Here is a 53,472-nt window from a genome sequence, read left to right as displayed (position 1 = left end):
GATATGTCAAGCTTTGCAGAAATACTTGGGCCTGCTCTTTGCAAAGAGGAATTTTTGCTGCTATACGGGCATCTGATTTTGTTCGCCCCGCATTATAGCCAGTATCCGTTTATCTAGGGTTCGCCCATAGAACTGTTCGTTGGAATTTCAGGAGAAAAACATGTCGAAAATTTTGGCCCTCTTGGGACTTGTCGCCTTTGTCGCCGCTTGCGACAATAAAAAGGATGAGTCGTCGTCTGACCCGACGCAACCAAATCCAACAGTCGCGCCGCTTGTGCCGGTTCCCGAAGCGACCCCAACGCCTGACGTAAGCCCGGAGCCGGTTCCGACCCCAGCACCTGAACCAACTCCAGGTCCTGTTGTACCAACGCCAGCTCCTGAGCCAACGCCAGGTCCTGTTGTACCAACGCCAGCTCCTGAACCAACGCCAGGTCCTGTTGTACCAACGCCAGCTCCTGAACCAATACCAGCTCCTGAACCAACTCCAGGGCCTGTCGCGCCAACTCCGGTTCCTTCGCCCGAGCCGACTCCCGCGCCAACTCCGGTTCCTTCGCCCGAGCCGACTCCGGTTCCTTCGCCCGAGCCGACACCTGCGCCCTCTCCTGAGCCAACACCTTCGCCAGCACAGGTGTTGACCGGCTTGACCGTCACTGCGGAAGGTGAAACCATTGTCGGCACGCGCCTGACTTTGCGCACGACGGCGACCTACGAAAACCCTGCAGAAACCCGGGAAGTCAAGGCGGAAGTGACTTTGCTGCAGAATGATGCAGCCGTGAAGCTTTTCAGTAACGGTACCCTGCGGGCCAGCAAGCATGGCCTCACAAAAATCGAAGCCAGCTTCGAAGGCAAGAAAGCCACAGTGGAGCTGCAGTTCGAATACCCCGCTCAGTTCTGGGTGTATCGTGAAGACACCAATGGTCTACTCTTCAATACACCTTGGGACAAAGAGGAAGGCGACGAAATCAAGCGCAGCACGGAAGGCGTGCCTGATTATGCCGTGGCTTGTCTGAAGAAAAGTCAAAAAGTTCTGGCGGATGCCGAAGCCAGCGGTCTTCTGAAATGGAACAGCCTTGCCAGCCAAGGCGCCACGGATAAGCTCGTCTACCTCGTGAACGTGGTGAGCAACAGCCGACGCACGGCTTACCTCCGCAATCTGGATCGTGAGCCTTACTTCTGGCACTGGACCTCGGAAACGGCTCGACCCTATCTGGCCCTGAGCAACTTCAAAAAAGGCAGCTTTGTCTTTGAAGTCGTGGCAAGCCCGCAAAAGTGCGAACTGCCTTCGATCAAGGAAGCGCAACGCTACGTGGACTACGCCGAAAAACGTCTTTTAAAGAAATAAGCGAGGACAAGCCCCTATGAAACACATGCTGAAATATTCGATGCTGGCCCTGACGCTTTTTTCCGTCAGCTGTCAGGAAAATAGTACAGAGAAAAGTTCGGTCAAAGTCACCTCGGTCAAGCACACTGCCGTCAAGCGCCAGTCGATCGGCAACTGCTGGCTCTACGCCCAGGCCACATGGCTGGAGTCCCTTCTGAAGGATACCAATGGTGAAGAGGTCGATGTTTCCGAGACCTATTGGACCTACTGGGACCTTTATCACAAACTTCTTGAAAAAGAGCCGGTTCCCGAGGAAGAGCTGAACACCGGCGGCTCCTGGGGCATGTCGAGCGAGATCATCAGAAGATACGGCTGGGTCACCGAAGCCGAATTCATCGAAAGCGAAGCTGCCGAAAGCATGTCGGAAGCGCAGTCCTGCGCCGAAGACTACATCATGGCTCAGGGCAAGGAAAACGGTACGCTTCACGATGTGAACCTCAGGACTCCTGAGTACGTCCGTGCCGAACTGGACAAGGCCTTCAGCTGCGACGGCAAATACACTGTGAACATGGATGCAGCTTTGGAAAAAGCCCGCAAGGCGAGCGACACGATGCTGGTCGACGTGAAGTCAGGCAAGCAGTACTCCCTGTCGACCATGCTGAACAGCTGGCGTCAGATCAGTGGCCCCGGCGCTTACGGCAGCTCGGAAGGCAAACAGCTGGTTTCGGAAGCGGAACTGCTGCGCTACCGGAATATCGAGCAGCGCATCAAGAAGGCTTTGAACGATCATTACCCTGTGGTGATGTCGTTCTATGTCACCTTCAATGCTCCCGACCAGAACGGCGTCTTCAACCTGAAAACTCTCGCAGAAAAAGGTCAGCTCGGTGATGGCGGTGGTCACATGGTGGTCCTCCACGATTATACCGTGGACAAGGTGCCGACCGAAGATGGTGGCTTCACCTCGCTGGCCGAAGGCGACCTTGACCCCGAGCTGAAAGAAAAAGCTCTGCTCGGCGAGATGAATTTTCTCGTGGCCAAGAACTCATGGGGCGCCAACCGTCGCGATCGTCCATGGCTCCGCGATGGCTACAGCCGCTTTACCTGGGACTACCTGCAGAACCGTTACTGGGATGAAGATAGCGAAATCTATCGCTCCTTCTTCCGCTCGGTGGTCCTGCCTCCTGGCTATTGATCTGTAAAAAAAAGCGAATAGGAAAAGGCGATCTTCGGATCGCCTTTTTGCTTTGGGGAACCGAGGTGTTTGACAGCCTTTGGAATTAATTATACAGTGTATATAAATCCTATGGAGGCGGTTATGACAACGAGCGGACATGTATTTATCGCAACAAGTCTGGATGGTTACATAGCCCGGGTCGATGGTGATATTTCCTGGCTTCTGTCCCGCGACGATCCCGCGGAGGACCATGGGTACGAGTCCTTCATTAAGGATATCGACGGGATTATCATGGGGCGTGGTACGTACGAGAAGGTTCGTGACTTCCCCTCCTGGCCTTATACTAGGCCTGTGATTGTGCTCTCCCAAAGCCTTAAGGCCACGGATGTGCCGGAGGCCTTGCACGGCAAGGTTCGAGTGATTGATCTTCAGCCGCGGGCTCTGATGGAAAAGCTGTCCCATGAGGGATGGAAGCGGGCCTATGTGGATGGCGGCCTTGTGATTCAATCGTTTCTGCGGGAAAGACTCATCGACGATCTCGTCATCACAACAGTGCCCGTGCTGATAGGCCAGGGCCGTCCTCTCTTTGGACCTCTCAGCAGCGATCTGTCTCTCACGCTTCTGGACTGCAAGCATTTTCCTTCCGGATTGGTCCAATCCCGATACAGGATCATGCGATGACCAAGACGCAAAGGGGCCGACCCAAACTCCAGGATCAGATCCAAAAAAGGGATATACTCCAGGCGGCCTTGGATATTCTGGATCGTAAAGGCGCTGCGGGCTTGTCCCTGCGCGGCCTTGCTGCCAGCCTCGATATCACGCCCATGGCTCTCTATCACCATGTCGCCGACAGGTCCGCGCTCCTGCGCGAACTTTCCGATTGGGTGTATGCGGGTGTCCTGAGGGACTGCGATCCGCACCCTGATAAAGCCCGGGAACGAATCGAAGGACTTTTGATTGCCTATCATAAAGCGGTGCTGCAGCATCCGAATCTCACGCTCGCCATCTTCGCTGATCCCCTCGCTTTTTCCGGGGAAGCGGAGCGCATCACGCAGGCCATCCGCGACTGTCTCGCCGCATCGAAATTGGAAGCCAGCGCCAGGGAATCATGGCTCGTCTGCCTCGTGGACTTCACGCATGGCAGTTCGATTGCGATTGCCATGAACTGCCATGCGCAGATGCACGATCACGAAGTTTTGGAGAAGGCTTGTCGCGACTATGAATCCAGCCTGAAGGCCGTCCTCAACTGCGTGTTCGCGAGCTGCAGCCAGGCTTAAGCAGCATCGTCCCAGACCTTGGCATCGTCGTGTTCAGAGGGCTTGTCAGCATCCTTCACGGTTTTTTCCAGCACAGGTTCAGTCACCGATCCGCTGACCACGCACTTCAAATCGGTGACGAGCCGATAAAGGGACTGGGCCTGATCCTTGAGTTTCAGCGCTGCGCCCGAGGATTCCTCTGCAGCGTTCGAATTGATCTGAACGACGGTATCCAGCTGATGCACAGCAGAGTTGACTTCATGGATGCCGCGCGACTGTTCATCCGCGGAAATGGCGATTTCATTGATATGGTTTTCCATGAGGTTCACATTCTGGGCTATGCCGGCCAGAACCTTGTCCGCCCGCGCCGCGATCTCCAGACTGGTTTTAATGCGATCCGCGCCCAAGGCCACAAGGTCACCGACATTCTTCTGGGTACCCGTGATCGTATCGCGAACGCGCTCCACGCTTTCTGCGAGGAGGATGCTGATGTCGCGCGCGGCACTGCCGCTGAGCTGGGCCAGATTCCCAACCTCCTCGGCCACGACCGCGAAGCCCTTGCCATTTTCCCCCGCCCGGGCGGATTCCACCGAGGCGTTGAAGGAAAGAAGCTTGGTCTGAAAGACGATATCGTTGATGACTTTGGCCTTGTCGCGAATGGTTTCGATGATGTTGATGATCTCTGTGATCTTCTGATTCGAATGCGCGACTTCCCGCATGATGTTCTGGTTGGCTTCATCCATCTCTTCAATGGACTGAAGGAGCTGTCCCATCACCTTGATGCCTTCATCCGCCACCTTCCGGCTTTCGACGCTGGCGTCTCGCGAGGCCCGGGCATTGTTCGAACTGCGTGTGACCATGGCGGTGATTTCGTTCATGGTCGCTGCGGTTTCACTCAAAGACGAGGCCTGCTCGGTGGCTCCCGACGACAACGCCTGACTCGTGGCCGAGATCGAATGGGCCGCGCGACTCAGCTGAGCGGCCTCCTGATCCAGATTGTGAACGAAACGCTCCAGGCGACGTGATAGGGAACGCGCGAACATGAAGCCGCCGATGATACTGAAAGCGGATCCCAACACGACGAAGACGGCCAGGATACTATCCCCCATGCGCGCAACTTTCAGCGTCTGCTGACGGCGGGCGTTGCTGATATCCGACTGGAACTGATGAAGCTTCGCAAAGGATTCATTATGGGAAACCTTGGCCTTGGGAACGAAAGTGGCATTCAAATCCTTCAGTCGCGCGTCCAGGGATGCATCGTTCCGAGTCACGATCGTGACGCCTTCCTGGATTAATGCCAGCGTATCCTGCCACTTCGCATTCTGGGCTTCATAAAGCTCCTTTTCGCCTGCTTCAAAGGGCAGGGAAAGATAGGTCTTCTCGGCCTTCGCATAAAGCTGCACGTGGTCTTCCAGTTTCTTTTTGAGCCTTGTGACTTCCGATTCAGGCAGGCCTTTGGTGGAAACTCTCAGGAAAAGGCGTACGACCTCGGAACCAAAGTATCGCATATCCGAGAGCTGCGAAAGTTTCGGCACGCTGAGGTCGGTCAGCTCAAAGACGTTGGTTTTCATGAGTTTCAGGGAATACCAGGCACTCGCGCAGGTCAGCGTGAGGATCATACATGACGAGAAAACCACCACCATAAGTTTACGATGAAGGGAAAGGCGAGACGACATAACTCACTCCAGTTTACATTCCGACCTTTGCTATCGGTCATCCGCAGTCAGATCCAAGACTCCTGCGTAACCTGGACGTAAAAAATGACATTCCGGGCTTTGGGAAATCCCATATTTCCAGCCATTTTCGGAGCGTGTTTCGCTGTGTGGTTCCATCAAACGCGCGGGCGCGATTCAGCCTTCTTTCTTATGCAGCGTTCTGCAGTTCTTCAAATAGATAGCACCCAACTCGATTGAGTTTCGATTTTCGATCACTATGAAAGGGAGTCATGAAAAGGAGAGGAGTCTGGAGGCGCGTACCGGAGTCGAACCGATCTACTCGCATTTGCAATGCGGTGCCTAGCCGCTTGGCTAACGCGCCTTATTGATCAGATTTTCTTCCTGACCAATGGAGACTCATTGAATACATGAGTGAATTTTTCTGGTCAATGGAAAATCTTCAATAAAGACAAGCCCAAGTCTGGGGCCAAGCCAACGCATATCAAACTGGCTTCCTGCAGGCCTTGCTGTCAGAGGCTTTCGGGCCTGCGGGGCTTTAAAAGCAGGGCCGTCTGCACCTTGCCCGTCAGCCCAGTCTAACGCTTCCGCCACTGCCTAAAAATAATCAGAAGTATTTCCGTGTCGCGAAGATAGCGTCGGGCCAGGCGGCGCGGTTCCTGACAAAGCCGGAAAACCCATTCGGCCCCGATCTTCTGCATCCATAGAGGCGCACGCCGGACAGTCCCGGCACAGAATTCAAGGGCAGCCCCAATGCCAAGAAGGACACCGGATTTGAGGCGAGGCGCGGAACGGTGCATCCACAATTCCTGTTTGGGAGCCCCGAGAGCCACGAAGACGATGTCGGGCGCGGCGGCCTGAATTTTTTCCAGGATGCGGCTTTCCTGCTCGGGATTTTTTTCAAAGCCCAGCGGTGGACAGTCCGTACCGCAGATAAGAAGACCCGGATAGAGTTCCTCCAGTTTGGCTTTAGCCAATTCGGCCACACCAGGAGGACCGCCGAGCAGATAGACCCGCAAACCCAAGCGGGCCGCCTCGGCACAAAGAGCCGGCATCAGTTCCGAGCCGGTCACCCTTTCCGGCAAAGGCTTGCCGAGCAGACGCGAACCCCAGACCAGCGGCATACCATCGGCGACAACCAGATGAGCGTCTTCATACACAAGCCTCAGGTCCTCGCGCGTTTCCAGCTGCACGATATGATCACTGTTCGGCGTGACCACGAAGCGGCAGGGACTTTGCCGGGCAAAGCTCACAGCCCGCTGCAGCGCTTCCTTTCGATCGACCACATCAATATTGGCATAGCCTAGTCGGAGTTTCTCACTCACCAGTTTCGGCCTTTCGCTTGGGGGCTGATCTTTCAGTTTAGCCTTTTTCTTGCACCGCGCAAAGGATTGCCTCTACGATGGTTGAGTCAGACGAAGGAGTCTTCATGCAATCAACGTCCCCGCTCGCGCCCATGCATATGAACATCACAGCCCAGGATTTGAAGGGCAACGGCCGCCTGGGTCGCTATATTTTATTGCCCGGATCCGATGGCCGCGCCGAGGCCATGGCGCAACGCCTGCAGAATGTCAAAGTTCTCACGCATTCCCGCCGTCACAACTTTTATATGGGCACCTGGCAGAATCTGGATATCGGCGTGATGAGCTCCGGCATGGGCTGCCCCAGCATGGACATCATCGCCACGGAACTTCTGCATCAGGGCGCGCGGCGCATCATTCGGGTGGGAACCGCTGGATCCTTGCAGCCGCAGCGCCTGCGTATCGGCAGTCTCGTCATTCCCACGGCCGCCGTGCGTGATGAGGGGACGAGCCGGCATTATCTCGATCCCACGATTCCCGTTCAGGCCTCTCTTGAATTCTTGGATGCTGTCCGGCGCGCGGCCGCTGAACAGAAGATGCTGGACAGAATTTTTCTGGGCATCACCCATACCAAAGATTCCCTTTATGCCCGTGAATTCGGCGAAGGTCCCATGCAGCCCGAGCATAAGCGCTACATGGAGCATCTGCATGCCGCCGGTGTGCTCGCCTCGGAAATGGAATGCGCGCAGCTCTTTACGCTGACGCAGGTGTGGAATCAAAAACTCCTGCAGACCGAAAGCGCTCGGCCAGCCGTTCGGTCGGGCGCCATCCTCGCCATCATCGGGGATGACCAGCCTTTTGCCGATGGGGACATCGTCAAAGCCACGATTGAAAAAGCCATGGACCTTGGCTTTGCCACGATCGACAATTGGTCGAAAAATGAGGATCGCTCATGGTTATGAGTTGGGATCAGATTCTATCTTTGTTCGGTGCTGCGCTCTTGCTTGGGGCTTATGCGCTGCAGGCCGCCACCCGCGATGGGGCCCATAAGAAGACCTATCTGACGATGAATCTTTTCGGGTCGGCGGCCTTGACCGTGACCGCGGTCGTCAACAATCAGCTGGGTTTTATCATCCTGGAAGGAATCTGGGCGATTATCAGCGCCGTTTCCCTGTTGAAAGTCCTGAGGCAAAAACCTTCGTGAACGACCACCTCTATGAGGTCCATGATGCGACTGACTCCCGGGGCCTGGGTTCTTTGGCTTTCGTTCATCACCACGGCCGAGGCTGCCGATTCCCTACGGTTTCAAATACCTGCGAATCCACGCCGGATCAGTCCTGAAATCTATGGTTTCGGGACCTATATGCATGAAGACAGGGACCAGGAAAAAATCTGGGAGCTGCAGCCCACCAATTACCGCTGGGGCGGCAACACCAGCAGTCGCTTCAACTATAAAATCGACGCCTGGAACTCGGCTCAGGATTGGTTTTTTCATAACTATGCGGCCGATAAACCGAAGATGATCAACCGCTTCATGGCCGAGAACATCAAGCGGAAGGCGGCGTCTTACATCACGCTGCCGATGCTGCCCTGGATCGCCAAGGATGGGGCATCGGTGAGTTTTCCGCGTTCGCTGTTTCCCGTGCAGGAAAATTTTGATGGGGATGCGGGCAACGGGATTGGGCCCGATGGACAGAAGCTGAAGAGCGATCCCAAGCTCACCAGTATTCCGAACAGCCCGGAATTCGTGGCGTCCTGGGTGCAGCAGCTCAAGACGCAGTTCGGCCCTTATCCGCACTATTACATCATGGATAACGAACCCATGCTCTGGAATAGCACCCATCGTGATGTGGTGCATGAACCCCTGCGCTATGAAAGCTACTTGAATCGCTATATCAGCTTCGCCCAGGCCGTTCGCAAAGCCGATCCCGCCGCCGTGATCGTCGGCCCGGCCGCCTGGGGCTGGATGGAAATGCAGTATTCCGCCTGGGATATCGAAGGTCCGCATAGCGCCGGGAAAAGGCAGACTGATCGCAAGGCTCATGGCGATCAGCCTTTTCTGGAATGGTTTTTGGATCAGCTGAAGAAAAAGGAAAAGGAGCTTAAAGTTTCCCTGCTCGATCAGCTTGATGTTCACTATTATCCCGAAATGGATCGCTGGCCCCAGGGGAGCGACAGTGATCCCGGTCGCCGCAAAGCGCTTTTAAATGCGACCCGTTCGCTCTGGGATCGGCAGTACCGCGATCAAAGCTGGATCGACGACAGGATCTATTTCATACCCCGGCTTCAGGAGCTGGCGCGACGCCTGCGTCCAGATGTGAAGGTCTCCATCGGTGAATACAATTTCCGTTCGGAGTACGACGTCGCCGGCGCCGTGGCCCAGGCCGAGATCCTTGGGATCTTTGCGCGTACCGGACTGCATGCGGCTCAGTACTGGGATTTTCCGAAGAAGGACGGCACCCACCGTTACGCCTTCCTTCTTTTTCGCAATTATGATGGCAAAGGACTGGCTTTCGGCGATGAATGGATCGACAACTCCATGAATAGTCAGGAGCATGTCTCGGTTTTTGCATCCCGGCACAGCGCCAGCCGCCGCGTGACCATCGTACTTTTGAATAAGCATGTGACGCAGAAGCAGAACCTGCGCCTGGACCTCTCGCCCTGGCCATCCCTCAAGGGTCTGCGACTTTTCACTTATTTTTCGCCCAGCAATGATGGCAAAATCAAAGGAGAAAATCGCAAGCTCAAACCGGGACCGCAGGTCGCCATCAGTATGCAGCCTCTCAGCATGCATCTTCTGGAGCTTGCTTACTAAGGATCGCTCATGCTGTCTATCGCCCTTTTCCTTCTGCAGATCCTCTGCCAGGCCATCACTCTGCCTTTCAGCTGGCTCATGTTCCGTATCTGGGATACGGCAGTGCGGCGAATGCAGAAGGCCTGGGGCGCGGAAGGTGAAGCAGGCACGGCTTTTGTGATCCTGGTGCCGGCCCATAATGAAGAGACGAGCATCGCCACGACCGTTCGCAGTCTGAAAGCCCTGAATTATCCCAGAGGCCTTTTTGAAATCATGGTCATCGCTGATAACTGCCAGGATAAGACCGCGAGCGTGGCCCGCGCCGAGGGCGTCGAGGTTCTGGAACGCTTTCATGACACGAAGAAGAGCAAGGGCTTCGCGCTGGAATACGCGATCGAAATCCTGCAGAAAAGAGAAACCCATCCCGATGCGATCGTGATCATAGATGCCGATACCACTGTGGATGCCGGTCTTCTAAAAGCCTTCGATCGTCGCCTTCAGAGCGGGCAGGATTGGCTTCAGGCCTATTACCAGGTCGCCAACAGCGAAGACAGCTGGCGCACGCGGCTGATGCACCTCGGCTTTGCGCATTTCAATGGCCTTTGGCTTTTGGGACAGGATACTCTGGGCCTCGGCTCGGCTCTGCGCGGCAACGGGATGGCGTTTTCCTGGAAGGGTCTTGAACGCTGCCCCTGGCAGGCCTATGGTTTGGCCGAGGATCTGGAATTCAGCTGGCATCTGCGCATGAACGGGGAGCGGGTTTTCTTCGTACCCGAGGTCAAGGTCTACGGCGAGATGATCGACGATAATCCCGCCGCGGTCGCCTCACAGCGCCTGCGCTGGGAGCATGGGCGGAAGCAGCTGCGGAAGACCTTTGGTTCGCAGATTTTGAAGAAGCCCTGGCCGCTGTCGCGCCGCTTCATTTACTGGAGCGATCTTCATATGCCGCCGATGGCTGGCTTTGTCATGCGGCTCCTTCTCAATTTGATCGTCGCCATCGCCTTCTATCAGACCGAGTCCACCGAACTCCTGGAGGGCTTGCAGGGCGTGTGTCTGGGCCTCGCCCTGGGACAGATTCTGAATCTTGCGATTTATCTTCTGATGCCGTTTATTGTGATGAAGGTTCCGCGCAGTCACATCAAACTCTTTGTGATCGCGCCGGTGTATGCGCTCTGGAAGGCCGGGCTTCTCTTGAAGAGAGCGCCTTCCACCTGGGTGCGTACGGAGCGGAAAAAATAGCCGCGGCCTTATCAAAAATAGTCGGCGTAGGTCAGCATCCTGCGAAGGCCATGCACAACGCTTTCATTGGGCTCGGATGAAATATGGACCGGCAGGCCGGTGCGGGTTTCCAAATTCCTGCTCAGAAGATCCAAAGGCAGCGCCGATCCGGTCAGGGTCAGGCCACCATCATAGAGAGCCGCATCGTGGGATGGGATTCCGGCTTCCGTCAGTATTTCCAAAAGACCCTTATGGACATCATCGCAAAAAGACGGCAAAAGGCCGAAGAAATCCTCTTTTTTCAAAGTAAATCCCACGGCGCGTTTCAATAGAAGATGATAGCCGCGGTAAATCCAGGGCCCTGGATCCTGCTCGGGATGCAGAAGGCGCCAGCGCACCGAATCCACGATGCTCGTGCAGGGGCGCAGCGCATAATTTTGAATCAGGATGCGTTCGATCTCTTCGGTCAGGCGATCACCGGACCAGGAAAGACTGCGCGAGGCGAGGACGGTGCCGGACCCTAAAAGCGCAAGTTCCGTCAGCCCCGCGCCCACGTCAATGATGACGCCAGCGCATTCCTGCATCAGATTCAGACTTTCATGGGCCGCGCTCGCGATGTGCTCTTCCACCAGATGAACACTGCGAACGCCGAGATCCCGCAGGAGATGGCGCAAGGCCAGCTTTTCCGCAGCGGTGAGTCCAACCGGGATTCCGACCACCAGCTGCACATTGCGGGGCCGGAGCGAGAGGGATTCGAAAAAGGATCGGAGCATCATGGCGGCGGCTTCGAAATCGTGCACCCGACCGGCCTTGAGTGGCCTCGTGATGACGATCGAATGCGGCGTGCGCCCGAAGAGCCGTGCGGCTTTCGCTCCCACCGCCACGGGTCGACGGCTCTTGCTATCAAATCCCACAAGGCTTGGCTGCTTGCAGAGTATGCCGTGGGTTTCATCGGCAATAATGGTTTTGGCGGTTCCCAGATCCATTGCGAGTCGACAGACCATGGTGCTTCCTCCTGATGAAGTCACCGGGCGATCGGACCATCAAACCCAGGCCCTGTCCAGCGAAATTCATCCCAATGCTGAGTGTAGCATAAGCTCTTATGATAGGATCAAGATGAGGAGGAACGCCGCATGTTTGAAACGCTGGTGAAGGATACTCAGACGCTGCCGACCCCGCGTGCGCAGGTTTTTGCAACGCTGGTGGACTGGACTCGCTATGCGGACTGGAATCCTTATATCGTCCGCATAGACGGCCAGCCGCAGGTGGGACAGGCAATTCGCGTGTTCTTTTCCATGGGCTTTGGGCCGGCCATGCCGCTGAGCTGCCGCGTGACGACCGTGGATCCTTCCAAAACCATGCTGGCCTGGGATTACAAGGCGTTCATTCCCTGGCTTTACACGGCGCGCCATAGCTTTACAGTGGAAGACAGCCCAGGTGGCCAGTCCCTTGTCATTCAGACAGAAGATATCAAGGGCCTTATGGCCTCGTCCCTCTTCCGCATCTTTCATAAGCTTCTGCAAAGGCGCTTTCAGGCGATGCACGCGGCCCTTAGGAAACGAGTGGCCCACGCAGCAGCCTGAGCCCAGGAAGTCTCTTCAAAAAAATTCATCCGCCGCTTGGGGATTCAGGATTTCCTGGAAACATGCTGACTTCATGACGAAAAGTCACTGTATCCATTTCCCTCCTGTATCTTTCGCACTGTCGTTTAGTTTTAGTTAATGTTGCTAAGGCATTTTTTGTAATAGCTAAATAATACTAAATCAAAGCGACCTTAGCGGAGAAATAAGATGCTAAAAGAAAAGAGATTTTGTTGGGCTCTGTTATTGACTGGCTGGACAGTTATGTTGGGCTGCGGAGACGGCACAGTGGAAACCAGTGAAGTCAAATCCATCTGCGGCAAAACCCAGGACTTTGTGGCTATCAATAACTATCGCGGCACAGTCTCCTATGTGCAGGAACGTGAAGAGGCTGTCGGTCGCTTGAATCAAAACTGTTCGGGAACTTACATCGGCACCGTCGGAGCCTATAAGAATCTGTTCCTGACTGCAGGCCACTGCGGCAGCAAAGGTCAGAGCGCATCCGTGGAATTCAATTATGAAGCCAATGCCGACGGCCCGGTCGTGACGGTCAAAGGCAAATTTGTTGAATCGAGCAGCTCGCCGGATTATGCGCTGATTCAATTGAACGCTGATCCCGGCGTGACACCCACTCCACTGGGCAGTTCGGCGACGAGCAGCCTCACCATTATTCAGCATCCGGAAGCCAGGCCCAAAGTGGTGGCCTTCGGCTCGCTTTCCGGCAGCGCCAGCGGCTCGCGCATTTATTATGCAGGCCTCGATACGCAAGGCGGCAGCTCAGGATCGGGCGTTCTGAATACAAGCGGTCAGCTGGTGGGCGTACATACCCTCGGCGGCTGCAGTTCATCCGGTGGAACCAACAGCGGCTGGACCATCTCGGGAATTCGCGCGGCTTCCAGCATCCTTTGAGGCTTTCGCCGCCAACGGCTGTCACTCATTTATGCCTGCAAAGAGCCTGACGGCCGGGAATGCGTCCGTCAGGTCCCGCGCCTTCCCCGATGTGGCCTCTCGTATTTCAGGATCAAACGTCGAACATAGGGCTTTCCGTGTGAACGGTTTTCGTGCCACACTATGCGACGATCCTTTTACGATCCATGGTCCACAGGAGCCAGCATGCCAGCCAGGGAAACAGGCTTTTTCACCAGCTCAGACGCAACCGACATTTGGTATCAAAGCGTGGGCCAGGGCCCTCTGACCATGGTCCTGTGTGATGGCGTCGCCTGTACTGGATATATCTGGAAATATTTCATTCCCTATTTTGCGCAGCAGTACCGCATCATTCATAGCCAGTACCGTGGGCACGGCGACTCCGCCATTCCCCGAAACCTGGATACGATGACCGTGGAAACCTTTGCCAAAGACATCAATGATCTGCTCGATTACCTGGATGTCAAAGGCCCCATTATCCTGGTCGGTCACAGCATGGGCGTGCAGGTCGCGCTCGAATGCTATCGGCAAAAGCGCTCCATCTATAGCGGTTTGATCCTGATCAACGGACCTTATGGCGAAGCCCTGCGTCATGTGCATGGCAATCCCATTTTCGCCAAGGCCCTTCCCTGGCTGAAAAAAGCCTTTTTCAAATGGGACCAGCATATTCAGAAAGTCTGGCGTCCGCTCCTGGATTCCGAGATCGCCTATCTTTATGCCGTGCTCTTTGAAGTGAATCCCTGGCTGACGCGACGTCGGGATTTTCGGGTTTATTTTGAAGATGTCGGGGCCATGAAGCCGCTTGTTTATATTGCGGCGCTGGACGGCGCCACGCGTCATTCGGCGGAAGACCTTCTGCCTGAAATCAAGGTTCCGACCCTGGTGGTGGCCGGCGACAAGGATCGCTTTACGCCCTACCCGATCTGTTTGAAACTCCATAGAAGCATTCCCGGTGCTGACCTTCTGACTCTGCCCACCGGAAGTCATATCGGGCCATTGGAATTACCGGAATTCATACACCTACGGATTGAGAAGTTTATTGCCGAACGAGTGAAACCCGGCGAGCTGAAAAAGACGGCGGAAGGAGCCGAGGGGCCGTCTTCGAAACCCAGCACTCCCAAGGCGAAAAAGCGCTCGAAATCGCGATAGGTGCCAGTTCAGGAGGTACCATGACCGATCTTCTCGCGGCAAGGACTCAGATGGCTCTGAGTCTTGGTTTCCACATCGTGTTCGCAGCCGTCGGCATTGCCATGCCCTTTCTCATGTCCATCGCTCACCATCGTTATCTGAAAACGCGAAGGCCCGAATTCCGCGTCCTGACCAAGGCCTGGTCGAAGACCGTGGCGATTTTTTTCGCGGTTGGGGCCGTATCGGGAACCGCTTTGTCGTTTGAACTGGGCCTTCTGTGGCCGGGCTTTATGATTCATGCCGGGCCTATCATCGGCATGCCCTTTTCCTGGGAAGGCGCGGCCTTTTTCCTGGAAGCGATTTTCATCGGCATCTTTCTTTACGGCTGGAAAAAATTGCCCGAGCGCAGCCACTGGCTCAGCGGGGTGATGGTGGGTCTTTCCGGTGTGGCCTCGGGATTTTTTGTGATCTGCGCCAATGGCTGGATGAATAGCCCGGCGGGTTTTGACTGGAATAATGGCCATCCGATCAATATAGATCCCTGGGCGGCCATGTTCAATGAAGCGGCTTTGGGACAGGGCGTGCATATGATCATCGCCTCGTTTCAGGCGGTTGGTTTTGCCTTTGCCGGCGTGCACGCGCTGCTTTACCTCAAGCTCAAACATCCTGTGCACCATGAGGCGATGAAGATCGCCTTTATGGTGGGCGCGGTGGCCGCGATCATTCAACCCATCAGCGGTGACCTTGCTGCGAAAAGCGTGGCTGTGCGCCAGCCGATTAAACTCGCGGCCATGGAAGGGCATTTTGAGACGGAAAAAGGGGCCCCGCTTTTGATCGGCGGCCTTCCCAATGTGGAAGAGCGGCGCACGGATTATGCGCTGCCCCTACCCAAAGCCCTCAGCTTTCTCGCCTTTGGCGATTTCAATGCCGAGGTGAAGGGTCTGAATGATTTTCCGCGGGAGCTCTGGCCGCCGGTCGTGGTCACGCATATCGCCTTTCAGATCATGGTCGGTATTGGAACGCTTATGGCCCTGGTCGGGATTGTGGGTCTTTTCTGGCTTTGGAAAAAGCCGCAGAATTTTCTTAAACCGCTTTGGCTCAAGGCTCTGGTGGCCATGTCCCCCCTCGGTCTGATTGCGATCGAGGCAGGCTGGGTGGTCACCGAGGTGGGACGGCAGCCGTGGGTGATATACGGCTATCTGAAAACGGCCGATGCTTTGACCCCAAGGCCGGGCATCATCTTTACGCTTATTCTTTACCTCGTGATTTATCTCGCGCTCAGCTTGGTCGTCTATCAGCTCGTTCGCCGCCAGATCACGACGCTGCAGCAGGATCTCGGTCAGACCCAGGATAAGGAGGTGTCGGCATGAGCATGGTGGATGTCGTTCTCATTTTTCTGGGGCTTGCCATTCTTTTTTATGTGCTCTTTGGTGGCGCCGACCTGGGCGGCGGCATCATGGAACTTTTTTTAAGCAAGGATACGCGCGAAGACGAGCGGGCTTTGATCACCCACGCGATGGCTCCGGTCTGGGAGGCCAATCACGTCTGGCTGATCCTGGCGGTCGTGATCGTATTCATGGGTTTTCCCCGCGTCTATACCGAGGGCAGCACCTATCTGCATCTGCCGCTCATGGCGGTGCTCGTCGGAATCGTGGCGCGCGGCTGCGCCTTCACCTTTCGCTACTATGATACGGCGCGCACGTACCGGCGAACGTATACACGAATCTTCGCCTATTCCAGCCTTTGGACGGCTTTTTTCCTGGGTGTTTTGGGCGGCTCGTCGGTGGCGGGTTTGATCAATCCCGAAGCCAAGACCTATGCGGAACTCTTTTTGGATCCCTGGCTCAATCCCTTCTGTATCAGTCTCGGGCTTTTTACCGCCAGTTTCTGCACGATGCTGGCCACCATCTTTTTGGTGGGCGAGGCGGATGAAATCGAACTCACCCGCATCCTGCGTCGCAAGGCCAAGATCGCTTTGGTCGTCACCTCTCTGATCGCGCCTTTGCCTTTGATCATGGCGGAATTCATGGGACGACCGCTCTTACAGATGATACTGCAGCACCCGATGAGCCTCGGCTTCTTCGCTTTGGCCATCCTGCTTGTGCCTTTGGTGTGGATCAGCCTCAATCGCTCGATCTGGACGACCTGGGCGCGCGCATTCAGCGTCATGCTCGTGGCCTCGATCATCCTGTCCTGGTTCATGGCCCAGTATCCGACCGCCCTTTACTATGCGCCCGACTCGTACCATCGCGCGCTCAGCTTTTACGAAGCAGCGGCACCGGCCGCGACCTTGCGTGTGCTGGTCGGTGCTCTCGTGGTGGGCTCCCTCTGCATATTTCCAGCGCTCGCTTATCTTTTCAAGATTTTCAAGTGGGACACCCTGGATGAAGAGCGACGTTACAAGCCCTGAATAAAAACGGTTTTTGAAGTCTTTTTTCCAGAAATGACCGCGATGGCTCCTTCCGCGCCCGAAGGCTTTTCCGGCAGAAGTTTAGCGGGCGGACAGGAAACCTGTTAGAATTAACAGGAATATGTCCCACTTCCGTTGGAGTCTCGCGGGATGAAAGAAACCAACCATGATCTCATTGCGACCCATGAAATCATAAGGGTTCTTGAAACGTCTTTATACTTTTCCCGCAACATCATCGACAATCAGCCCGACATCATCATCATCACCGACCAGGCTGGCCGCATCTACCGCCTGAATCAGCATGGGATGACGTTTTTCAATCGCTCCAAGACCGATATCCTCGGCCGCACCATCGACGAGCTGACGGAAGGCCGCGTGACGCGCAGATTCAGCGAGATCCTGAACAAGGTCCCCTTTGAGAACGCGAGCTTCTCGAATCAGGACATGAGCGATGAGATCAAGATCTACTGGCAGATCACCCGGATGATCGATAGCCACATCAAAATCCCCCTGTTCCTGATCAAAGGCACCGACACCACGGAGCTGGATCACGCCTATAAGAAGATGGAAGCGATCAATTCGGAAAAGCAGAAGATCGAAGACGAGATCAAGAAAGCCAAAATCATCCAGGAAACCCTTCTGCCCGACAGCACGCTGCCGCCGGCCGTCAAGCTCGAATCCATCTTCGTCCCGGCTGCGGAAACGAGCGGCGACTGGTTTGGCTATCACTATGACGAGCCAGACGACATTTTTAACGTCTACGTCGGGGATGTGACCGGCCATGGTCTTTCATCAGCCCTGCTCACGGGCGTCGTCTATGGCGCGATCTATTCCACGGAGCAGCTCTTCCATGATCAGGAAAAGCTCTTCGCGTCCTATACGCAATCGCAGCGTTTGATGCTCCTGGCCTCGGCGGCCAACAGCATGATCCTGAAAGCCGATGCGCGGCTTTCGATGACCATGTTTTTCATCTCGGTTGAAATCGGCACTGGCAAGACCTGCTTTCTGAATGCCGGTCACCGCCTGCCCTTCCTCTATCAGGCGAAGCAGGGTCAGCTGTCGCGCATCAAAGGCGGCGGGGATATCCTGGGCTTCAGCCCGGATCCGCGTTTCGATGTCTATGAATTCAACCTGCAGCCCGGCGATACGATCGTTCTTTATACCGACGGTCTTTTGGAAAACAAGGACAGAAACGGCCAGGTCATCAAGGAAAAAGTCATCAGGCAGATGATTGTTGATATGAAGGGTGATATCCATCAGCTGAAGAACGGCTGCCTGGAACTCATGAAGCAGAGCTGGGAAGGTACAGAAGTCGAGGATGATGTCGCGATGATTTTCATCTCCTATAAAGCCTGAGGGACCCATGCACGCTGACCCCATCCATCAGAACCTTGAAAATTCGATCTCCGGCATGCTCTCTGAGTTCTTTCAGAAGCAGGTTCCTTCGGAAAAGCTGAACATCGCCCCGATTCCCAAAAAGGATCTGGCCTTCGCCGAGCATATGGTCATCATGCTCCTCAGCAACGCCCAGATGCGCATGTTTCTGAAGATCCATTTTCATCTGGAAGAGGCCAAGCGACTCGCCGCCGTGCGCCAGCATAAGAACTGGAATGAAGTCTCGGACAAGGTCGCGATCGACTTCATGAAAGAACTCTGCAACGTCCTCGGCGGCCGCCTGAAGCGGAATATCGCGCATTTGAAATTGGAGCTGGGTCAGAGCATCCCGCTCGATCTGGAAGGCTTCAGCGAAATCTTTTTCGAAGATGTGAACTGGAGCAGTCAAACGCTGGTCTTCCGCGTGTCGAATCCCCAGCTGCAGGTCCTCGTATCGGCTCAGTATGAAATCACCGGCCAGGAAGCGCGGCAGAAACTGACGACGCTCACCGAAGCCGTCCCGGCCGAGGAAGAGGACGACATCGAATTCCTTTAATGCCGCTTGGCGCGTATTTCACTGAAGTCAGCGGGATAACGCGCCCACTCTTTTTTATAGAACTGCCGCAGAAGATCCCAGTCCGCTTCCACCTGGCCTGTGAACTGCACCAGAGGGCCGAGCCCCACGCGCTTATTTTTATAATCAATGAAAGCCAAAGCCACGGGTAGTTTGCTCTTCAGGGCGATCAGATAAAAACCGCTCTTCCAGTGATCGGTCCACTTGCGCGTGCCCTCGGGCGCCAGGGCGAGGATCAGCTCGTCCCTTTTTTTCATGGCCTCGATGGTCTGCCCCACCACCCGATGCGGATGCGAACGGTCGATGGGAATGCCGCCCAGTTTTTTCAGAAGGCGCCCCACAGGACCGACAAAGATCGTATGCTTGCCGAACCAGATCGTCTTCTTCATCGCCTTCCAGTGAAGGCCGAGGGCCAGTCCCACGAAAAAGTCCCAGTTGGATGTATGCGGAGCTACAATGACAATGAATTTTTTCTGCGCCGGCAGCTGACCCACGACCTGCCAGCCCATGAGCCGGAGCAAAAAACCTGCGAACCTTGCCAATGCGTTCATAGCCGTTACTCCTGTCCAGCTTCCTAGCCATGATACCACATTTCGGCTGCGGAATTGAGTGTAAACCAGGGCCTCAGGGCCTTTCAGCCAGCCAAGCCTTCAGACTGGACAGCGTCAGCTGCTCTTGCTAGCTTGCAGCGTCTGTCAGCCCATAATGTAGCTTTTTAAGCGTCAAAATTGCGTAGAAGGAATTCCTATGAAACATTCCATCAGCGGTCTCGGACTGACTCTCGGCCTTGGCCTCAGCAGTCTGCTCTATGCGGCAGGGGAAACTCCCGCTGCGTCCAAACCGGCGACTGTGGAAGAAGCCAAAGCCTTTGTGGCTCAGGTCGATAAGGATCTGCGCCGCCTGCTCGTCACTCAATCGAAAGCCGATTGGGCCAAGCAAACCAATATTACCGCGGAAACTGAAGCCGCGGCGGCCGTGGCCAATGCGGAATATCTGAGCTATTCCACCAAAGCCATCCAGGAATCCGCCCGTTTTCTGCCGATCCTCGATAAGCTGGATGCCGATACCCGTCGCCAGATTCAACTGCTCCGCACCAGCGCCAGCCTCGTGGCGCCTACGGACAAGGCCAAGGCCGAAGAGCTGGCGCGCGTGACGACGACCATGGACGCCGAATACGGCAAGGGCAAGGTCTGTGATAAGCAGGGCAAGAACTGCAAGGACCTTGGCGCTCTGGAAGATGTGATCGCGTCGAGCAAAAATAACAAGGAACTGCAGGAAGCCTGGGCTGGCTGGCACAATACGATGGGCCAGAAGATTCGTCCGCTCTATGAACGCTTTGTCGAACTCGGCAACGAAGGTGCACGCAGCATCGGCTTTGCGGATATGGGTGACCAGTGGCGCTCGGGCTATGATATGTCGCCGGCGGAATTTGAAAAGGAAGTCGACCGTCTTTGGACTCAGGTCGAGCCCCTTTACAAGGATCTTCATTGCTATGCGCGGCAGAAGCTGAACACCCGCTACGGCAATACCCTGGTTCCGAAAAAAGGCGGCCTGCCCGCGCACCTCGTCGGCAATATGTGGGCCCAGGATTGGAACTACATTTATCCCGATCTGCAGCCTTACAAGGGCCAGCCCGAAGTGGACGTGACGCCGGCGCTGCAGAAGCAGAAGTATACGCCGGAAAAAATGGTGAAGCTGGCCGAATCCTTCTTCACCTCGATCGGTCTGAAGCCTTTGCCCAAGACTTTCTGGGAACGTTCGATGTTCGTGAAGCCGGAAGGCAAGGACGTCGTCTGTCACGCCAGTGCCTGGGATCCCGAGTATAACGGCGATGCGCGCATCAAGATGTGCATCAAGATCAATCAGGAGGATCTGATCACCGTTCATCACGAGCTGGGTCACAACTATTACTACCTTTATTACTACGACAAGCCCATGCTCTATCAATCGGGCGCCAACGATGGTTTCCACGAAGCCATCGGCGACGCGATCGCCTTGTCGATGACGCCTGATTACCTGAAAAAAGTGGGACTTCTGGAAACGACCGCTGACAATCAGAAAGCCATCATCAATTCACAGATGCAAAGAGCCTTGGATAAGGTCGCGTTCCTGCCCTGGGGTCTGCTCGTCGATAAATGGCGCTGGGATGTGTTCTCGGGCAAAGTCGCTGCGAAGGATTGGAACAAGCACTGGTGGGATCTGCGCCTGAAATATCAGGGCGTCGTGCCTCCGGCTCCGCGTCCTGCCGATGCCTTCGATCCCGGCGCGAAGTATCATGTTCCCGGCAACACGCCCTACATGCGTTACTTCCTGGCTGATGTTCTGCAGTTCCAATTCCACCGCGCGCTCTGCGATGCGGCTGGGCATAAAGGTCCTCTGAACACCTGCTCGATTTATGGCAACAAGGCTGCCGGTGAAAAACTGCAGAAGATGCTGGAACTCGGCGCATCCAAGCCCTGGCCGGAAGCCCTGGCTCAGATCACGGGCACGAACAAGATGGATGCATCGGCGATGATCGACTACTTTGCTCCGCTGCAAAGCTGGCTGAAAGAGCAGAACAAAGGTCAGAGCTGCGGCTGGGAAGCGGCTCCGGTTTACGCGAAGTCGCGCTAGATTCCGATGAAAAAGCGACTCCGGTCTGTATGAATTCACGCAGACGCGGCCGTCCTGAAGAAGGGGAGATCTCAACTCCCCTTTTTTATTTGCCGCCTGAAAGTCCCATCAATTCCTTTTGAATCGCAGCCAGGGCCCGGTTGGCCTTCACCAAAAAATCGTCCGTGCTATTGATAATGGTCACACGCGGATGCCCGGACCAGAGCTCGTGGATTCTTTGATCGATCGCCTGAGCTTCCAGCGCGCTTTCGGTTCGCAAGGGATTTTGCGCGTTATAGCCCTGTTCGCTCGCCGGTGTGCGCAGATGAATGACGGCGGCATAGCGCGCATACTCCAGGGCGCGCGTGGTGCCGAGTTCTTTAAAGAAGCCATCGAAACCATCCGGCCAATAAGCAGCCCCGTCCACTGTTCCGCGATCACAGAGCGCGACCTGCGCGAGACCTTCCTCGTCCAGCATGGTTTCAAATTCCCGCTGGACATGATAGATGGCACGCTGTGCGGCCCTGCGTCCAGGAAGCGTGTGATGCCTCCAGAATCCGCCTCCGAACACCACGCTGGCCGACTCCGGAATAATGGCAAATTGCCCTGAAAATTGCCGTTTCGCTAACTCCAGGACCGCCGTCTTGCCCGCGCCCGGCCCACCTGTCAGTACGATCTTTTTCACGCCAGAGCCCCCTCTCTTCGTCTCTCTTTGCTGTCCATCATAAGGCAAGGCAGGAGCCAGCGCCGCTGCTATTTTTTTGAGTGTTCCACCGTGTTACAATAAGGGGATCGACAGCCTTGAGAGGACGTATGCCCAGTCAGAGCGAATTCGATGACAAGTTGCGTGCTGATTATGTTCAGGAAGCCAGGGAACTGCTTGCTGATGCCGAAATCTGTTTCGTGCAGCTCGAACGGGACAAGGGGAACAAGGATCTCATCGACCGCATTTTTCGGATGATACATACGGTCAAAGGCAGCGGTTCCATCGTGGGCTTTGATAGCTTCACGCGCTTTGCCCATCAATTCGAGGGACTCCTGGCCCAGATACGCGCCGGCACGCTCGGGGTCGATGACGCGATCATGAACCTCATGTTTGAAGCCAATGATGTCCTGAAGGACTGGCTGGACGCTCTGCAGGTTGATTATGCCGTGGAATGGGATACCAGCGCCACGGTCAGCAAACTCTCGGTTTATTCCGTAGGCCAGCCGCCGAAGGTCAGGACCGCTCCAGCCTTTGGTTTTTTTGAAGACGATCCTGCCGCGCTCACGCCCGAGACAAGCATGGTCACGGTGCTGCTCGTGGATGATGAAAAGGATATCCTCGATCTTTACGAAAGCTACCTGGAAGGCATGCCGATCCGCACGCTGCGGGCCCTTGATGGGCGCGAGGCGGTGGCGATCCTGGAAAAAGACGTCCCGGACCTCATGATCTTTGACCTGCGCATGCCGAATATGAACGGCATGGAGCTCCTGGCTCACGTCCGCAAAAAATCTCCGGATATTCCCGTGATTTTCGCGTCCGGTTATTCCGATCGGGCGGACATCATCAGCATGCTGAACATGGGTGCCTTTGCTTTTCTAGGCAAACCCGTGACGCGCGAACAGTTCTTGAATGAAGTGCGCAACGGACTGCGCGAACGGTCCACGCGGCAGGATGTTCTGAAGCTCACGCAACTGAATTTCCTGGCCTTTCTCACTCTGGCCAAGATCACTCACAGCCGCGACGCGGTCCAGAAGCGGGAGAACGAGGCGAAGATGAAGAGCATACTCGACGACATCGTCCTTCTTCAGAACAGCATTCTGGAAGCCAAATACGATCTGCTGGTGGACTGAACCTCCTCCAGTCGTGATTGCCCGGTCGCAAAGCCGCTTTGTTTCCCGCGTGGGCTCAGTATAGAATGAGCCCGACCAAGGGGAACGCACATGGATTACAAACTCAGCTCGTCCATTGAAGATATCGGCGCCACCACCTGGAAGGGATTGGAGGCGCCTGACTTTCCTTTCTTTGATTACCCTTTTCTGAAGGCCTTGGAAGACAGCGGCAGCATCGGCGGAAGCTCGGGCTGGGATCCCATTTATCTGCAGGCCTGGGATGCGCAGGGTTTGGCGGGCGTACTCTGCGGTTACGTGAAGTCGCACAGCTATGGGGAATATATCTTCGATTGGGAGTGGGCGCGTTTTTTTCAACGCTTTCATCGGCCTTATTATCCGAAGCTTCTGCATGCCGCGCCTTTCACTCCCGCGACAGGGCCCCGGATTCTGGTGAGGCCAGGGGCCGATGCGCGGCAGCTGCGCGACCGGCTGATTCAGTTTTCCCTGCAGCTGGCGGTAAAGGGTCAGCTGTCATCGGATCATGCGCTCTTCATTCCTGACGAGGAATGCCTCGCGTTTCAGGAGCAGGGTTTCACCATTCGTCATTCCCTTCAGTATCACTGGCGGAATCAGGCTTACCGTGATTTCCAGGATTATCTCGACAGCTTTGTGGGGAAAAGACGGCGGGATATTCAAAGGGAACGCCAGCGGGTCGCGAGTCATGGGCTCAGCATTCAGCTGCTGACAGGTGCGGATCTGAAGCCTGAGCATGGTGCGTTGATGGAGCAGCTTTATCTGACCACGGCCGAGAAGAAGGATGCGATTCCCTATCTTTCGGCGGGTTTTTTTGAGCAGGTTTTCACAGCGATGCCCGATCGCATCCTCTTCGTCCTGGCCAGTCGCGGGGAGCAGCCGATCGCGGGGGCTTTGAATTTTTTCAAAGGCAGAACGCTCTTTGGTCGTTATTGGGGGAGCCTTGAGACCTATCAGGATCTTCACTTTGAGCTTTGCTATTACCAGACGATCGAGTTCGCGATTCAAAGACGCCTGGAACTCTTTGAGGCCGGCGCGCAGGGCGAGCATAAAATCCAGCGAGGCTTCCGCCCCAGCTTGACCCGCAGCGCGCACCGCATCATGGATCCCAATTTGCGCGAGCCGATTGAACGCTTTATCCAGGAAGAACGTCAGATGATTCAGGCTGCGATCGAGGAACTGGATCGGAAGAGTCCGTTTCGGGATACTTGATCGCGTGTTCCCGCAAAACAATCGCGTCCCCGCCTCGCGACAGAGGCCGCGTCATCCCTATCGGTCTGCATTAATTCATAAAGCTAGTTTGTTGTAATTGTTAACAAATGCATTAATGCATGGATTTTACAGGATAAAACCAGCAATTTCACCTTTCATAAACCCTCAACGAAATTGACTATCGCTCGCTAAAAAAATCAAGTATCTCCTTGGTTGCGATGGGTCTTATGACAATTATGAAGGAGAAAATCCATGCGGATGTTTCTTGGAACTCTGTTCCTTTGTTTAATGAGCAGCATGGGCTGCAGCAGCCAGCAGCCTGAGTCCCAGACTATGGAAAAACCAAGGGCCGCCGTGCAAAGTTTTGTGCAGGTGAGCAACGGTCGTTTCCAGGTGGACGGCAATCCATTCTATTTTGTCGGCAGTAACTTTTATCGACTGGCGATGTCGGAAGCTTTCCAAGGAAATGTCGTCAAGGAATATAAAAACGGTCGCGTCACCTATCCTCAGATCGATAAGGTGATGGAAAACTACGCCGCGGAAGGCTTCAAGGTCATCCGCCTCTGGGGTTTTGCCTGCGAAGGTTCCAAAGGCAGCAATGTCACCCCGCCCTTCATAAATAAAGACCTGTCGCTGAATATGGACGGCATTCAGCAGCTCGATTATACGATCGCCGCTGCCGGTCAACACGGAATCCGCGTAATCCTGCCCCTCGTGAATTTTGAGCACGAGTACTGCGGCATGGAATGGTGGGTCGAGCAAACCCTTGCCAAGCGCGCGACTCCTGCCCAGAAGAACATGACCTATTCCTGCGTGGAAAAACGCAGTCACCATGTTCTGAAGCTCACCTATAACGCCAGCGACTGTGCGGCGCTGAATCGTCCTGACAATCCCGTGGAAGCGGTGGTGACGAAGGAATACTTCTATTCAGACGAGACGGTGAAGACGGCCTTCAAAAATCACGTCTGGAATTTCCTGACCCGTACCAACCCCTATACGGGCCTCAGCTACCGCGACGATCCCGGCATTTTCGCGATCGAACTGACCAACGAAGCGCACACCTCGGATTACTATGAGTGCCTGCGTACCGATGTCGGCAACAAAACCTATAACGGCTGCGCGGCTGAAAATCCCGCGAACTATAAAGCCGGTGAACTCGTTTATAACTGGCTCAATGAAATGTCCCAGTATGTCCGCAGCGTGGACAGCAATCACCTGATCACGACCGGCGAGGAAGGCTACCGCACCTCGCATCAGGATCCCGAGTGCATGAACAAGCACAGCTGGATCAATAACGGTATGAAAGGCGTGGATTTCGCGCGTAACGCGGCTCTGCCTTACGTCTCGTTCATGACCACGCACCTTTACCCCGATAACTGGGCGGTTCCCACCTCGGACCTTGACTGGTTTGATCGCTGCGTGATCAAGGATCGTGGCGCGATTGCCGCGAAGAACGGCAAGCCCATCATCATGGAAGAAACCGGCTTCAGCGAGCAGGGCTACGACGGCAAACCCGATGACTATCGCCGCGATCGTCCTTACTACCTGTCGCGCATGTATCGTTATGCGAACCAGGCTGGATTCCAGGGCACTATGGTCTGGCAGGCCGCGCCCCTGACTCTCTTCGATCAGGTCGCGGAAGATGATTCCTTCACCTTCCCTATCAAAGTGAAACTCAATAATGAGTGGATCTATAGTCCCGAAGGTCTGGCGATGAAGCAGCAGGTCAGCTGCCAGCAGAATCTGGCGCGCGGTCTGCGGGCCTCCAGCTGCGTCAGCATCTGTCCACGGGGAACAGCTGTAGACAGCAGCAACCTGGGCACAGATCCCCAGGGCTATCGCTGCGTGCTGCCAACCTACAATGATCCCAGCGGCAAGGAAGGCTATCCGGCCTGCACCGCCGGTTCCAATCCCGTGAATGGCTGGGGCTGGATCCAGGACGCTGCGATCTGCACTCAGTATACAATCGGTCAGAAGCAGTACCAGGAATCCGCTGGCTGCAGCTGCCGCGCCTAAGCACCTTTTTTACCGCGGGCTCTCGGGCCCGCGGTGGCCTCCCTCCTGCCACTCCCATTCCTCGCTGATGCCCCTGAGCGTCAGATAGCAGACCAGTGCGTTGCCGCTATGCCACAGAAAGTGAGTTCCATACGGCCAGAGTGCACAGAGTTCCTCATCCCAGGTCCGAAAGATCAGCGAAGCCACAAAGGCCAGTGAAGCCCAGGTCAGTGTTCGGGCTCCCGACATCTGAACCTTCTGCTGAAGACCCAAAAGGAACAGGAAAAAGGCCACTCCGAAATAACCCTGCGATCCATTCACCGGCAGCTTCAGAAAGATGAGATAAAAAAACGCCGACACCACCGCGAAGAGTCCCATCAGCTTGAGGCTGTCGCGCAGCGAAATGCGGATGACATGGCGGGCCCAGCCCCACAGAAAGCAGACGACATAGACACCGATGAAGCTCACATCGCAGATTTTGGCCCAGCGCGTCGCCAGACTATGAAAGAGTCCCGAACCAAGTCCCACCATGAAAACAAGCAGCACAAGGCCCCAGAGATAGCCTTTGCGTGAAATCGCACGCCGCCGGATCTCGCGAATCGCCAGGAGCGCCGCCACCCAAAAGAAAAGGTTACTGAATAAATTCAAGGGTTCGGCCAGAAGGTGAAAGTCCGTGCGTTCGCAGTATTCATCCACCTGGCTGAGCAAATCCATCATAGCTACCTCCCTGCAGCGCCATTTTACATTAATCTTGCGAGCCCTGCCCAGCTTCGGCATCATGAGGCCGCCTGACAAGGCTCACAACCCCTGGGAGAAAAGATTATGATGCGTTCATGGATCTGTGTGCTGATGCTCTGGCTCACTGCAGGCGCAGCTTGGGCCGAAGATGGGATGACGATCGGTTTTAATCCGACTAAATACGGACTTCAGAACGTGCGCAGTGTCGTGCTGCGTGGATCTTTTACGTCATGGATGAAATCCTCCTGGCCTTTGCAAAAGGGACCGGATGGAGTATGGCGCGTCACGCGTCCTCGCAGTGATTATGATATACCCGGCAACAGCGGTCAGCCGGAATATAAGTTCGTTGTGAATGATACGCAGTGGATCGGGGCGGAAACGGAAGCTCCGGGCTATCAATTCACCGGCAACTTCGTGGTGCTCTTTCCCGGGGATGATCCCGCGTCGATTGCCTGGCGGGATCAGCAGGCGTCCGTGGTCAAAGATCAGTATGCGAGTGACGAGCAGCTCAGCAATTTTCGTGAGCTGGGCGGCGGAGACCTGGCGCCGGGCATGCTCTTTCGATCCTATCATCCCTTCATCCCGAGCCGTAGCGCTTTGAAATCGGAAGCGGATCGTTTGCAGGCCGTTCAGAAACTGATGGAACACAAAGGCATCAACGCCGTCATCAACCTTGCCGATCATACGGCCGATGTCGTCGGCCCAGAAGTGCCGGCTTACTATGCGCGTCTGGTGGCGGAGGGCAAAGTCCTTCTGCACATCACCAGCTATGAGGATTCCTATTTTTCACCCCAAAGTCCCGCCTATGCCTATGCCCTGCAGCAGGTCTTTGACTTCATGGCCACGCATCCCGGTCCTTATCTGATTCATTGCCGCCTCGGCACGGACCGCACCGGGGTCATGAGCGCGATACTGGAAGCGACACTGGGTGTGCCGTGGAAAACCATCGCCGCGGATTTCGATCGTTCCAATGAACTGGGAATCAGGGAATATCGGCATCCGAAGCTTTTAGCCTATGCGTTCAAGCAGATGCTCGGGGCGTGGCCCGAAGAGGTCCCGGACCTTGCCGGGGCCATGCGGGCCTTCCTTGTCCAACAGGGAGTCGCTGCGGATAAGATCGCGGCGGTGAGCGCTCAGCTTCAGCGGCTGGACGCGGCGAGCTTCTGACTCAGGAGCACAAGGTCGAGACCGTCATCGAAGATCACATGCGTGGTGCAGTAGAACACCAGATCGTTGATGCGAAGCTGCCAGGTATCAATCGCTCCGCCGCGCAGTTGATAGGACGGTCTTTGGCTCTTGCTGAAGGCCTTCGAAAGGGAAGCCTGGCTAATCCCGGTGATCAGGCCTGCCGCCTGGCAGTGACGCTGCAGATCGAGCAGAATCAGATCCGTAGTTTCCTGCATCTGCACCACCATCTGTTCGTCGCTGGAATCCGCGGGCATTTTCCGCAGCATGGTCTGCAGCGCGCGACCCTCCTCGGTATCAAATTGCAGACGCGCTCCAATTTTAAGACCGGCTCCCAGAAGACAGGACTGGGTGGACCAGGTCGCGAATATATGCGGATCTTCGACAAACAGTGGTTCCTCTATGATATCGACGGAACCATCTTCGACCAAAACCTTCCGGAAAGTGGACCGCAGATAGCTCTGGGCCACAAGGAGACTATCCCGCTTTTCGGGGGTCAGGGTTTTGGGATTGATGATCAGAGCTTGAGCCGGGCGCATGACAAACCTCCTGCAACATACAACCAAAATCGGGATCCTGGGTTTCCGACTTGTGAGAGCCTGAAAATCCGAGGAAATCCGCCTGTTACGGACGATTATTTCCGTTATGCGAAGGCTCTTGCCGCGGGCGGCTAGTCCATTCATAGGGACAAAACTTTCCAGAAGGTAGTCCAATTTTAAGGCCATGCCTGTCGAGAAACGAAGCATGGGCAGGGGGTCCCGGACTTAAATTTTGAGAACTGCCGGGTATTTTCCAAGGCCAGGGCTGGCAAGCCTTATGCAGAATTCCCAGGCGCATGACTGGGGACGGTCCCATGAAGGAGCCAACCATGAAAGCAACCCTTACGCAGTGGCAGAGACATCGGATCGCGCAGACGCTCTGGCAGCAACATTCGGGTCGTATTGGTTTCCGCTGGTTTCACGAACAGGGCCTGCCGGCGCCTTATGTTTTGGATGAAGTCAGGGTCGAGGTCACGCCGCAGCTGACGACTGATATTCTGCAGCTTAGGCTACGGGCCGCCCAGGCCGATGGCCGTCTTCTGCATACTAATAACATCGAGAAATGCCGTGATCGTTTTGATGGCGTTGCTCTGCATATTCGCCTGATCCTGCGCGGCCAGATCGTGGCGGCGGGTCGTCTTCTCTTTCTGAATGGCCGGCGCGAACGCTCGGAAATCTGCGCCGTGCTAACGCCACTGCCCGACGGGATGATCCTGGGTCCTGGCCGCGTGGAGATTTCGCGGGTTTGTACCCATCCTGATTTTCGTCGCGGTCATCTTTTGACCCTTCTTTTGGCCGAATGCGCCTGGGCCGCCTTTCAGCGCGGGGGCCGCGTGCTCCTGGGGTACTGCGTTCATGCCCTGGCTCCGATTTACGTCCGTTTTGCCGGCGAAGTTTTGCCCTATTCCGGTTTCCACCCACTCTATGAGGGACGCGAGTCCTGTGTCGTGCGCATCGATCTGGAGAAAGTCATGCGCGGCGAGAGCGTTCCCTTTCTTGCCTGGGCTCGATTTGTTGCGCCGCATGTGCGGGAGGCCCCGCAGCCCGAGGCGGCGGATTGGATTCTGCGCATGAAGATCCAGGGTGTCCGCCTGATTCAGCCCTGCTTGAATGAAGTTCTGAAGTTTACCCTGCCACGCAGCGCATGATCATAAGTATTTGTAATTTCGCATATTTTCAATAGATTTCGCGGCGCTCTCCTGAGAGAATCTCAGGGGAGATGCAAAGAAATTGTTCCGACTCGCCTGCAAAGTGTCATACCATAAGCTGTCGATCAATGTTCATTCGCCTCGGAGGCCATGATGGATTTCGAACCTCATAATTTTCCTGCTCTCGTTACATCAGTCATCCGTTCCGATCCGCGATTGGCTGAACCTCTGAAAGAAATATTTGCGGCCTATGCCCGCAGTGAAGATCTGGAAGAAATCTGGGCCCGCATCGACAGCAAGTTTCATCAGTCGCTGCGCCTGATCCTGGATGATCTGAACGAGATTGATGATCCTGTCAGTCTTGATCAGGAAGTCCAATCTCTTCTGACCGCGATTGATGAGGCTCTGATTGCGGTGGAACACGAAGCTGCTATCGCTCCGGAGACAAAATCTGGCGCGTCCCCAGTGAAGAAGTCGAAAAAGAAAGCGGGCAAGTCTGCCGGTAAGAAAGCAGCGAAGAAGCCTGCAGGTAAAAAGAAGGCCGTGAAGAAGAAAGCGGCTGCGAAAAAACCAGCCAAACCTGCGAAGAAAAAAGCGGCCAAGCCGGCCAGGAAGAAGGCCACCAAAGCGGCTGCGAAAAAGCCGGTGAAGAAAAAAGCGGCCAAACCTGCGAAGAAGAAAGCAGCCAAACCTGCGAAGAAAAAAGCCGCCAAGCCTGCGAAGAAGAAGGCGAAGAAAAAATAAGAATGAGCTTGCCCTTGTTTCCCGCAAGGGCTTTTTTGCGTCTGAATCCAGGGTCCAGCAGCCTTGCGTTTTTTTCCTTCCCACGCCCCTCCCCTTCAGCTGATACTGGCCTTCGCCCATCGCCGATAGAGGCGGATGGACACAGTGGAAGGGCCCTCCGTGCAGACTACATCCGTCAATAATCCCGGACTCAAACGTCTTTTGCAGCTGGCCCTGCCGGAACGGGGGCGGCTTGGCCTCGGTTTGATTTTTTTGATCCTGGGCAGCGGGATGCTCTTGATCTATCCCCAGGCCGTGAAGGTGATCATTGACGAGGCCCTGGGGTCGGGACAGCGGTCGGCGATTGATCGAGCGGCCCTGATGATGCTGGTGGTTTTCTGTGTGCAGGCCGTGGCCGGAGGGATACGCTATTACCTTTTCACGACGGCCGGGGAAAAGATCGTCGCCCGATTGCGGGAGCAGGTTTACAAGGCGATCATGGAGCAGGATATCGCCTTCTTCGATACGCGACGCACGGGTGAACTGATGAGCCGGCTCTCGTCCGATGCCACGGTTTTACAGAACGCGGTGAGCGTGAACATTTCCCTTTCCATGCGCAATCTCGGGGCGGCGGTGGGGGGCCTTGTGCTTTTGGTTTATACCTCGCCCGTGCTGGCCTTTGGCCTGTTCGCCTGCGTGCCGCCGATTGCGATCGGGACGGCTTTGTTTGGGCGGAAAATACGCAAAATCTCGCGCGATGTGCAGGATGCCCTGGCGGAAACGGGGACGATTGCCGAAGAAACGATCTCGGGCGTCAGAACCGTGCGCGCCTTTGCCAAGGAAAGCACCGAAGTGCAGCGCTATGCGGGGGCTGTGCAAAAATCCTATGGGCTGGCGCGGAAGCGCATTCGCAGTATTTCGGTGATTACGATCATTGCCGGTCTTTTAGGTTACGCTGCGATTGCAGGCGTTCTGTGGTACGGCGGACGGCTGGTCGTTGATGGCGAGATGACCGTCGGGGACCTGACGAGCTTCATTCTCTATGCGATGACCGTTGCCGTTTCCGTCGGGACTCTGGGATCGCTTTGGACCGATTTCATGTCCGCCAGCGGAGCCGCGCGGCGGGTGTTTGATATACTCGATCGCACACCGACCATCCCCTTGCGAGGCGGGGACACTCTCCCGCGCGTGGAAGGGCTTGTGGCTTTCGAAAGGGTTCATTTCAGCTATCCCTCGCGGCCGGATGTGGTGGTGCTGCAGGATCTCGACCTTGTGATAAGGCCCGGTGAAGTCGTGGCTCTGGTGGGGCCATCCGGGAGCGGCAAGTCGACGATTGCGAGTTTAATCTGCCGTTTCTATGATCCCACCCAAGGCCGCGTGTGTTTGGATGCTCGTGATATTCGTGAGCTGGATGGCGATTGGCTGCGGCAGCAGATCGGTGTGGTGTCGCAGGATCCTGTGCTTCTGAGCGCCTCGATCGCCGCGAATATCCGCTACGGAAAAGCCGAAGCCACGGATGCCGAGGTGGAGGCAGCCGCACGCGCGGCGCATGCGCATGAGTTTATTCAAGGCTTTCCTCAGGGCTATGAAACCATAGTCGGGGAACGCGGGATTCAGCTGTCCGGCGGGCAAAGGCAAAGGGTGGCCATCGCAAGGGCCATGCTGAAAGACCCGCGGGTGCTGATTTTGGATGAAGCCACCAGCGCCCTGGATGCGGAAAGCGAGCACCTTGTCCAGGAGGCGCTCGATGTGCTGATGACATCCCGGACCACGGTGGTGATTGCGCACCGGCTTTCCACCGTGAGGAATGCGGATCGCGTGCTCGTCATTCAAAGCGGGCGCATCGTGCAGAGCGGTGATCACCAGCAGCTGATGAATGATCGTGACGGGATGTATTTTAAACTCGTGAATCGACAGTTTGTGGTGAATTGATATGGAACGTTCACGCTATCTTTCCTACGCGGAATTCGTCGACTGGTTTGATACGGTCGCGGACACGGCGCGGATCGACGAGGACTGCCTTATCCATGGGGATCGGATGTGTCGCCTGCCTTTGATTCTGAGGCGTGCGGGCTGGAAGAATCGCCAGGAGCTGCAGGACGCCGTGGATGATCCCGCTTATTATGGAATCATGCTGATCCAGGCGGGGCGGGCTTCCGTGGCCGTGGCGCGGGCCGATGAGATTATCGCGTCGAAGCAGATTCAAAAATATATGGTACGGAAAACTCAGGGCCGCGCGCAGCTCACCTATCTGCAGGATAAGGGCAAGTCGCGTCTCGGTTCGCGCATACGTCTGCGGCAGTCGCAGATTTTTTTTGAAGAGATCAACGCCCGCATGCAGGGCTGGAGTCAGGAGTATCCTCTGACTCAAGTCTTTTTGAGCTGCACGCCCAAATTAAAAGGCGCCTATTTCCTGGCCGTCGATCCCCCGGCCATTGCCAAGGACGATCCGCGCTGGCGTCGGGTGCCTTTCATGGTGCGGCCTCCGGGGCAGGAGGAAATGCAGCGCATTCACCGCCTCCTCTGCCGTGCGGAATGGCTTTAACTTTTTGCTTACCAGGCCTGCCACTTGCGGGCCTGATCGGTCACGCGCAGGATTTTAAAGGGGAACGCCCGCCCCATCATCACACCGCGGGCAATCGCCGGGTCCTGATTCATGAATTCCTCGGCATCAGCCTGATTATCCGCTTCAAACACCACGAGCCCGTAATTGTCCTGGGGCTGCGTATCCGTGCGCCCCACAAACATCACCCGTCCATGCTGAACAGCGCGATTCAGGAATTCACCATGCTGGGCGAAGACCTCCTGCACCTTGTCATCCCAAGTCGAAACGTCATGATAATCCGGTCTTAATGCGAGGTCATAGATATAAAGTTTCATGAGCGAGCCCTCCTAATGGCGAGGAATGGGAAGCATAAAACGGACCACTGCCGGCCTTGTCAGGGCTACAGGGAAAACCTAAACTGAAAGCTCAAGACTCAGAACAATTTACAAAAGTGAGGTCGGGATGAAAATCTGGAGGCTGCTTTCATGTGTCATGCTTATTAATATGCATGGATGTTCGGATCAGCCTGCGGACAAAGTCGTCTACAACACGCTAGCGGCAGGCAGTGAGGCCGGACTGCTGCCCACCCAGTCGTTGATTATTTCCGGCAATGTGACCAATGGCGAGGATCCTGCGAATACAGCCGTGCTGCAGAATAAAGACGTTGAGCTGATTCGAAATGATGGTGTAACGGTCGCGCAGGGAACGACGGACAGCACGGGAACTTTCAGTGTCAACGTCGCGGCGGGGGCTTTGATAATTGATTCCAGCTTTTCCGTTGCCACAGGTCTGACGGCGGATGGTGATCCCGCGACAGCGGATGATTTCAGCTATACCCTTCAGGTGAAGGTTCCCGATGATGGCACCGGCCGCGCGCTGGGCGTCAGGCGCAAACTTGATCTTACGGAAGATGACGTCGGCACGGACGGCAAACTGGAAACAGGCACATCAAAGCTGAAAGAGGTGACCGCGATCACCGGCACTCTTGCTTTTGCGGATGCCACGGTTTCGCTCGCCGGCGCGGATATCTTTATTCCCGGCAAGCCCTTCTTTGTACGGACGGGTGATGATGGAAGCTTCAGCCTCCTTTTCGTGCCGGCCGGGACCTACAACATCCGCGTGACCAAGGGATTTTATATCAAAGACGTCAGCGTGAGCGTCACCGCTGGGAAGACCAGCGATCTTGGAACCGTGACCATTGGTTCGTCGGAACGGAATCCCTTGCCCCTGGCCTCCGTCCTTCCCGGAACCTGGCAAAGCCGCTGCTCCTATAGCGATACGCCGGCCGGCATCAATCCCGAAAATCCGAGAACGGGGACCATCGTCGTCACCGCGCTCGATAATATTACCGTCACGACAGGACATTCCTGTCTTTTGCGAACGTTCGCAGCGGCCGAGAGCTTTTCCAGTTTCAGCAAGCTGATTCCTTTGGGGGATGGGGCTCTCGTCGTAAAATTCACTGGCTACTATTCGTCATTGATCACGAGCTACACCAATGATCAGATCGTGATGGACATCGACAACAGCACCCTGGCGTCGGGCAAGATTATTGAAATATGGACCCGGACCAACTAAAAGGGGCAAGTTTTCGATCAGGATTTTCGAAATCGCGCAAGTATTTGTATTTAATACAATAATACGGGCTCTTTCAAGTTTTCCCTAAAAACTCCGATACGTTTCATAAGAGGTTCGCAGCACAAACATCATCTAGAGGTAAACCATGCGTGGACACGCCCTGAGACTTATCAATCGTTTGGCCCGTCCTATTATGTTCGCTGGTATGCTGGTGATGTTTCTGCCCTTCGGCGTCCTCGTCGGAGTCGGGAAAGCCATCAAATTGTTCTCACCCGTGAAAGATGCAATCTAAGATCTTTCCGTGCTTTGGCTATTTCTTTTAGAGAAGACAGGCTTCGATTCCTCGGAATCGAGGCTTTTTCTATTTTTTCCTTCCCAGGCGTTCCGCCCATTTTCCGCTTAAATGAAATTGTCCAAGTGGCCAATACTGTTGGGCATCCCATGCATATCATGGATTTTTTCGGGCTTCGCTCAAGTTTTCCCAAGAAGTTCCGATATAGACTTTGACGCCGGTCAAACAGGGAACCATTAGAGGTCCATTATGCTTGAACTTTGCCTGTTAGCACTTCTTGTTAGCGGTATGATCGCCATGGTCATGTCCAAGCGCGTGCGCGCTTCGGTGCTGGTGGCAGGACTCGCGGTACTATTTATGCCGTTCGGAGTTCTGGTCGCCATCGGGTGGGTCTTGCCTAAGGCCTTGCAAATCGTATTACCTTATTTGCCCCTGAAAGACGCCATTTCCTGACCGAGAAAAAGGATCGACACCAAGAGAAAAAGCCTGGCTCCGCGAAGAGTCAGGCTTTCTTTTTTTAATGCCTGTTCTTGATTCTTACTTCATCAGACTCGAAAACCAGCTGGGGATCAATCCCATGACAAGGGTCAGCACAGCTGCAAGGCCAACAACCGCCGAACTTCCGAACCAGCGCGGTTCGCTGACGGAGGTTTCATCGGCGGGACGCATGTACATGTAAACGAGAGGGCGCAGATAGAAGGCTGCGGAAATCACCGAACCCAGCACCGCGAGAATGGTCAGACCCAGCTCGCCAGCGGACATCGCACTCATGAAAAGATAGTACTTTCCAAAGAACCCAGCTGTCGGCGGAATGCCGGCCATGCTGAGAAGGAAAAGACTCAGAGCGAACGCGAGGTACGGACGTCGCTGGCCCAGTCCGGCAAGATCCTGCAGCGAAGGTTCATCACTGCCTTCAGGACTCAGAAGAGTCAGTACAGCAAAGCCGCCCAGGTTCATCACCACATAAAAGAGCGTGTAGGATACGATCGCATCCGCCGCGCCCTCTTTCTGTCCGACGATCAAAGCCAGGAAGCCCAGCAGCACATATCCCGTGTGCGCGATCGTGGAGTATGCGAGCATACGCTTCAGACTGCTTTGCCGCAGACCGACGAGCGCACCGAAAAGAAGCGTGAAGGCGATGATGGCCCACAGTATCCAATAAAAGCTTCCACCCACCATCAGAAGTCCCGGCAGAGCGAAGACATCGGCGCTGAAACGAAGCAAGGCTCCGATCGCAGCGGCCTTCACGCCGGAAATCATAAAGCCCGTCACAGGGGTTGACGCGCCGGTGTAAACATCGGGAATCCAGACATGGAAGGGAACCGCGCCGACCTTAAAGAGAAAGCCAATGGCCACCATCACAAGGCCTGCGACAGGCAGCATCGGTGTTCCTGTTTGCCAGAGGCGGCTGAGACCCTGACCGATGACATCAAACTTCAAACTGCCGGTGCTGCCATAAAGCAGCGAGACCCCATAGAGCAGAATCGCGCTGGCCACGCCACCCAGCAGGAAGTATTTCAAACCCGCTTCCGCGGCCATTGCCGCCTGACGGCGCATCGAGACGAGGACATAAACAGCCAAAGACATGAGTTCGAGGCCGATGAAAAGAACCATCAGATCGCGCGTGCTGACGAGGATCATCATGCCGGCGACAGCGAAGGCGATGAGGGAATAGACTTCGGCGTGAATTTTCTCGCGCTGGTCATAACCAAGCGTCATGAAGGCAGCCGCAAGACCAGCCGATACGGTCAGGGCCGAGAAGATCTGACTCAAACGGTCGATGATCAAAATGCCACCAAGGACTGGGACTGGGGCATCCGGCACCATGAAGACGAGGGCCAGAAGCGCGAGCACCGAACCGGCCGTGAGCGTCGTGAAGGAAACCAATCGGCCTTTGTCATGCAAGGGCGAAAATAAAAGAGCCAGGACGGAACTCAGACTCATGATGAGCAGGGGAATAATTGCCTGCCACTCCGCGCCTGAGAGAAATTGAATGGGAAATAGTTCTGCAAACGACACAAGGACTCCTCTTGCTCTACATCAGAAGTTGGAAACGCGGCCCGACTGATCGGGCTCTACGGTTTCGGGACTGATGTGTTTCACCGTTGCCTCGATAGCCACTTTGGAACGGGCCAGATAACCCTGTGGGGCCACACCAATGCCCACGACCGCCGCACTCAAAGCCGCCATCACGACGATTTCCTTGACGCTCAAATCCGCCCAGACTGCGCCCGCCGGAGCATCCTGCGACGCCCCGCCGAACATGGTCTTTTGATAGAGATTCAGCATATACACAGCGCCGAGCACCATGCCTGTGGCCGCGAGTATCGTCGCTCCGCTGTCGACGCGGAAGCTCGATACCAGAACCATGAATTCACCGACGAATCCGTTGGTGCCGGGCAGGGCTACCGACGACAGCACCATCACCATGAAAGAAGTGGCGAGGAGCGGCGTGGTCTTCGCAAGGCCACCGAAGGCAGCGAGTTCCAGACTGCCGCGACTTTTTTCGAGATGACCGACCAGAAGGAAAAGACCCGAAATGGCGATCCCGTGATTGACCATCTGCAGGAGCGCGCCGTTCATTCCCGAAGGCGTCAGCGAGAAGAGCCCGAGCAGGATGTAGCTGACGTGCGAGAGCGAAGAGTAGGCGATGGCCGTCTTCAGATTCTTTTGAACGATCGCGAGCAGGGCACCGTAAACGATACCGATGGCCGCGAGCCACATCAGAGTTGGACCAAAGGCGCGGGCTGCATCCGGGAAAAGGGGCAGAAGGATTTTCAGGATCCCGTAAGTCCCCATCTTCGAAAGGATGGCCGCGAGATAAATCGTGACGAGCGTCGGCGCCTGGGTATAGGTCGAAGGCAGCCAGGCGTGGAAAGGAACCAGAGGCGACTTCACAAAGAAGGCCGCGGCAAAGGCCGCAAACAAAAGCCCCTGAGCCGAAAGAATCCCACCCCAACCCGCCTGCGGGTCAAAGGCAAAACGCAGATTCTGCAGTTCGATCATCGAGGCGCTGAATTCACCCGTCGTGGATTTTTGCGCATAGATGAGCCAGGCGATTCCAACCAGCATCAGCAGCGAACCGGCGAAGGTATAGATGAAGAATTGCAGCGTGGTCTTCACGCGATCAGCGCCGCCGTACATACCGATCAAGAGGTAGGCCGGAATCAGAATCACTTCCCAGAAAACGTAAAAGAGGAAAAGGTCCTGGCTCAGAAACGTGCCGAGGGCCCCGCATTCCATCAGAAGGACCAGAGCGGTCATGCGCTTCTGCAGGGTATCGGTCGCGTTCGCCGGCAGCGACCAGGTTCCGAGGAATGCGAGCGGCGTCAGGAGCGCTGTGAAGACGACCAAAGGAAGGTTGAGGCCATCAAGGGCCACTTCGAAAGAAACGCCCATCGCAGGCAGCCAGGGCTGTTTGATGACAAACTGGGGTCCAAGGGCTTCGGGATCGAAGTTGAACCAGAGCATCACGCCCATGACCGCGACCACGGCGCTGATCAGTATACCAAGGGGTTTGGCCACCCGGGCATTCGGGAGCAAAAGAATCAGGGCTGCACCCACAGCCGGAAGAAAGATCATCCAAGAGAGGAGCTGGTTCATACATTCGTCCAGAAGAGAGAGATTGCCACGATGAGCGAAAGTCCGCCGAGGATCACCAGAGCGAAGACCTGAAGGTCCCCGCCTTGCAGTGCCCGCAGACGATCCCCTGACCACGACGAGCCGATACCCATCCAGCTGCCTAAATTCTGCAGCAAACGGCCTTCCAGAGTCTTGGCGATCAGATCGCCGATCGCATAGAGAGGCCGCACAAAGACAGCTTGATAGATTTCATCGACATAGTATTTGCCTTCCAAAAGTTTTCCGAGGGAAGGACTCGGCAGCGAGAAGCTTCTTTTGAAGAGCACGGCTCCCAGACCGATGCCTAGAACGCTCAAGAGGATGGCGATGATGGACACCATGCCCTCGCTCAATGGCGCTGCGTGCAGATCCAGGGCAGCCGCCGGGACAACCGGAGTCAGCCATTCGCCGATCAGTTGCGCGGGCAGTCCCACAGAATGCGCAAGTTCATGCGGAACGCCGAGGAAGCCGCCGAATGTGGCGAGAACGGCGAGCACGATCAAAGGCAGCGTCATGACCCAAGGCGATTCATGACCGTGAATGCCTGTCCGCGCTTCACCCCAGAAGGTCATGCGCAGCATGCGATAGGTATAAACAGCCGTTAAAAAGGCTGCAATCGCACCGGCCGTGAAAAGGCCCATGCTGCCCCGTGGCATCGCTTCGGCCATGAAAAGGATTTCGTCCTTGCTGAAAAAGCCGCTGAAGAAAGGAATGCCCATGATCGCAAGACTGCCGATCAGCATCGTGGCATGCGTGATCGGAAGGGCCTTGCGCAGACCACCCATCTTCCGCATGTCCTGCTCGCCATCGCAGGCGTGGATCACAGAACCGGCGCCGAGGAAGAGCAGGGCCTTAAAGAAAGCATGCGTCATCAGATGAAAGACGGCTGCATGATACGCACCGACGCCAGTCGCCAGGAACATGAACCCGAGCTGCGAGACGGTCGAGTACGCGAGGACTTTTTTGATATCGTTTTGAGCCAGGGCGATCGTGCCGCCGATCAGCGCTGTGAAGGCACCGATCCAGGCCACGGTCGTCATCACCGCCGGCGCGAGTTCAAAGAGGAAGTGCATGCGCGCGAAGAGATAAACCCCAGCGGTCACCATGGTCGCGGCGTGAATCAGCGCGGACACAGGAGTCGGGCCCGCCATCGCATCCGGCAGCCAGACATAAAGAGGAAACTGAGCGGATTTGCCCGTGGCGGCGAAGAAGAGCAGCACGGCCACGCCGGTCAGATAAGAAGCATGATCGGGAGTGATCAGGGACAGAAGCTGCGCGAAACTCAGAGTGCCGAACTTTGCATAGAGCATGCACATGGCCAGCACAAAACCAAAGTCACCCACGCGGTTGACCAAAAAGGCCTTGCGCGCCGCGTCGGCGTTTGCAGATTCCCCGTACCAGTAGCTGATCAGGAGGTAGGAGCAAAGGCCCACGCCTTCCCAACCGAAGAAGACGAACAGAAGGTTATCGCTGAGCACCAGGATCAGCATCGCAAAGCAGAAAAGGTTCAGGTACGCGAAGAAGCGGGCCGCGCCTTTTTCATGCGACATGTAACCGATACTGTAGAGGTGGATGAGACTGCCGATGCCGGTGATGATCAATGCCATGATCGAACTCAGTCGATCGAGCTGCAGATTGAGTCCCACCGAAAAATCGCTCATCGCGACCCACTGATACACCGTGGTGTGCAGCGCGCCGCTGCCGGCGGCCAGTTCGCGGAAGCCGGTCCAGGCGACCACAAAACTTGCGACCATGGCCAGGGTCGCCACAGCGCCCGAGATGACGTTATTGGTTTTCGTAACACCGCGGGTCAGCACTGGATGAATGATCCCATTGAAGACAAAACCACAGAGCGGCAGAAGGAGGATCCATAAGGGCAATTGTGATGGGACGAGTTCGCTCATTGGTTCAGCCTCGCAAGGTCTGGGTACGGTCGGTCTTGATACTACCGAAGTTTCGATAGACGTTGACCAAAATGGACAAGCCTACAGCCGATTCCGCGGCTGCGATCGTGATGATGAAGAACACCTGCAGCTGGCCCGAAAGCTGCTGCAGTTCATGCGCGAAGGTCACGAAGGAAAGGTTCACGCCGTTCAGCATGAGTTCGATCCCCATGAGCATGATCAGCGTATTGCGCCGAATACAAATAGCCAGGAGCCCCATGCAGAAGAGCCAGGCCGATAGAACGTGCAACAGAACGCCGGTATCCATCAGTCCACCTTTCTTTTGGCCAGAACCAGGGCACCGGCGATGGCGACCAGGAGCAGCAGCGAGATCAGTTCGAATTGAATATACGCCTGCGAGAAAAGGACCGCCGAGACGGCGACGACGTTGCCGCCGACTTCCTTGATCTTCTGCAGGGTATAGATATCCGGCGTGGGAAGTCCGGTTTCCTGCGACCAGTTGAAAAATGCGACGCCCAGAAATCCTGTGAGGCCAAGGCTGATGCCGAGGGCCGCATAGGTCTTCCAGGATGCAAAATCAATTTCCCCTCGCTCTTCATTCATGTTGAGGAGCATGATCGAGAAGATGAAGAGGACCATCACCGCACCCGCATAGATGATGACCTGCAAAGCGGCCACGAAATGCGCTCCGATCAGAGCATAGATGCCGCCCAGGGCCACCATCAGGCCGACCAGCGAGATTGCGCTGCTGATCGGGCTTTTGGCGAAGATCATGCCCAGGCTCAGGAGCATGATCAAAACGGTGAGTATCAGAATCACAGGATTAACCACGGCCTTTGACCTCCCTTTTCAGATGGTCGAGATCATAGAAGGCTTCTGAGCGCGTCGTGGTGGCAAGCTCGTAGTTGCGGGAAAGCTTGATCGCATCCTTGGGACAGGCCTCCTCGCACATACCGCAGAAGCAGCAACGCAGCGCGTCGATGTCGAAGCTCTTGGGTTTCTTTTCCTTGCGAACCCCATAAGGGTTTTCGTTCGGATCGCGTTCCTCGGCGACGATCGTGATGCATTCCGCCGGGCACACGGTCTGACAGAGATAACAGGAGGTGCAGTTCTCGACCTTGTTCTCATCGATCGAAATAAAGTGCATCCCGCGGAAACGCTGCGAGTAGTTGCGCTTCACTTCAGGATATTGAATGGTCGTGGCCTTGCCCTGAAACAGCGTCCTGTAGAACTGCTTGATGGTCACTTTCAGACCAATCGCCAGGGCCGGGAGATAAAACTTATCCCAATAGCCTTCCTTGCGCGTAACGACTTTGGTACCCATATTACACCCCTACCAATGCAATAACGACCGCGACAAAGATCAGGTTGGCCAGGGCGATGGGGAAGAGGATCTTCCATCCCAGATTCATCAGCTGATCGAATCGGAAGCGGGGCAGTGTCCACCGGACCCAGACAAAGAAGAACATCACGCAGCCCACCTTGAAGATGAAGCCGAGTGCCTGAAACACCGCGATCAGATTTTGTTTGCCGGCCGCTTCAAAGCCAACAAGGCTTGAAAGGCCGTTCGACAGAAGCCCCAGACCGGGCAGCAGCGAATAGCCGCCGGCGAAAAGCGTCACCAGCAGTGACGAGGCCATGATCATCGCCACGTATTCCGCGAAGAAGAACATGGCGAATTTGGTGGAACCGTATTCCACGTGATAACCGGCGACGATTTCCGAATCACCCTCGGGCAAGTCGAAAGGCAGCCGGTTGGTTTCCGCGAAAATCGAGATCAGGAAGATGATGAAGGCGATCGGGTTCATGAACATGCCCCAGCGTGGAATCACGCCGAACCAGGCTTCACTCTGATACTGCACGATCGCATTCAGATCGAGGCTGCCGTAAATCAAAAGCATCGAAACGAGGGACAGGCCCATGCCGATTTCATAGCTCACCATCTGGCTGCTGCCGCGCAGAGCGCCGAAGATCGCATACTTGTTGTTGGACGACCAACCGGCCAGCATGATCGGATACACCTCAAGTCCGGCAAAGGCCAGAACCGAGAGCACGCCCATATCGAGCTGCGCGATCTGAAGCGGCACCTCCTGACCATTGATGATCAGGTAGCTGCCGAAGGGAATGGCTGCAAACGCCGCGAGCGGAGCGATGGCTGCGATCGCGGGAGCGAGGTGGTAGTAAAACTTCGAGGCCTGGGCCGGAACGAAGTCCTCTTTGAACACGAATTTCAAAACGTCGGCCACCGGCTGCAAAAGTCCGAAAGGACCGACCCGGTTGGGTCCGACCCGACCCTGGATCCAGGCTGAACCGCGACGTTCGAACCAGACCATGACCGGGACAGCGTTCAAAGTCACACCCAGCACGAAAATCAGCTTCAGAGAGAGAGCGATGCTATCAAACAGAGTCACGGGCTACCTCACGCGCGGCCAGGATAGGTGCGTTGGCTTTCAACCGCATCCCATCCAGAATTTTCTTGACCGAAGCACTGGCGCCATGAGCCTGGACAACCGCTTCAAAGCTTTGGGTCACTCCATCACACTGGATGTAGGTGCCCGCTTTTTCAATGGTGGCCAGTCCTGGCATGACCGCTGCGAAACGCTCGGCTTCCGGGCGTGCAAACACACCCCAGGCGACTTCCACCTCGGCCAGCCTTTGAGGAGGAAGGGCAGCGCGGCCCGAACGGAAATAGATCGCGACATCGAAATTCTGATCCTTATCCGACAGCGGATGAAGACCGAGGATTTCCATGCCCTTGGTATTCGGCGTCTTATCCTTGCGGCGCAGGAGATGATCCACTGGAGCATCATCCGTGGACTTCTGCACCTCGTTCGTTCCGTTGTAGGAACGCACCACCACTTCACCCTGGGTGAAGGATGGAAGGATCTGCATGATGGTCGCGGCTTCCTCGCTCGTCGCATCGGTGCCGATCAAAAGCAGGGTGCGCTTCGCGCTGGTCAGAAGCGGCAGGAGCCAGGACACGAGAGTATCCCAGTTCGTGGCCACGAGCTGACCCTGCGTGCGCAGAACAGGATGAATGATGCGCTCAGGATTCTGATAGGTGTGGAACGACACGCGTCCCTCATCACAGATCCAGTGACCGTTCACGGCTTCGTTATGCCGCGCGCGGTAGCGGTAGACGATATTCTTTTCCTGATCCGCATGGATCGAACAGCCCTTGGCGCAGCCGTCGCAGATGCTGTTTTTTTCCTTCAAGAACCAGACGCGCTTTTGAAAGCGGAAGTCGTTGAAAGTGATCGCACCGACCGGACAGATGTCGGCGATATTGCCCTGATACTCATTGAACATGCCCTCTTCCAGCGCCGTGGTGAGTTCCTTGCGCCAGCCGCGGCTGTTCATGAGCAGTTCATTGGTCTTGGTCACATCCTCGGTATAGCGCACGCAGCGCTCGCAGTGGATGCAGCGGTTCATGTTCAGCGTCAGGCGATCGGAAAGCGGCTTGGTCTGCGCTTCCACAAACACGCGCTTTTCTTCGTGGAACTGACTCGTTCCGGGACCATACTCGAAGTTATAGTCCTGAAGGGAGCATTCGCCCGCCTGGTCACAGACGGGGCAATCCAGCGGGTGGTTGGCGAGGAGGAATTCCATGACGCCGGCGCGGCTCTTTTTAACCTTCTCCGACTGCGTTTGGACGACCATGCCATCCGCGGCGGGAGTCGAGCAGGCCGTCATCAGTTTCGGCGCCTTCTCCACTTCCACTGTACACATACGACAAGTCCCCGCGACAGGCAGTCCGGGGTGATAACAGAAACGGGGAATGCCCTGATCGATATGAGCGCGTTCAGCCGCCCGCATGATGGTATCACCGGGCTGAAACTCAACGACCTGCCCATCAATCGTCAGCTTGGGCTTGGGTGCTGCTTCGTTTGTACTCATTCACGGACTCCAATCAAAGCCGGGCGCTGGCGTGGTGGTCGTGCGGACGGACGTAATGCTCTGGCTTCGATGGACAGCGCCCCAGACGCACATGCTCTTCAAACTCCGCACGGAACTTGCGAATCGTCGACAGGGCAGGACCGGTCACCGCATCGGCGAAAGCGCAGATGGTTTGACCCGCCATATTACCGCAAATTTGCGCAATTTTATCGAGGTCCTCGGTTGTTCCCTGCCCCGCTTCGATGCGGTTGAACATACGGGCCAGCCAGTGGCTGCCCTCGCGGCATTGACTGCACTGACCGCAGGATTCATGCTCGTAAAATTTCAAAAGACGGGCGGCGGCTTCCACGATGCAGGTCTGATCATCGATGACGATCACGCCACCCGATCCGGCCATCGTTCCGGCTTTCGCCAGACTGTCGAAGTCCATCGCCACATCGATCTCATCGGCGCGCAGCATGGGGGCCGAAGCTCCACCGGGAATCACCGCTTTTACGCTGCGTCCGCCGGGAACACCGCCGCAGTGCGCGATGAGATCCTTCAGGTTCATGTTGATGGGAAGTTCATAGACGCCGGGTTTCACCACATGACCGGACACACAGAAAAGCCGGGTTCCGCCGGAACGCTCGGTGCCGATCGCTGCGAATTTCGCCGCGCCGTCTTTAATAATCGTGGGCACCGCACAGAAGGTTTCCACGTTGTTGACACAGGACGGCATTCCAAAGGCGCCGACCTGCGCAGGAAAAGGCGGTTTCAAACGGGGCTCGCCGCGACGACCTTCGAGACTGCTCAGAAGAGCGGTTTCTTCACCGCAGATATAAGCCCCGGCTCCGCGATAGACTTCGATATCGAATTTCCAGCTGCGACCCCGGACGCTTTTACCCAGGATACCCGCCGCGCGGGCTTCCTTGATGGCCGCATTGAGGATCTGGATCTCGTGATAGAATTCACCGCGAACGTAGATATAACCCTGACTCGCGCCGATGGCGTGAGCCGCGATCACCATGCCTTCGATCAGCATATGGGGATGCTGGGTCAAAAGCAGGCGATCTTTGAAGGTACCCGGTTCGCCTTCATCCGCATTGCAGACGAGGTACTTCGGTTTGGGATTGCCCTGGGCGTCCACCGGATTCTTCGGCATGAACGACCATTTCATTCCCGTCGGAAAGCCCGCACCGCCGCGACCGCGAAGATTGGATTTCTTCACCTCGTCGATGACAGCATCGGGCGCCATATTCAAAGCTTGATCCAGAGCCGCGTAACCCCCGACCGACTTATAGAAAGCCAGCGTATGGGAATCCTTGGCCCCGTTATGCCTGGTCAGAAGGACTTCAGCCATCGAGCAGCTCCTTATCCAAACGATCCATCAACTGATTCAGCGATTTTTCATCCAGATTTTCATGATAATCGTTATTCACCTGCACGACCGGGGCCGTACCGCAGGCGGCGAGGCATTCCACGGCCGTCAGGGTGTATTTCCCATCCGCCGTGGTCTCGCCTTCATGAATGCCGAGGCGTTTTTCAAGACATTGCAGAAGATGATCCGCGCCGCGCAGATAGCAGGCGATGTTCGTACAGATCTGAACATGCTGCTTGCCGACGGGTTTTCTATTGTACATGGTGTAGAACGAAACGACTTCCTCGACCCGGGCGACGGGAAGATGCAGGAAGCTCGCCGCTTCCTTCATGGCTTCCTTCGAGATCCACCCTTCCTTCGCCTGAATTTCATGCAGAAGGGGCAGGAGCAGAGCCTGCTCGGTCGGGAACTGCGGCCGCAGTTCGTCGATGCGCTGACTGATATGTTGGTCGATGATCATACGGGAAAGCTCCTCAGGGCCAATCTCAACGGTCGAGTTCACCGGCAATAATGTTCAGGCTGCCGAGCACCGCAATCGCATCCGGGATCTTGGCTCCTTTGACCGTGTGTTCAAAGGTTTGAAAGTGGAGCAAAGACGGTGATTTGATTTTGATGCGCCAGGCCTTGGGTCCACCGCGGCTCACGATATAAAAGCCGAGTTCGCCGTTCGGGGATTCAATGCAGCTGTAGGCTTCACCCGGCGGCACATCGATGCCTTCCATGAAGATTTTGAAATGATGGATCAGAACTTCCATCTTTTCATAGACGTCTTTCTTCTCGGGAATGCGCACGCGGCGGTCTTCCACCCACAAAGGCCCCTTGGGCAGCTTCTGCATGCACTGCTTCAGGATGCGAATGCTCTGCCGGATCTCTTCCATGCGGAGGAGGTAGCGGTCGTACACATCACCGTTCTTGCCGATCACCACATCGAAGTCGATCTCGGGATAGGTGTAGTAAGGACGGTCGCGGCGCAGGTCGAAGTCCACGCCCGAAGCGCGGAGGCAGGGGCCGGTCACGCCGAAGTTGATCGCTTCTTCCGCGGTCAGATTTCCGACATCCTTGGTCCGATCGACCCAGATGCGGTTCGAGGTCAGAAGTTTTTCCACGTCATCCAAAGAACGGGGCACGCCTTCGACGAACTTGGTCATCTCGCTGGCGAAGTTATCCGGCAGATCGTACATCATCCCACCGATCCTCGCGTAGGATGTGGTGAGGCGCATGCCGCACATGCCTTCGATCATGGTGTAGGCTTCTTCCCGCCAGTGGTAGAGGTACCAGAAGATGGTCAGAGCCCCCATATCGAGGGCGTTGATCGCAATGCAGATAAGGTGGTCGATAATCCGAGCCAGCTCCATACAGATCACGCGGATCCATTGGCAGCGTTCGGTCGGAGTGATGCCCATCAGGTCCTCGACCGCTTTCACATAGGCGACGTTGTTGGCCAGCGCCGAGCAGTAATTCAAGCGGTCGGTATAGACGATCCATTGGTGATAGGTGCGATGTTCCGCCAGCTTTTCGATCGCCCGGTGCAGGTAACCGATCTCGCAGGTGGCATCCTCGATGACTTCACCGTTCACGCGGCACATGGCGCGCAGGGTTCCGTGCATGGCCGGGTGGGACGGGCCGATGTTGACGAGAACATTCGGATTGTAAAAGTCAGCAAGACCCTGGCGCTCCTGAACGAGCATCTCTCTCAGCTCGGCGGCTGACATATTTTTAAGTTGAGTTTGGTTCATCATTTGCTGTCCTTCAGGCTTTCGGTGGGAGCATGAGGAGCGAGGCGGGCCGGCAGCGAATCCGGGAAGGGCTGGCGGTCTTTCAGCTCGTATTCCTTGCGCAAAGGATGACCCTGGAAACGCTCGTCCATCATGATGCGACGCAGGTCCGGGTGTCCTTCGTACCGAATGCCAAAGAGGTCATAGACTTCGCGCTCCAGCCAGTTGGCGGCGCGCCAGATCCCTGTCAGTGTCGGCAGGGATTCATTGTCATCCACGAGCACCTTGAGGCGAACGCGGGTGTTATACTTCATCGAATAAAGCTGATAGACGCCGACGAAACGCTTCTGGCCATCTTTCTGGTCGATGTTATCGTAGGCGGTGAGATCCGACAGACGATCAAAGAGCAGCTCCTTGTCATCGCGCAGATCGGTCACGAGTTTTGGCAGCTGCTCGGGCTTGTTCAGCCAAAGCACAGACTCCTGAACGGCATCACGCTCAAGTCGAAACTCCTTGTAGGCGGTTTCGAGATGAGCGTGCACTTTGTTTTGCCTGTCAACGATAAGGGGAACGGGATCACTCATTTCGGTTCACCTGCCTGTTTCGGTTCCTGCGTTTCAGCCAGAAGCTGATCGGAAATCACCTTGCGATAGCTCATGGCATCGACCGCCTCCTGACGAGTCAGGCGATGCATGCGCGGCCGCGGAGCTCCCTTTTCCACCACATCCTGCAGGCGCAGGATCGCATAGATCAGGCCTTCCGGGATGGGCGGGCAACCAGGGACGTAGATATCGACGGGAATGATCTCGTCGATGCCCTGCAGAACCGAGTACGTATCAAAAATACCGCCCGAGGATGAGCAGGCGCCCATCGCGATGACCCATTTGGGTTCGAGCATCTGGTCGTAAATCTGACGAATGACAGGCCCCATCTTGTTGGTGATGGTGCCGGCAACCAGCAAAAGATCAGCCTGTCTGGGGGCGAAACGCACGACTTCCGAGCCGAAGCGCGAGATATCGTAGGTCCCCGACAGGGCGGACATCATTTCAATACCGCAGCACGAGGTCCCGAAGGGCATCGGCCACAGAGAGTTCTTTTGGGCCCATTTGACGGCGAAATCCAGACTCGTCGGGATCACGCTGGAGCTTCCATCCTTAGCCATAACAAGCCTCCTTAATCCCAATCCAGGCCGCGACGGCCCAGCAAATAAAAATAGCCTGCCAGGAGAATCACAAAAAAGGTGACCATCTGCAGCAGAATAAAAGATCCCTGGGACAGGAATTTCTTATAGACGATCGCCCATGGATACATGAAGACAACTTCCACATCGAACAGCAGGAATACTATGCCCACCACGTAATAGCGAACAGAGAATTGCTGACGAGCGTTGCCGACGGGTGGCACGCCACACTCATACACGTCGTAATGCTGCTTAACGTTTTCGCGGACGCGGGCCCCGAGAAAGTAGTTGGCGGTGAGCAGGACGATACCAATGATGCCGCCCACGGCCATCAGAATCACAATCGGCAAATAATGGTAGGAGTCTGGATCAACCCACATGCGCGGCTATTCCTTTCGCACAGTTGAAGCCCAAATGAGGTCGGAAAACAACCATAGATTCCTTGACTTGTCAACGAAACCCCTCATTCGTCGGGCTTTTCTTCTTCAGCCCAGTTTCTGCGCTATGAAAACACAGCCAAAAAGATATAGAAGGAATTCGAAAAATCCTCCTATTGTGACACATGTTCACTCAAAATTTCGCTCATGACTTTAGGATTTTTTGGGGTCAAACCCAGAAATGCCTTCGCGAGAGTTGCCTTGAGTGAGCCTGGAGGCCGCGCCCGCAATGGATTCCAAACGATTCCATCGCCTGCTGCAGTCGTCTTCACGCAAAAACTACCCACGCATCTTCTATCAGCAAACGTTCGGATGCAACACGTCGCTTCTGCTCTATCAAATTCCTGAATGGCCCTCAGGGATACTTTGTAATATTTGATTACAAAGTACCAGGGGGTATGAATCGAAAGTCTGATCGCACCTGAAGGTGGGATCTCAAACACATGGAGATGCTCTATGAAGTGTCATAAGCGTTTGCTGAAAGGAGCGGGATGTCACGGACTGGCAGCCCTCGCCCTTGCTTTCGCGCTGCCCGTCAAGGGTTTCGCAGCAGCCCTGCCGACGGTGAACGAGAAGCCGGGAACGGGCGGCGTCGCTGTGCAGGCGGCCGGAGGACAATGGCCTGGAGCCAACACGACGATGCCGCGGGTTTTTGCAACAGACGCAGGGTTTAAGATTGTGACGGCCCAAGGACGCGAAATTAGCGTACCAAGCGGCAACCCGTGGCAGGATAAATTTCTTACACTTTGGTGGAAGCTTCACGATCCGCGGAACGGTTACTTCAGCTCATACAATTTGCCTTATCACTCTGCCGAGACCCTGATTGTCGAGGCTCCGGATTACGGTCACGTCACGACGAGCGAGACATTCAGTTACTGGGCCTGGCTTGAAGCGATGTATGCGCATTACACAGGTGACTTTGCTCCCCTTCAGTACGTCTACGATCGTATCGACCGCTATGCGGTCCCGACTTATCAACCGACCGTGGCAGCTTATAATCCGAACTCGCCCGCGAGCTTCGCACGGGAGAACAGCACGCCGAACGCCTACCCTTCCCCGCTCGAAAATTCGGTGAGCGTCGGCCAGGATCCCCTGGCCAATGATCTGAAGGCCGCCTATGGCAACGAGCCGATCTATGGCATGCATTGGCTTTTGGATACCAGCAACTGGTATGGCTTCGGTTCTGGAGAGGCGAATGAACCCGTCTTCATCAACACCTTTCAAAGAGGCCCCCAGGAATCGGTGTGGGAAACCATTCCGCATCCTTCCATCGAGGACTTCCGCTTTGGTGCACCGAATCAGGGTTATTTAAGCCTTTTCATCCAGGATGGCGCTGGCTACAAGCGGCAGTGGCGTTACACCAACGCGCCGGATGCGGATGCCCGCCTCGTGCAGGCCACATGGTTCGCGCGCAATATCGCCAAGGAACAGGGGCGGGAAGAGGGCGTTCGTGATCTGACCGCCAAGGCCTCGCGCATGGGCGATTATCTGCGCTATGCGATGTTCGATAAGTATTTCAAACCGATCGGCTGCCGCGAGCTGAACTGTCCCGGCGCGAAGAACTATGAGAGCGCTCATTATCTTTTGGGCTGGTACTATTCCTGGGGCGGGTCCTACGGCGAGGATACCGCTGCGCGCTGGGCCTGGCGCATCGGCAGCAGCTCCGCGCACTTTGGTTATCAAAATCCCCTGACCGCTTACATTCTGAGTCAGGATCCGGAATTTATTCCGCGGTCCCCGCGTGGCCGCGAGGATTGGGCGAAAAGTCTGGATCGACAGCTCGAATTCTATCAGTGGCTGCAATCCAAAGAAGGCGCGATCGCCGGCGGCGCCACCAGCAGCTGGGCCGGAGCCTATGGCAGTTATCCGGCCGGTACCTCGACGTTCTACGGCATGGCCTATGAAAGCGATCCTGTGTATGTGGATCCGGGTTCCAATACCTGGTTCGGCTGGCAAGCCTGGTCCATGCAAAGGATTGCCGAACTCTATGCGGCGACGGGTGATCAACGCGCTGAAGCCCTGCTCGACCGCTGGGTTCCTTGGGTGATGGGCGTCACGCGTCTTTTGTCATCGGGTGAATATGAAATACCTGTGACCCTGGCGTGGAGCGGACAGCCCCAGTCGAATCTGAGCGTGACCGTAACGGAATACAATCAGGATCTGGGCATCGCCTCGGCCTTGGCCAAGACTCTGATGTTCCATGCGATCGGTCGCGCCCGCTATCAGGGGCAGATGGATACCGCGGCGCGGGACCTTGCGAAAGAGCTGATGGTGCGCATCTGGAATCTGCATCAGGATGATAAGGGACTGTCCGTGCCCGAGGTGCGGAAGGATTATCTGCGTTTCTATGATTCGGTTTATATTCCAAACGGGTATCAGGGAAAGATGCCGGACGGCAGCTCGATCAATCCTGATTCGACTTTCATCGGGCTGCGTTCGCGCTATCGTTCGGATCCGGATTTTGCGAAGGTGGAAGCCTTCCGGGCCGGTGGTCCAGCGCCGGTCTTCCACTATCACCGCTTCTGGGCTCAGGTGGAAGCGGCGATGGCTTTCGCGGAATTTGATCGACTCTTCGGGAATTGATTACCAGGAATTCCACTGGCTGATACTGCTCCAGATCCAGAGTGTCAGCTGGTAGGTTCCATAGATGGAAAGTCCCAGGGCGGTGAGCAACACCAGCCCGATGAGACTGACAAACCAAAAATCCTTGCGCTGGGCTCGGGGGTGGGTCACGCTGCGTTCGAGCAGGCGCACGTTCTTTTCGTTGGCTTTATAAACAGCATCGAAAACATCGCCGAAGACTGGAATCGCCCCGACCACGAGTTCCACAAGGACATTGAAGCCCATACGCAGGAGCGTCCAGCGGGACGCTCCCATCTGAAAAGCAAGGCCGATGATTCCAAAGGACAGGACGGAGCCCACGACATCACCGGCCCAGGGAATGAGTCCGATGATGGCATCCAGGCCGATGCGGAATTGAGTGCCCGGAATGCGAATGGAACTATCGAGCAGCCAGGCGAGGCGTCGGATCAACGCCTGCTGACTTTCGCGGGTATTCGCATTCCGTCCTTGATTCAAATCCCAGCCTCTCGCGCCATTTCCAAGGCTATTTCGCGCCACCATTGTCCTGCTCCCGGCCCACCATTGCATGAGCCATCTGATTCACCGGGACGTTTCACCCAAAGAAAGGCATCCACGCCTTCGGTCCCTGTTTGCAAAGTGGGGGCCCGGCCCAGGGCTCGCGACCGTGGATTGCACCAGACCCCATCCGGATCGGGACCCCGCCCATTGCGACTGGTATCAATAACAAAGTTTTTGCCCAGTCGCGACCTTAGGGTCCTGCCGTAACTTATATTGGTCTCAAGCGTCTGAAAATTGGAAATATTCAAGGCAAAGCCATCAGCCGCCATCACACCTGCTTGCAAGAGGCGTTCCGCCATGACATCGGCCGGCTTCCAGGCGGGATGGCCGCCATCCACGTAGACCTTCGCGCCGGGCGCTTTTTTCAGGATCTGCACGGCGTCCTTCAAAAGAGCCAAACGTTCCGACTGAGCCGCGGCGGGAAGACAATCGAGCTGCGCGACGGCATCGGGTTCCAGAATCAAGAAAGCTTTTTGCGAACCGAGTCCGCGCGCCACCGCTTCCACCCAATGGCGATAATTTTCGGGCTGAGTGCCGCCGGCGGAATAGGAACCGCAGTCGCGGAAGGGAATGTTATAGAGGACGAAGGCGAGAATTTTTCCACCCGACTGGGCTGCTGCTTTGCGCACGGAGTCTTCGACGTTGCCGCTCCACTCGCCGAGCCACTGAGCCATCGGTTGGTTGGCAATGTGCTGGATGCGGCGGGCATCGTCTGCGTTGCTTCCCATAAGAATGCGGGCGTCATTCGCTGCATGAGAATAGGGGTCGACCCAAAGATCGCCGTTCGTGGCCGTTGAACCTGATGAAGAGGGGGCCGGAGAAAAGGTGGGTGTGGGAGCTGGTGTCGACGTCGGTCCGGGTATCGGTGATCGCGTCGGTGCAGGCGTCGGTGTCGACCCGTTGGAAACTCCCGGATTTTTAAGCGCCGCGGCCGTCTCAGGACGTGCGGATCGTTCGTTTTTGCCGTCGGATGAAGACCCGCAGGCCATCAGCAGACAGCCGATGACAAGGCTACCTGCTACGCGATTGCTGTGATTCATCATGATTTCCCTTGTGATTGAATAGCAATAAGGAGCTTAAAAAATCGCTATTCCATGA

52 protein-coding genes and 1 tRNA gene are annotated in these 53,472 nt (G+C 55.8%); 28 read left to right on the top strand and 25 right to left on the bottom strand.

The window, feature by feature from the left end:
• Positions 1-160 precede the first annotated feature (160 nt).
• From VFO10_RS08550 to VFO10_RS08535, 4 genes are all read left to right on the top strand, one after another.
• Positions 161-1,342: a hypothetical protein gene (locus VFO10_RS08550; protein WP_325139038.1), complete on the top strand. Its 1,182-nt coding sequence runs from the start codon at positions 161-163 to the stop codon at positions 1,340-1,342.
• A gap of 16 nt (positions 1,343-1,358) precedes the next feature.
• Positions 1,359-2,513, top strand: coding sequence for a hypothetical protein (locus VFO10_RS08545; RefSeq protein WP_325139036.1), 1,155 nt, complete (start codon positions 1,359-1,361; stop codon positions 2,511-2,513).
• Positions 2,514-2,636: 123 nt separating this feature from the next.
• Entirely contained in the window at positions 2,637-3,176 is a 540-nt protein-coding gene (locus VFO10_RS08540; RefSeq protein WP_325139034.1) for a dihydrofolate reductase family protein, read from the top strand.
• Positions 3,173-3,772 carry a helix-turn-helix domain-containing protein gene (locus VFO10_RS08535; protein WP_325139033.1) on the top strand — a complete coding sequence of 200 codons (600 nt, stop codon included), beginning with the start codon at positions 3,173-3,175 and terminating at the stop codon, positions 3,770-3,772. The genes VFO10_RS08540 and VFO10_RS08535 overlap by 4 nt, the downstream gene beginning before the upstream one ends.
• Here the strand turns inward: VFO10_RS08535 and VFO10_RS08530 are convergent.
• The 3 genes from VFO10_RS08530 to VFO10_RS08520 form a co-directional block, all read right to left on the bottom strand.
• A complete protein-coding gene (locus VFO10_RS08530) occupies positions 3,769-5,427 on the bottom strand; it encodes a methyl-accepting chemotaxis protein (RefSeq protein ID WP_325139031.1) in 1,659 nt (552 codons plus the stop codon). The genes VFO10_RS08535 and VFO10_RS08530 overlap by 4 nt on opposite strands.
• 287 nt (positions 5,428-5,714) lie before the next feature.
• Positions 5,715-5,788 (bottom strand) — tRNA-Cys (locus VFO10_RS08525).
• A gap of 214 nt (positions 5,789-6,002) precedes the next feature.
• Positions 6,003-6,749 (bottom strand): WecB/TagA/CpsF family glycosyltransferase, encoded by a 747-nt coding sequence (locus VFO10_RS08520; protein ID WP_325139029.1) that lies wholly within the window; start codon positions 6,747-6,749, stop codon positions 6,003-6,005.
• A 104-nt stretch (positions 6,750-6,853) separates the two neighbouring features.
• Between VFO10_RS08520 and VFO10_RS08515 the strand changes: the two genes are divergently transcribed.
• The 4 genes from VFO10_RS08515 to VFO10_RS08500 are packed head-to-tail and all read left to right on the top strand — an operon-like array spanning position 6,854 to position 10,758.
• Positions 6,854-7,687, top strand: a complete 834-nt coding sequence (locus VFO10_RS08515; protein WP_325139027.1) for a nucleoside phosphorylase — start codon at positions 6,854-6,856, stop codon at positions 7,685-7,687.
• Complete coding sequence (locus tag VFO10_RS08510) at positions 7,678-7,929, top strand: CBU_0592 family membrane protein (protein WP_325139025.1); 252 nt, start codon at positions 7,678-7,680, stop codon at positions 7,927-7,929. The genes VFO10_RS08515 and VFO10_RS08510 overlap by 10 nt, the downstream gene beginning before the upstream one ends.
• Positions 7,930-7,950: 21 nt before the next feature.
• Entirely contained in the window at positions 7,951-9,540 is a 1,590-nt protein-coding gene (locus tag VFO10_RS08505; RefSeq protein WP_325139023.1) for a glycoside hydrolase family 44 protein, read from the top strand.
• Between the two features lie 9 nt (positions 9,541-9,549).
• Positions 9,550-10,758, top strand: coding sequence for a glycosyltransferase family 2 protein (locus VFO10_RS08500; protein WP_325139021.1), 1,209 nt, complete (start codon positions 9,550-9,552; stop codon positions 10,756-10,758).
• Between the two features lie 11 nt (positions 10,759-10,769).
• Here VFO10_RS08500 and VFO10_RS08495 read toward each other — a convergent pair whose 3' ends face one another.
• Positions 10,770-11,741: a rod shape-determining protein gene (locus VFO10_RS08495; RefSeq protein ID WP_325139018.1), complete on the bottom strand. Its 972-nt coding sequence runs from the start codon at positions 11,739-11,741 to the stop codon at positions 10,770-10,772.
• Between the two features lie 129 nt (positions 11,742-11,870).
• On the opposite strand from VFO10_RS08495, the gene VFO10_RS08490 reads away from it, so the two are divergent.
• From VFO10_RS08490 to VFO10_RS08460, 7 genes are all read left to right on the top strand, one after another.
• A complete protein-coding gene (locus VFO10_RS08490; protein ID WP_325139016.1) occupies positions 11,871-12,320 on the top strand; it encodes an SRPBCC domain-containing protein in 450 nt (149 codons plus the stop codon).
• 285 nt (positions 12,321-12,605) lie between these two features.
• The gene (locus VFO10_RS08485) at positions 12,606-13,226 is read left to right on the top strand and encodes a serine protease (protein WP_325139014.1); all 621 of its coding nucleotides are present in this window, start codon (positions 12,606-12,608) and stop codon (positions 13,224-13,226) included.
• 204 nt (positions 13,227-13,430) lie between these two features.
• Positions 13,431-14,393 (top strand): alpha/beta hydrolase, encoded by a 963-nt coding sequence (locus VFO10_RS08480; protein ID WP_325139012.1) that lies wholly within the window; start codon positions 13,431-13,433, stop codon positions 14,391-14,393.
• A 20-nt stretch (positions 14,394-14,413) separates the two neighbouring features.
• Positions 14,414-15,742 (top strand): cytochrome ubiquinol oxidase subunit I, encoded by a 1,329-nt coding sequence (locus tag VFO10_RS08475; protein WP_325139010.1) that lies wholly within the window; start codon positions 14,414-14,416, stop codon positions 15,740-15,742.
• Positions 15,739-16,782 carry a cytochrome d ubiquinol oxidase subunit II gene (locus tag VFO10_RS08470; protein WP_325139008.1) on the top strand — a complete coding sequence of 348 codons (1,044 nt, stop codon included), beginning with the start codon at positions 15,739-15,741 and terminating at the stop codon, positions 16,780-16,782. Before VFO10_RS08475 ends, VFO10_RS08470 begins: the two co-directional genes overlap by 4 nt.
• A gap of 150 nt (positions 16,783-16,932) precedes the next feature.
• Complete coding sequence (locus VFO10_RS08465; RefSeq protein WP_325139006.1) at positions 16,933-18,138, top strand: SpoIIE family protein phosphatase; 1,206 nt, start codon at positions 16,933-16,935, stop codon at positions 18,136-18,138.
• 7 nt (positions 18,139-18,145) lie between these two features.
• On the top strand, positions 18,146-18,712 hold the full coding sequence (locus tag VFO10_RS08460) for a hypothetical protein (RefSeq protein WP_325139004.1): 567 nt from the start codon (positions 18,146-18,148) through the stop codon (positions 18,710-18,712).
• Here the strand turns inward: VFO10_RS08460 and VFO10_RS08455 are convergent.
• Positions 18,709-19,281, bottom strand: coding sequence for a 1-acyl-sn-glycerol-3-phosphate acyltransferase (locus tag VFO10_RS08455; protein WP_325139002.1), 573 nt, complete (start codon positions 19,279-19,281; stop codon positions 18,709-18,711). The genes VFO10_RS08460 and VFO10_RS08455 overlap by 4 nt on opposite strands.
• 196 nt (positions 19,282-19,477) lie before the next feature.
• Between VFO10_RS08455 and VFO10_RS08450 the strand changes: the two genes are divergently transcribed.
• A complete protein-coding gene (locus VFO10_RS08450) occupies positions 19,478-21,343 on the top strand; it encodes a M2 family metallopeptidase (protein WP_325139000.1) in 1,866 nt (621 codons plus the stop codon).
• 85 nt (positions 21,344-21,428) lie between these two features.
• On the opposite strand, the gene VFO10_RS08445 is transcribed toward VFO10_RS08450, so the two are convergent.
• A complete protein-coding gene (locus VFO10_RS08445) occupies positions 21,429-22,007 on the bottom strand; it encodes an ATP-binding protein (RefSeq protein ID WP_325138998.1) in 579 nt (192 codons plus the stop codon).
• Between the two features lie 128 nt (positions 22,008-22,135).
• Between VFO10_RS08445 and VFO10_RS08440 the strand changes: the two genes are divergently transcribed.
• The 3 genes from VFO10_RS08440 (at position 22,136) to VFO10_RS08430 (ending at position 26,398) form a co-directional block, all read left to right on the top strand.
• Positions 22,136-23,158, top strand: coding sequence for a response regulator (locus VFO10_RS08440; protein ID WP_325138996.1), 1,023 nt, complete (start codon positions 22,136-22,138; stop codon positions 23,156-23,158).
• Between the two features lie 90 nt (positions 23,159-23,248).
• Positions 23,249-24,382 carry a GNAT family N-acetyltransferase gene (locus tag VFO10_RS08435; RefSeq protein ID WP_325138994.1) on the top strand — a complete coding sequence of 378 codons (1,134 nt, stop codon included), beginning with the start codon at positions 23,249-23,251 and terminating at the stop codon, positions 24,380-24,382.
• 252 nt (positions 24,383-24,634) lie between these two features.
• A complete protein-coding gene (locus VFO10_RS08430) occupies positions 24,635-26,398 on the top strand; it encodes a hypothetical protein (RefSeq protein WP_325138992.1) in 1,764 nt (587 codons plus the stop codon).
• Positions 26,399-26,407: 9 nt separating this feature from the next.
• Here VFO10_RS08430 and VFO10_RS08425 read toward each other — a convergent pair whose 3' ends face one another.
• The gene (locus VFO10_RS08425; protein WP_325138990.1) at positions 26,408-27,094 is read right to left on the bottom strand and encodes a ceramidase domain-containing protein; all 687 of its coding nucleotides are present in this window, start codon (positions 27,092-27,094) and stop codon (positions 26,408-26,410) included.
• Between the two features lie 105 nt (positions 27,095-27,199).
• On the opposite strand from VFO10_RS08425, the gene VFO10_RS08420 reads away from it, so the two are divergent.
• A complete protein-coding gene (locus VFO10_RS08420) occupies positions 27,200-28,282 on the top strand; it encodes a tyrosine-protein phosphatase (RefSeq protein WP_325138988.1) in 1,083 nt (360 codons plus the stop codon).
• On the opposite strand, the gene VFO10_RS08415 is transcribed toward VFO10_RS08420, so the two are convergent.
• A complete protein-coding gene (locus VFO10_RS08415; RefSeq protein WP_325138987.1) occupies positions 28,255-28,839 on the bottom strand; it encodes a hypothetical protein in 585 nt (194 codons plus the stop codon). The genes VFO10_RS08420 and VFO10_RS08415 overlap by 28 nt on opposite strands.
• A 329-nt stretch (positions 28,840-29,168) precedes the next feature.
• Here VFO10_RS08415 and VFO10_RS08410 point away from each other — a divergent pair, with 329 nt between their 5' ends.
• The 4 genes from VFO10_RS08410 (at position 29,169) to VFO10_RS08395 (ending at position 33,255) form a co-directional block, all read left to right on the top strand.
• Positions 29,169-29,987: a GNAT family N-acyltransferase gene (locus VFO10_RS08410; protein WP_325138985.1), complete on the top strand. Its 819-nt coding sequence runs from the start codon at positions 29,169-29,171 to the stop codon at positions 29,985-29,987.
• Positions 29,988-30,140: 153 nt separating this feature from the next.
• Positions 30,141-30,731 carry a hypothetical protein gene (locus tag VFO10_RS08405; protein ID WP_325138983.1) on the top strand — a complete coding sequence of 197 codons (591 nt, stop codon included), beginning with the start codon at positions 30,141-30,143 and terminating at the stop codon, positions 30,729-30,731.
• A 135-nt stretch (positions 30,732-30,866) separates the two neighbouring features.
• A complete protein-coding gene (locus VFO10_RS08400) occupies positions 30,867-32,642 on the top strand; it encodes an ABC transporter ATP-binding protein (protein WP_414697018.1) in 1,776 nt (591 codons plus the stop codon).
• A 1-nt stretch (position 32,643) separates the two neighbouring features.
• Positions 32,644-33,255 carry a hypothetical protein gene (locus VFO10_RS08395; protein ID WP_325138979.1) on the top strand — a complete coding sequence of 204 codons (612 nt, stop codon included), beginning with the start codon at positions 32,644-32,646 and terminating at the stop codon, positions 33,253-33,255.
• A gap of 8 nt (positions 33,256-33,263) precedes the next feature.
• Here the strand turns inward: VFO10_RS08395 and VFO10_RS08390 are convergent, their stop codons facing one another.
• Entirely contained in the window at positions 33,264-33,590 is a 327-nt protein-coding gene (locus VFO10_RS08390) for a YciI family protein (RefSeq protein WP_325138977.1), read from the bottom strand.
• A 127-nt stretch (positions 33,591-33,717) separates the two neighbouring features.
• Between VFO10_RS08390 and VFO10_RS08385 the strand changes: the two genes are divergently transcribed.
• The 3 genes from VFO10_RS08385 (at position 33,718) to VFO10_RS08375 (ending at position 35,575) form a co-directional block, all read left to right on the top strand.
• Positions 33,718-34,830, top strand: a complete 1,113-nt coding sequence (locus tag VFO10_RS08385; protein WP_325138975.1) for a hypothetical protein — start codon at positions 33,718-33,720, stop codon at positions 34,828-34,830.
• Positions 34,831-34,975: 145 nt separating this feature from the next.
• Positions 34,976-35,122 (top strand): hypothetical protein, encoded by a 147-nt coding sequence (locus VFO10_RS08380; protein WP_325138974.1) that lies wholly within the window; start codon positions 34,976-34,978, stop codon positions 35,120-35,122.
• A gap of 249 nt (positions 35,123-35,371) precedes the next feature.
• The gene (locus VFO10_RS08375; RefSeq protein WP_325138972.1) at positions 35,372-35,575 is read left to right on the top strand and encodes a hypothetical protein; all 204 of its coding nucleotides are present in this window, start codon (positions 35,372-35,374) and stop codon (positions 35,573-35,575) included.
• 84 nt (positions 35,576-35,659) lie between these two features.
• On the opposite strand, the gene VFO10_RS08370 is transcribed toward VFO10_RS08375, so the two are convergent.
• From VFO10_RS08370 to VFO10_RS08305, 14 genes are read right to left on the bottom strand one after another with little or no spacing between them, the layout of a single operon-like run.
• Complete coding sequence (locus tag VFO10_RS08370; RefSeq protein ID WP_325138970.1) at positions 35,660-37,141, bottom strand: NADH-quinone oxidoreductase subunit N; 1,482 nt, start codon at positions 37,139-37,141, stop codon at positions 35,660-35,662.
• Positions 37,142-37,162: 21 nt separating this feature from the next.
• Positions 37,163-38,725 carry an NADH-quinone oxidoreductase subunit M gene (locus VFO10_RS08365; RefSeq protein ID WP_325138968.1) on the bottom strand — a complete coding sequence of 521 codons (1,563 nt, stop codon included), beginning with the start codon at positions 38,723-38,725 and terminating at the stop codon, positions 37,163-37,165.
• Positions 38,722-40,647 (bottom strand): NADH-quinone oxidoreductase subunit L, encoded by a 1,926-nt coding sequence (gene nuoL, locus VFO10_RS08360; protein WP_325138966.1) that lies wholly within the window; start codon positions 40,645-40,647, stop codon positions 38,722-38,724. The genes VFO10_RS08365 and nuoL overlap by 4 nt, the downstream gene beginning before the upstream one ends.
• Before the next feature lie 4 nt (positions 40,648-40,651).
• Positions 40,652-40,954 (bottom strand): NADH-quinone oxidoreductase subunit NuoK, encoded by a 303-nt coding sequence (nuoK, locus tag VFO10_RS08355; RefSeq protein WP_325138965.1) that lies wholly within the window; start codon positions 40,952-40,954, stop codon positions 40,652-40,654.
• The gene (locus VFO10_RS08350) at positions 40,954-41,478 is read right to left on the bottom strand and encodes an NADH-quinone oxidoreductase subunit J (protein ID WP_325138963.1); all 525 of its coding nucleotides are present in this window, start codon (positions 41,476-41,478) and stop codon (positions 40,954-40,956) included. Before VFO10_RS08350 ends, nuoK begins: the two co-directional genes overlap by 1 nt.
• Positions 41,471-41,971 carry an NADH-quinone oxidoreductase subunit I gene (locus tag VFO10_RS08345; RefSeq protein ID WP_325138962.1) on the bottom strand — a complete coding sequence of 167 codons (501 nt, stop codon included), beginning with the start codon at positions 41,969-41,971 and terminating at the stop codon, positions 41,471-41,473. Before VFO10_RS08345 ends, VFO10_RS08350 begins: the two co-directional genes overlap by 8 nt.
• 1 nt (position 41,972) lies before the next feature.
• Entirely contained in the window at positions 41,973-43,058 is a 1,086-nt protein-coding gene (gene nuoH, locus VFO10_RS08340) for an NADH-quinone oxidoreductase subunit NuoH (RefSeq protein ID WP_325138960.1), read from the bottom strand.
• The gene (locus VFO10_RS08335; protein ID WP_325138958.1) at positions 43,045-44,544 is read right to left on the bottom strand and encodes a 2Fe-2S iron-sulfur cluster-binding protein; all 1,500 of its coding nucleotides are present in this window, start codon (positions 44,542-44,544) and stop codon (positions 43,045-43,047) included. The genes nuoH and VFO10_RS08335 overlap by 14 nt, the downstream gene beginning before the upstream one ends.
• A 13-nt stretch (positions 44,545-44,557) precedes the next feature.
• A complete protein-coding gene (gene nuoF / locus VFO10_RS08330; protein WP_325138956.1) occupies positions 44,558-45,883 on the bottom strand; it encodes an NADH-quinone oxidoreductase subunit NuoF in 1,326 nt (441 codons plus the stop codon).
• Positions 45,876-46,361, bottom strand: coding sequence for an NADH-quinone oxidoreductase subunit NuoE (gene nuoE, locus VFO10_RS08325; RefSeq protein ID WP_325138954.1), 486 nt, complete (start codon positions 46,359-46,361; stop codon positions 45,876-45,878). Before nuoE ends, nuoF begins: the two co-directional genes overlap by 8 nt.
• Before the next feature lie 25 nt (positions 46,362-46,386).
• The gene (gene nuoD, locus VFO10_RS08320; RefSeq protein ID WP_325138952.1) at positions 46,387-47,640 is read right to left on the bottom strand and encodes an NADH dehydrogenase (quinone) subunit D; all 1,254 of its coding nucleotides are present in this window, start codon (positions 47,638-47,640) and stop codon (positions 46,387-46,389) included.
• Positions 47,637-48,200, bottom strand: coding sequence for an NADH-quinone oxidoreductase subunit C (locus VFO10_RS08315; RefSeq protein WP_325138950.1), 564 nt, complete (start codon positions 48,198-48,200; stop codon positions 47,637-47,639). Before VFO10_RS08315 ends, nuoD begins: the two co-directional genes overlap by 4 nt.
• A complete protein-coding gene (locus VFO10_RS08310; RefSeq protein ID WP_325138948.1) occupies positions 48,197-48,778 on the bottom strand; it encodes an NADH-quinone oxidoreductase subunit NuoB in 582 nt (193 codons plus the stop codon). Before VFO10_RS08310 ends, VFO10_RS08315 begins: the two co-directional genes overlap by 4 nt.
• Before the next feature lie 11 nt (positions 48,779-48,789).
• Entirely contained in the window at positions 48,790-49,176 is a 387-nt protein-coding gene (locus VFO10_RS08305) for an NADH-quinone oxidoreductase subunit A (RefSeq protein WP_325138946.1), read from the bottom strand.
• Between the two features lie 513 nt (positions 49,177-49,689).
• Here VFO10_RS08305 and VFO10_RS08300 point away from each other — a divergent pair.
• Positions 49,690-51,816, top strand: a complete 2,127-nt coding sequence (locus VFO10_RS08300; RefSeq protein WP_325138944.1) for a glycoside hydrolase family 48 protein — start codon at positions 49,690-49,692, stop codon at positions 51,814-51,816.
• On the opposite strand, the gene VFO10_RS08295 is transcribed toward VFO10_RS08300, so the two are convergent.
• The gene (locus tag VFO10_RS08295; protein WP_325138943.1) at positions 51,817-52,311 is read right to left on the bottom strand and encodes a DUF4112 domain-containing protein; all 495 of its coding nucleotides are present in this window, start codon (positions 52,309-52,311) and stop codon (positions 51,817-51,819) included. It abuts the gene before it with no gap.
• Entirely contained in the window at positions 52,308-53,417 is a 1,110-nt protein-coding gene (locus VFO10_RS08290; protein ID WP_325138942.1) for a glycoside hydrolase family 6 protein, read from the bottom strand. Before VFO10_RS08290 ends, VFO10_RS08295 begins: the two co-directional genes overlap by 4 nt.
• Between the last annotated feature and the right edge of the window lie 55 nt (positions 53,418-53,472).

Source organism: Oligoflexus sp. (assembly GCF_035712445.1).
GTDB lineage: Bacteria > Bdellovibrionota_B > Oligoflexia > Oligoflexales > Oligoflexaceae > Oligoflexus.
This window is presented reverse-complemented; position numbering and strand designations above follow the sequence as displayed.

Excerpts from the sequence above, each read along its gene's own strand:
- VFO10_RS08550 (WP_325139038.1), top strand. The coding sequence starts at position 161 with ATGTCGAAAATTTTGGCCCTCTTGGGACTTGTCGCCTTTGTCGCCGCT.
- VFO10_RS08545 (WP_325139036.1), top strand. The coding sequence starts at position 1,359 with ATGAAACACATGCTGAAATATTCGATGCTGGCCCTGACGCTTTTTTCC.
- VFO10_RS08540 (WP_325139034.1), top strand. The coding sequence starts at position 2,637 with ATGACAACGAGCGGACATGTATTTATCGCAACAAGTCTGGATGGTTAC.
- VFO10_RS08535 (WP_325139033.1), top strand. The coding sequence starts at position 3,173 with ATGACCAAGACGCAAAGGGGCCGACCCAAACTCCAGGATCAGATCCAA.
- VFO10_RS08530 (WP_325139031.1), bottom strand. The coding sequence starts at position 5,427 with ATGTCGTCTCGCCTTTCCCTTCATCGTAAACTTATGGTGGTGGTTTTC.
- VFO10_RS08515 (WP_325139027.1), top strand. The coding sequence starts at position 6,854 with ATGCAATCAACGTCCCCGCTCGCGCCCATGCATATGAACATCACAGCC.
- VFO10_RS08510 (WP_325139025.1), top strand. The coding sequence starts at position 7,678 with ATGGTTATGAGTTGGGATCAGATTCTATCTTTGTTCGGTGCTGCGCTC.
- VFO10_RS08505 (WP_325139023.1), top strand. The coding sequence starts at position 7,951 with ATGATGCGACTGACTCCCGGGGCCTGGGTTCTTTGGCTTTCGTTCATC.
- VFO10_RS08500 (WP_325139021.1), top strand. The coding sequence starts at position 9,550 with ATGCTGTCTATCGCCCTTTTCCTTCTGCAGATCCTCTGCCAGGCCATC.
- VFO10_RS08495 (WP_325139018.1), bottom strand. The coding sequence starts at position 11,741 with ATGGTCTGTCGACTCGCAATGGATCTGGGAACCGCCAAAACCATTATT.
- VFO10_RS08490 (WP_325139016.1), top strand. The coding sequence starts at position 11,871 with ATGTTTGAAACGCTGGTGAAGGATACTCAGACGCTGCCGACCCCGCGT.
- VFO10_RS08480 (WP_325139012.1), top strand. The coding sequence starts at position 13,431 with ATGCCAGCCAGGGAAACAGGCTTTTTCACCAGCTCAGACGCAACCGAC.
- VFO10_RS08475 (WP_325139010.1), top strand. The coding sequence starts at position 14,414 with ATGACCGATCTTCTCGCGGCAAGGACTCAGATGGCTCTGAGTCTTGGT.
- VFO10_RS08470 (WP_325139008.1), top strand. The coding sequence starts at position 15,739 with ATGAGCATGGTGGATGTCGTTCTCATTTTTCTGGGGCTTGCCATTCTT.
- VFO10_RS08465 (WP_325139006.1), top strand. The coding sequence starts at position 16,933 with ATGAAAGAAACCAACCATGATCTCATTGCGACCCATGAAATCATAAGG.
- VFO10_RS08460 (WP_325139004.1), top strand. The coding sequence starts at position 18,146 with ATGCACGCTGACCCCATCCATCAGAACCTTGAAAATTCGATCTCCGGC.
- VFO10_RS08455 (WP_325139002.1), bottom strand. The coding sequence starts at position 19,281 with ATGAACGCATTGGCAAGGTTCGCAGGTTTTTTGCTCCGGCTCATGGGC.
- VFO10_RS08450 (WP_325139000.1), top strand. The coding sequence starts at position 19,478 with ATGAAACATTCCATCAGCGGTCTCGGACTGACTCTCGGCCTTGGCCTC.
- VFO10_RS08440 (WP_325138996.1), top strand. The coding sequence starts at position 22,136 with ATGCCCAGTCAGAGCGAATTCGATGACAAGTTGCGTGCTGATTATGTT.
- VFO10_RS08435 (WP_325138994.1), top strand. The coding sequence starts at position 23,249 with ATGGATTACAAACTCAGCTCGTCCATTGAAGATATCGGCGCCACCACC.
- VFO10_RS08430 (WP_325138992.1), top strand. The coding sequence starts at position 24,635 with ATGCGGATGTTTCTTGGAACTCTGTTCCTTTGTTTAATGAGCAGCATG.
- VFO10_RS08425 (WP_325138990.1), bottom strand. The coding sequence starts at position 27,094 with ATGATGGATTTGCTCAGCCAGGTGGATGAATACTGCGAACGCACGGAC.
- VFO10_RS08420 (WP_325138988.1), top strand. The coding sequence starts at position 27,200 with ATGATGCGTTCATGGATCTGTGTGCTGATGCTCTGGCTCACTGCAGGC.
- VFO10_RS08415 (WP_325138987.1), bottom strand. The coding sequence starts at position 28,839 with ATGCGCCCGGCTCAAGCTCTGATCATCAATCCCAAAACCCTGACCCCC.
- VFO10_RS08410 (WP_325138985.1), top strand. The coding sequence starts at position 29,169 with ATGAAAGCAACCCTTACGCAGTGGCAGAGACATCGGATCGCGCAGACG.
- VFO10_RS08405 (WP_325138983.1), top strand. The coding sequence starts at position 30,141 with ATGGATTTCGAACCTCATAATTTTCCTGCTCTCGTTACATCAGTCATC.
- VFO10_RS08400 (WP_414697018.1), top strand. The coding sequence starts at position 30,867 with ATGGACACAGTGGAAGGGCCCTCCGTGCAGACTACATCCGTCAATAAT.
- VFO10_RS08395 (WP_325138979.1), top strand. The coding sequence starts at position 32,644 with ATGGAACGTTCACGCTATCTTTCCTACGCGGAATTCGTCGACTGGTTT.
- VFO10_RS08390 (WP_325138977.1), bottom strand. The coding sequence starts at position 33,590 with ATGAAACTTTATATCTATGACCTCGCATTAAGACCGGATTATCATGAC.
- VFO10_RS08385 (WP_325138975.1), top strand. The coding sequence starts at position 33,718 with ATGAAAATCTGGAGGCTGCTTTCATGTGTCATGCTTATTAATATGCAT.
- VFO10_RS08380 (WP_325138974.1), top strand. The coding sequence starts at position 34,976 with ATGCGTGGACACGCCCTGAGACTTATCAATCGTTTGGCCCGTCCTATT.
- VFO10_RS08375 (WP_325138972.1), top strand. The coding sequence starts at position 35,372 with ATGCTTGAACTTTGCCTGTTAGCACTTCTTGTTAGCGGTATGATCGCC.
- VFO10_RS08365 (WP_325138968.1), bottom strand. The coding sequence starts at position 38,725 with ATGAACCAGCTCCTCTCTTGGATGATCTTTCTTCCGGCTGTGGGTGCA.
- nuoL (WP_325138966.1), bottom strand. The coding sequence starts at position 40,647 with ATGAGCGAACTCGTCCCATCACAATTGCCCTTATGGATCCTCCTTCTG.
- nuoK (WP_325138965.1), bottom strand. The coding sequence starts at position 40,954 with ATGGATACCGGCGTTCTGTTGCACGTTCTATCGGCCTGGCTCTTCTGC.
- VFO10_RS08345 (WP_325138962.1), bottom strand. The coding sequence starts at position 41,971 with ATGGGTACCAAAGTCGTTACGCGCAAGGAAGGCTATTGGGATAAGTTT.
- VFO10_RS08335 (WP_325138958.1), bottom strand. The coding sequence starts at position 44,544 with ATGAGTACAAACGAAGCAGCACCCAAGCCCAAGCTGACGATTGATGGG.
- nuoF (WP_325138956.1), bottom strand. The coding sequence starts at position 45,883 with ATGGCTGAAGTCCTTCTGACCAGGCATAACGGGGCCAAGGATTCCCAT.
- nuoE (WP_325138954.1), bottom strand. The coding sequence starts at position 46,361 with ATGATCATCGACCAACATATCAGTCAGCGCATCGACGAACTGCGGCCG.
- nuoD (WP_325138952.1), bottom strand. The coding sequence starts at position 47,640 with ATGATGAACCAAACTCAACTTAAAAATATGTCAGCCGCCGAGCTGAGA.
- VFO10_RS08315 (WP_325138950.1), bottom strand. The coding sequence starts at position 48,200 with ATGAGTGATCCCGTTCCCCTTATCGTTGACAGGCAAAACAAAGTGCAC.
- VFO10_RS08310 (WP_325138948.1), bottom strand. The coding sequence starts at position 48,778 with ATGGCTAAGGATGGAAGCTCCAGCGTGATCCCGACGAGTCTGGATTTC.
- VFO10_RS08305 (WP_325138946.1), bottom strand. The coding sequence starts at position 49,176 with ATGTGGGTTGATCCAGACTCCTACCATTATTTGCCGATTGTGATTCTG.
- VFO10_RS08300 (WP_325138944.1), top strand. The coding sequence starts at position 49,690 with ATGAAGTGTCATAAGCGTTTGCTGAAAGGAGCGGGATGTCACGGACTG.
- VFO10_RS08290 (WP_325138942.1), bottom strand. The coding sequence starts at position 53,417 with ATGATGAATCACAGCAATCGCGTAGCAGGTAGCCTTGTCATCGGCTGT.